The organism is Amycolatopsis sp. NPDC051061, from assembly GCF_040682935.1.
Classification (GTDB): domain Bacteria; phylum Actinomycetota; class Actinomycetes; order Mycobacteriales; family Pseudonocardiaceae; genus Amycolatopsis.
Genome location: NZ_JBFBBZ010000034.1, coordinates 54,887 through 108,657 on the forward strand (window position 1 = coordinate 54,887; position 53,771 = coordinate 108,657).

Consider the following 53,771-nt stretch of genomic DNA (forward strand, 5'->3'; position numbering starts at 1 on the left):
CCGCCGCCGCACCCGGCGACGACCTCGTGCCGCACCCCGACGTCGTCATGGACCGCGGTTTCACCCTCGCCGCGCCGCCCGATCAGGTGTGGCCGTGGTTCGCCCAGCTCGGCAAGAACCGCGCCGGCTGGTACCTGCCCACCTGGCTCGAAGCACTGCTCCCCCGGCGCCGCCGCGCCCTGCGCCGCATCGACCCCGCGCTGCAGCACCTGCGCCCCGGCGACGTCATCGACGACTGGGGCGGCCGCGACGCGACGTTCGAGATCGTCACCCACGACCCGCCGCACACCCTCGTCCACCGCTCGACCCGCGGGCGGCTCGAGCTCAGCTGGACCATCCACCTGACCCCCGACGGCGACGGCACCCGCGTCCACCTGCGCCTCCGCCTGGCCGGAGTGCACCGCCGCCGCCTGGCCGAGTACGGCGGCGGGCTCCTGGACCTGCTGACCGTCGCGGGTCTCGCGGCCGGGCTCCGCGAGCGGGTCGGCCCGGCCGGATCAGACTGAGGTGACGGACGCCAGGAAGGCGCTCCACCCGGCCCGCTCGACCGAAAGCTGCCCGGCGGACGGCGCCTTCGAGTCGCGCACGCCGACCTCGTCGGCGAGGCGGACCTCGACGCAGTCCTGGGTTTCGGTGCTCCAGCTCGACTTGAACCAGCCGGTCGAGTTCGTCATTTCTTCGCTCCCAGCAGCTCGCTCTTGACCTTCGCGATGAGGTCGAGACTTTCCTTCTCCCCCATCGCCTTGCTCCGCGCCGCCTCGGCCTTCTGCCGGTGCACCGCGACGTCTTCGTCCGCGTAAAGCATCAAGCCACCGCGATGCAGCTCGAGGCTGATGATCGACGGCGCCTGATCGGAGTCGAACAGGATGAACGGCCCGGCCAGCGCCGGCGTCCAGCCGGCCCCGAACGGAATGATCCGCACCTCGACGTTGGGCAGCTCGACCATTTCCGCGAGATAGGTCAGCTGCTCCGCCCAGACGTCGCGACCGCCGATCACCTGCCGGATCGCCGCCTCGCCCAGCAGCACGTCGAGCTTCGCCGGCGACCTGCGGGTGATGAGGTCGCGGCGCCCGATCCGGATCGCCACGCGCTCGTCGATCTCGTCGACCGGCACCTCGCCCTCCAGCATCATGGCGCGGATGACCGCGCTGGTCTGCAGAACGCCGGGGATCAGCAGCGGGGCCAAGTGCGTCACGGTCGTCGCCGTCCGCTCCGCGGCCAGCAGCGCGTTCATCTGCTGGCGCCGCTCGGCGATCGTCACGGCGTGCCAGCGTCCGCTCTGCCCGGCGTTGGTGGCCAGCGCCATGAGCTCGGCGGCCGCGTCGTCCCCGAGACCGAGCGCCTCGATCACCGAAGCGACGTCATCCGGCTTCGGGGTGCGCTCGCCGGTCTCCCACCGGGAAATCAACCCGGAGTCCGACTCCTTGCGGCCGATGAGCACCGCCAGCTTGCGCAGGGAGATGCCGCGCGACTCGCGCGCCTCCTTCAGCGCGTCACCGAAGGTCATCGTCGCTCACGGGTGCTACCAGCCATGCAGCACATGCTAGTGCAGGTGGAGGCCGACGCAGATATCACCTGATCAGGTCATTGCGCGACACCGCTGCCAGCGCTGACACTTGCTACCAACATTCGGTAGCACTGTCAGCGTGCAGCTCACGCCCCTGACAGCGTAGCGGGGAGGGCGAGCATGCGAGGACACCGTTGGCGGGGCGCGCTGCTGATCGTCCCCGCGCGCACTCCGGCCGGCGCGGCGACCCAGGTGACCTTGGGCCTGATCGACACGACCGACGGGCTCGTGCGCGCCATCCGGCTGGGCGCCGACGGCACGCCGGCGATCCTGCCCCGGCAAGCGATGGCCGAACTGGTGAGCCACGCCCAGTCGCTGCTGGCGCGCGATCTCCCCGGAGATCTGAGATGACCGGCGGCTTCCTCCTCCCGGCGGCGTAGAAGCCGCCCCATGATCAGCCCGGCCGGTGCGCCTGCCCCCGACCCGGCGCACCGGCCGGGCGCCCACTTTTCCCTTCGAAGCACACCCCAGGGTGGTGAAGCACGGTGCCGTCGACCGAAATCGCCTGGCCGTCCGAGATCGATCTGCGGGTCGCCGAGCACCCGTACTACGTCCACCTCTGCCGGGTCCTCGCCGGCTTGCGCCGAGTATCCACTTCGGACAGTCACCCGATCGTTCCCGGAGCCGCCATGACCCGCGACACGCAGAAGCTCGTCGACGTTCTCGAAACCGTGCGGTGGCGCACGGGCGTGCTGGCCGTCCAGCTCCGTGACGGCACCGCGACGACGGACCACCAGCGCGAAGTAGCCGACGAGGTCGAGGAACTGCTCGACCTGCTCCGGTCCCACGCGGCCGACGTCGATGCCGGGTTCTTCCCGGCGCCCCGCATCGAGGTGCCGCCGAAAGCACGTTCTTGCATGCATTGATACGAAACTTTCTGAAATCAGTCCGACTATTGCCACTTCTTGCCCACACGCCTACAGTCCCTTCACCGGCAGACGTACTCGAGCAGCGTGGCGAGAGGGAACGGGCATGGCGATCTCGCGCAGGACTTTCCTCGGTTCGGCCGCGGCCGCTTCGGCCTGGGGAGCGCTTTCCCTCGCCGGCGCGCCCGGCGCCTCCGCCGCCAGTCCGCCGGGAGACGTCGTCGGCAAGATCACCGTCGGGTACCAGGGGTGGTTCGCCTGCGCCGGTGACGGCGCGCCGATCAACGGATGGTGGCACTGGAGCCAGAACTGGGGGCAGCCGCCGTCTCAGGGCAACAACGTCATCAAGGCCTGGCCGGACATGCGCGAGTACACCCGCACCTACCCGACCGCCTACGGCAACCTCGGAAACGGCTCGCCCGCGACGCTCTTCTCGTCCTACGACCAGCAGACCGTGGACACGCATTTCTTGTGGATGCAGCAGAACGGCTGCGACACCGCCGCGTTGCAGCGCTTCAATCCCAACAGCAGCGAAGGCCCGACGCGCGACGCGATGGCCGCCAAGGTCCGAAACGCCGCCGAGGCGCGCGGCCGGAAGTTCTACATCATGTACGACGCCACCGGCTGGGCGAACATGCAATCGGAGATGAAAGCCGACTGGACAGCGAAGATGTCCGCGCACACCGCGTCGCCCGCCTACGCGCGCCAGAACGGCAAACCGGTCGTCTGCGTCTGGGGTTTCGGCTACAACGACGGCAACCACCCGTGGGACGCGAGCACCTGCCTCGACGTCGTGAACTGGTTCAAGGGCCAAGGTTGTTACGTCATCGGCGGCGTCCCGCGGGAGTGGCGGACGAGCGACGGCGGCTCACGGCCGGGCTTCGGCGCCGTCTACCGCGCGTTCGACATGATTTCGCCGTGGATGGTCGGGGCCGTCGGCGACATCGCGGGCGCGGACTGGATGTACCAGAACCTCACCGTGCCCGACCGGGCCGACTGCACCGCCCACGGCATCGACTACCAGCCGTGCGTGCTGCCCGGCGACGTCTCCGGCCGGCAACGCGCCCACGGCGACTTCATGTGGCGCCAGTTCTACAACATGGTCCGCGCCGGCGCGCAGGGCCTCTACATCTCGATGTTCGACGAGTACGGCGAAGGCAACCAAATCGCGAAGACCGCGGAAAACGCGTCCATGTCCCCGGTCGGCGCCGGCCTGCTCGCCCTCGACGAGGACGGGACGGCGTGCTCGTCGGACTACTACCTGCGGCTGACCGCCGACGGCGGCCGCATGCTCAAGGGACAGCTGCCGCTCACCGCCGTCCGCCCGACCCCGCCGACGCTCACCACCGGCGGCTCGACCGATCTGGCCCGCGGCCGCGGCACCGGCGAAAGCAGCCACACCCAGAACTACGGCGCGGCCAACGCGGTCGACGGAAACGCCGACAGCTACTGGGAAAGCGCGAACAACGCGTTCCCCCAGTGGCTCCAGGCCGACCTCGGCGCGGCGGCCGCGGTCACGCGGATCGTGCTGGCGGTCCCGCCGTCGAACGCGTGGAGTACGCGCACCCAGACGCTGACCGTGTCCGGGTCCACCGACGGCACCACGTTCGACACGCTGGTCCCGGCGACGGGCTACGTGTTCGACCCGGCGCGCGGCAACAGCGTCACCATCACCGTTCCCGGCGGCAGCCGCCGGTTCCTCCGGGTGACCTGCACCGGCAACACCGGCTGGCCGGCCGCCCAGATCGCCCGCTTCGAGGCGTACAGCTGAACCCGGACACCTTGGCTCATCCCCCGCGCTCGGCGGGGATGGCGCTGTGGCCGAACAGCCCGAGCAGCCAGGTGTGGCGGCGCGTCTGCCGGGCGGGACGTCATGAAAGGGTCGTTCATGACGCTGGACGACAGGAAAGAGTCGTTCATGACGTCGCGACTCCGCGCACGGACGCGACTTTGCCGAACCGCCCGCACCCGACCCGCGGCGCCTACGACCTGACCGAAACCCCGGCGTCCGGCACCCCGGCGTAGTCGGGCAGCTCGACGCCGTTGATCGCTCGCTCGGCCAGCTCGGTGAGGGCCTCCATGTCGGGCTCGGCGTCCGGGGCGGCGCCGGAGCGCATGCTCGCGTGCAGCCGGCCGATCTCCTGGTTGGCCTCGACGAACGGGCGCATCCGCGTCTCGTAGGCGGCGAACCCGGCCTCCGGGTTCCACCCGGCGGTGGCCAGCTCCCCGGCCAGCAGGTACGCGCCGACCAGGGCCAGCCCGGTGCCCTGCCCGGACAGCGGCGACGAGCTGAACGCCGCGTCCCCGAGCAGCGCCACCCGCCCGCTCGACCAGCGGTCCAGCACCACCTGGGCGACCTGGTCGAGGTAGAAGTCCGGGGTGTCGTCCAGGTGCTCGAGGAGGCGCGGGGTCAGCCAGCCCAGGCCGGCAATCCGCTCGCGCAGCAAGCGCTTCTGGGCGTCGATGTCGCGGTAGTCGACGTCGAAGCCCGCCGCGGTGAAGGAGAACATGGCCATCGCCCGGGTGGCGTCCCCGATGGGCCGCAGCATGGCGGAGCGCCCGGCCTCCTGGTGCTCGAGCAGCCAGCGGTCCAGCCCGAACTCGTTGGGCACGCTGTAGAAGGCCAGCACGTGCCCGAGGTGGCGGACGCACTCCTCGTGCGGCCCGAAGACCATCGCCCGCAGCGCCGAGTGCAGGCCGTCCGCCCCGACCACCAGGTCGAAGCGCCGCCGGTCGCCGCCCGCGAAGACCACGTCGACGCCGTCCGCGTCCTGGGTGAGCTCGGCGATCCGGTCGCCGAAGACGTACTCGACCCCGTCGCGGGTGTCGTCGTACAGCACCTGCGACAGGTCCCCGCGCAGGATCTCGATCTCGGAGATGTACCCGTCGCCGCCGTCGTCTTCCGCGCGGAAGGTCTCGAGCACGGTCCCGTCCGCGTCCACGTTGTGCGCGCCGACGGTCTCGGTGCGGGCCGCGCGCACCGCCGCGTCCAGCCCCATCCGCCGGATGACCTCCCTGGTCACCCCGCGCGCGTCCACCGCCTGCCCGCCGGGACGCAGCCCGGGGGCCCGCTCCACCACGGTCACCTCGGCCCCACGCCGGCGCAGCCAGTGGGCCAACGCGGGCCCCGCGATGCTCGCGCCCGCCACCAACACCTTGCTACCGCTCACCGTGTCCCCCAGCTCGCCCGTCCGGATCCCGGCCCGGATCATACGGTGGTCCGGGCCCCGGCGGTGCCGGCTCGCCGCTCAAGCGGTCGCGGCGTCGAGGAACCTTTCGAGCTCGGCCCGGATGTCGGGCCCGCACGGCTGGAACACGATCTCGGTGACGCCCCGGGCGGCGACCTCGGCCAGCCGCTGCCGGATCTGTTCGCGCGTGCCGCTCATCGTCACCTCGCGCACCATCGTGTGACCGCCGGCCTTCCACGCCGCCTGGTCGGCCTCACCCAGTTCCACGCAGTGTCCGGAGTGGACCGCGAGGTGGCGCCGCTCGGGCGGCGTCCGCTCCACCACTTCCAGCCACTGCGCGCCGCCCGGGAGTTCGCGCACGGCAGCGGCGCCGCCGAATTCGTAGGCGCCGTGATAGGCCAGCGCCCACCCGGGCCCGGCGGCCTGGCGCGCGTGCTCGCTGTCGGCGCGCTCTTCCTCGTCGAACACCGTGCCCCACACCAGATACGGTACCCACGAGTACTCGGTCATGAACTCGGGCAGCTGCAGCGTGACGTAGAGCCCGTCGCCGAGCTCCTTGGCCACCTGGTGGCCCTTCGGCCCCAGCGCCCCGATCAGGACGGGGACGTCGACGGGCCGGGCGGGCGCGTGCCCGGCCGGGTGCAACATCTGCATCTGCGCCCCCTCCCACTCGACGACGTCGCCCCGCAGGAGACCGCGGAAGGCGCGGATGTAGGACTCCATGTAGGACCAGGTGATCGCGCGGTACCCCATGGCCCGCCGGCCGGTGAACCCGGTGCCGAAGGAGACCGCGACGCGGCCGGGCGCCAGCGCGGCGAGGGTGGCGGTCGCCGCGGCGTTGACCATCGGGTGCCGCAGGCTGGGCACCAGCACGCCGGGGGCGAGGCCGATCCGCTCGGTCCGCTCGGCGGCCAGCGCCAGGGTCATCCACACATCGGGGCTCTGCTGAGGGGTGTCGTAGACCCACGCCCGCCGGTAGCCCAGCTCTTCGGCCACGGCGATGTGCTCCGGGGAATCGAGTGCGGTCGGAAAAGCGCAGGAGACGTCCATGACGGCCCTCCCTCTCGGCGGTCGGTTCAGGGCAGCCCGGCGTGCGGCACCTCGACGTCGACCGCGAGCAGCCGGGCCTCCCGGACCGGACGGCGTTCGTGCTCGGGGAAGGACGGGGCCGCGCAGAGGAACAGCGTCCGGCCGTCGTCGCCGCCGAGCATGCAGGCGAAGACCCCCGTGCCGGCGGCGATCTCGTCGAGGATCCGGCCGCCCTCCTGGACCCGCAGGACGCGGTTGTGGACGGCGTCGGCCACCCAGATCGCGCCCTCGGCGTCGGCGCAGATGCCGTCGGGGGCCACCTCGAGGCGCTGCACCGCTTCGCCGACGTCCTCGGTCCGCGGCGTCTCCCCGAACTGCGCCCACACGCGCCGCCCGCTCAGCTCGCCGTCTTCGCCGATGTCGAAGGCGGTCAACCGCCCGGCAAACGTCTCGGCGACCACCAGCACGCCGCCGGGCAGGATCACCATGCCGTTGGGGAACCCGAGGTCCTCGGCGGCGACGGCGACGCTCCCGTCCGCGTCGACGCGGGTGAGCGTGGTGTAGCGCAAGGAACCGCCGCCCATGAGGTCGAAGCCGAAGTTGCCCACCCAAGCACGGCCGCGGTCGTCGACGACCATGTCGTTGAGCACCCCGGACACCACACCGGAGAGGTCGGCGTGCTCTTCCAGCCGGCCCGACGCGTCGCGCACGAGGAGGCGGTGGTCCCGCATGGACACGATGAGCAGGCGCCCGTCGGGCAGGAACCCGAGGCCCGATGGCTGCTGGGGCACCTCGGCGACGACTTCGGTGCCGCCGCCGCTGTCGATCGCCACGACTTTCTCGGTGTAGAAGTCCGACACCCACAGCCGGCCGTCGTGCCACCGCGGGCACTCGAGGTAGGAGAAGCCTTCGGCTACCACCCTCGGCTGCCTGGTCGCGGGCTGTCCCATCGCGACCCTCCTCACGTCCTCGTCGACGTCTGGTTTCAACTGACTGAGCGCACAGTTACCATGACCGCGAGGCCGGGACGTGTCAAGTCCCGCACCCGAAGAGGGGAGAGCGGCGATGCCGGCGAAAGAGCGCCGTCGCGGCGGCGGACGACACCCGGCGGCGATGGAGCTCACGACCACCCTCGGCCCCGAGACGGTCCCCGGCGAGTTCTGGGGTGCGGACACCTCCCCGGTGGCTCGCGCCCTGCTGTCCTCGGCCGTGCAATGCTTCGCCCGCAAGGGTTTTCACGCCACCACCACCCGCGACATCACCGCCGTCGTCGGCCTCAGTCCCGGCTCGCTGTACGTGCACTTCGCCTCGAAGGAAGCCGTGCTGTTCCACATCGCCCGGACCGGCCACGAGCGCGCCCTCGCGGCATTGACGGTCCAGCCCGACGACGGCGACCCCGGGCGCCACGTCCGCCGGCTGGTGGCCGGGCACGTGTCGTGGCACGCGCGTCACCACACCGTGGCGAGGGTCTGCCAGTACGAACTGGCGGCGCTGGAGCCGGCGCACTTCGACGAGGTTCTCGGCCTGCGCCAGCAGTTTTCCGCGGTGGTGCAGACCGCCGTGGAACGCGGAGTCCGGGAAGGCGTCTTCGACGTACCCGACATCGACCGGACGGTGCGCGCGATCCTGTCCCTCGGCATCGACCTGGTGCGCTGGTACCGCCTCGACGGCGCGGACTCCCCCGAAGCCCTCGGCGAGTCCTACGCCGAACTCGCCGCCCGGATGCTGGGCTCCCCGTCCTCACCGGTTTCTCCTGACCCAGCCGGGCTTTCACCCACGCGCGACCAGGTCTGAGCTTCGCGGTGTGACCGCGGCTATCGCGCGGCCGTCATGCCGCCGTCGATGGTCACGATGGTTCCGCTGATGTAGCCGGCGCGCTCGGAGGCCAGGAACGCCACCAGGTCCGCGATCTCGTGGGTCTCGGCGATCCGGCCCGAGGGCAGCGAGGCGAAACCGGCGTCGACGTCGGCGTTCGCGGCACGCATCGTCGTGATCCGCTCGGTGGCCACCGGACCGGGGTTCACGCCGACCACGCGCACGCCGTGGCGCGGGCCTTCGCCGCCGAGCGCCTTGGTGAAGGCCATCAGCGCCGCGTTGCCCGCGCCACCGGCGATGTACCCGGCCGTCGGCCGCTCGCCGCCGGTGCCGATGACGTTGACGATCACCCCGCGACCTCGGTCGCGAAGCCGCGGGTACACGAGCCGGACGAGGTCGATGTAGCCGAAGACCTTCAGGTCCCAGGCGTGCCGCCACACTTCCGGCCCGACGTCGTCGAGCGTGCCGGCGGGGATGTCGCCGGCGTTGTTGACCAGGATGTCGAGGTCACCGGCCGTCTCGGCCAGCCGTTCGATGTCGGTGGAGACCCGCAGGTCGACGGCGTGCGTGGTCACCTCGACGCCGTGCTCCGCGCGCAGCGTCCGGGCGCGATCCGCCAGCGCGTCTCCGTTGCGCGCGGCCAGGTGCAGGGCGCAGCCTTCGCCGGCCAACGTCTCGGCGATCGCCGCGCCGATGCCCTTCGACGCGCCCGTGATCAACGCGCGCTTGCCCGTGAGGTGGAGATCCATCCGTCCAGTCCTATCGCTTGATGTCGATCTTGGCCAGTACGCCGGCGAAACCTGCCGCTACTCGCCGTTCGCGCTTCGGCGGCGCGACCAGGCGCCGGCGTCCGCGGCGTAGCGGACGAGGAGCCGCGCGAACTGGGTGCGCTCATCCGGCGACCAGGCGGCCGTGATGTCTTCGAACGCCGCACGCTGGTCGGTGGTGAACCGGGTTCGCTCGGCCTCGCCGCGTTCGGTGAGCTCGAGCACCGTCCGGCGCCCGTCGGCCTGGGAGGCCGCCCGCCGCAGCAGGCCGTCGGCGATGCAGGCCGCGACCGTCCGGCTGGCCACCGGCTGCGCGACGCCCATTTCCGCGGCGAGTCCCCCGACGGTCATCTCGCCCGGGGCGTCGGCGACCACGTTCAGCACCAGGTTGCGGGACACGTCACGGCTCGAGGCCGGAATGCGCCGGCGCAGCCGCGACAGGGCCGGGCCGATCTGGTCCAGCAGGGGATCTTCGGCGGAACCGCTCACCTCGGTGATCGTAGTACCTCGGGCATTTGCATACCAGTCGTAAACTGCATAGCATTAGGTATGTAACTGCGAGCGAGAAAGCGAGGCCGCCATGGCCACCACCGCCATCACCGGAGCCCGGGTCTTCGACGGGGAGAAGACGCTGGGGGTGCAGACGGTCGTCCTCGACGGCCGGAAGATCCGCCGGGTCGGCGGCGAGGTGCCCGACGGCGCCGAGGTCGTCGACGGCCGGGGCGCGACCCTGCTGCCCGGGCTGATCGACGCGCACGTCCACTCCGGCTCCGGCTCCCAGGCACTGGCCCTGCGGTTCGGCGTCACCACCGAACTGGAGATGCAGGGCCTGAACACCCGAGAGAACCGGGCGCACATCACCGAGGACGACACGGTGGCCGACATCCGGTCAGCCGGCTTCGCCATCACGCCACCCGGCGGTCACCCCAGCGAGCTGATGCCGGAAGGGTTCCGGCCGGGCGGCGACCTGCCACCGGTCCTGCCGCTGATGCCGTTCTCCACCACCCCGGAAGAGGCCGCCGCGTTCGTCCCACGACTCCTGGCGCGCGGCTCCGACTACCTCAAGTTCATGATCGACGACGGCAGCGTCGAGGGGCACCCCGGGCTGCCGATGCTCGATCAGGCCACCCTGAACGCGGGAGTCGCCGAGGCCAAGAAGTACGGCGCCCTCACGGTGGCGCACACCCTGACCCTCGACGCCACCCGGATGGCCGCCGAGGCCGGCATCGACGGTGTCGTCCACGTGTTCATGGACCGGCCGCACACCGCGGAGATCGTGGACCTGATCGCCGAGGCCGGAATGTTCGTCGTGCCGTGCGTCTGCCTCGACGCGTCGATGATGGGCATCACCGGCAGCGACCTCGCCGACGACCCCCGGGTCGCCCGCCGCCTCGACGACAAGTGGGAGAAAACCCTGCGGTCCAGCTACCACCGTTACCCACAAGGCAAGCTCGACGACGTCTTGGCGACCGTGCGGGCACTGGCCGCCGCGGGCGTGGACCTCTTGGCGGGCACCGACGCTTCCATGGCCGAGACCTTCTTCGGCGGCCTGGCCCACGGAGCCAGCCTGCACCACGAACTGCAGTACCTCGTGGCCGCCGGCCTCACCCCCGCGCAGGCGCTGCGCGCCGCGACGGCGACCACGGCACGCCGCTTCGGCCTCGGCGACCGCGGCCGCATCGCCGAAGGGCTCCGCGCCGACCTCCTGCTCGTCGACGGCGACCCGACGACGAACATCGGCGACACGCTCGACACGCGCGCGATCTGGCGACGGGGCTCCCGGCTCGAAGACTCGTGACGCCCACCCGACCTCGCAGATTTTGACGCGCGCGCCAGAGGAACGCGCCGACGTGAAAGTGGGCCGATTCGCCTCTCCGGTCGATCGCGATCCCCGTCCTCGCGCTGATCGCCGGCGAGAGCGTGATCCACGACGGCGCGAAGGCGGGAGATCGCGCCCGGGCGTTGCTGCCGGACGCGCGGGTGGAGGTCTGGCCCGGGGCGACCCACGCCATCGCGGGGGAATCCGCCGCCGAGGTCAACGAGCGGGTGCTGGCTTTCCTCGACGACGTGGATCGTGAGACACGGTCATGAAGTTCCTCCTCAGGGCCCGTTTGCCGGGCGGGACGTCATGAAAGGGTCGTTCATGACGCTGGACGACAGGAAAGAGTCGTTCATGACGTCGCCAACCCGCGCCCAACGTCGCGAATGACTCATTCGGGACCTCCGGCGCCCCCAATGACTCATTCGCGACACCCGCAACCGAGAGCGCGCCGAAAGGGTGCGCACTAGGTGCCCGGTGTCACGCGGACAGGCAACGATTCCCAGGCGCGGAGGGTGTTGTTGTGGTGACGTACCGGTGTGCCGTCCGGCTCGATCGCCCGCACCCGGCGAGCGAAGGCGGTGAGCAGCGCTTCGGCTTCGAGGCGGGCCACGTGCTGGCCGACGCACTGGTGCAGCCCCATGCCGAAACCGACGTGGCCGGACGGATCGCGGGAAAGATCGAATACGTCGGGATCCGCCCACCGGCGAGGGTCGCGGTTGGCCGCGGCGAGGAACATCAGGACCTTCCGCCCCTCGGGGATGCGGACGTCGCCGATGCGCACCTCGGTGGTCGTCGTGCGGAAGAACGTCTGCACCGGCGATTCCCAGCGCACGGCCTCGTCGAACGCCACCCGGGCCAGGCCGGGGCTCTCGCGCAGCCGCCTCCACTGGTCCGGGTGCGTGGCGAAAGCGTGCAGCACCGCGGAAAGCGCGTGCACGGTCGTGTCGACGCCGGCCGTGAGCAAGGATCGCACGATCAGCGGAGCCTGCTCGGGCGTGATGTCACCGCGGTCGCTCGCGGCCCAGATCTCGGCGCCGAAGCCTTGTGGTGCAAGGACTTCGCGACGGCACTGGTCGCTCACCCAGCCCGACAGCTCCGGCACCCGGGGCGTGCCCTTGGCCACGAGGTCGTTGTCCGGGCCGAAGGCGTTGAAGGCGTGGTCGCCGTAGGGCAGCAGGTTCTCCCGCCCGCCGGCCGGGATGCCCACCGCGTCGGGGAACACCCGCAGCGGGAACGCGTGGGACAACGCGGTGGCGGCGTCGAACCGCGGCCCCTCGGCGAGAACCTGGTCGACGAGCTGCGTCGCGTCGGCCATCCACCTCTCGCGCAGGTGCCGCAGCGCGCGAGGGCCGAGGACCTTGCTCAGAACCCGGCGCGGTGCGTCGTGGCGGGGCGGGTCGGCCTCCAGGAGGAGACTCGGCGGCCGCCACGGCTTTTCCGTGCGGAAGTTCGTCAGGCCCACCCCGGCCGCGGACTGGAACCGCTGCCAGTCGGTGAGGGCGGCGTGCACCTGCTCGTAGCGGGCGACCGCGTAGACGTCGTACCTCGGCAGGTACACGACCGGCCCGGCGTCACGGAGTTCGGCGTGCAGCGGGAGCGGGTTTTCCAGCACGGCGGGGCCGAAGGGGTCGCCGTCGCTGACCGGGCAAGGAGCTTCGAGCGTCGTCATGCGAGACCTCCGGGGTCACAGGTCGAGGACGAGGCGGTCGGACAGCGAGCGCGACACGCAGACGAACATGCAGTCGGCCGCGGCGCGTTCGTGGTCCTCGAGGATCGCGTCGCGGTGTTCGGGACGGCCCGCGAGCACCGTGGTCTCGCACGTGCCGCACGTGCCCTGACGGCAGGAAGACAAGACCTCGACGCCCGCGCCGCCCACCGCGTCGAGCACGCTCGTCCCGATCGGCACCGTGACGCTCACCCCGCTGCGGGCGAGTTCGACCTCGAACGGGGTGGCGCGGGCGGGAGCGGCGGAGTCGTCGCCGGCGAACCGTTCGGTGCGCAAAGCGTGGGGTGGCCACGCCGCGCAGACCCGCTCGATCGCGTCCAGCAGCGGCGCCGGACCGCAGGCGTAGATCTTCACCCCCGGCCGGGGATCGCCGAGGAACCCGGCCAGCTCGAGCAGGCCGTGCTCGTCCTGGGGCCGGACCAGGACGTGGTCGCCGTAGGCGGCGAGCTCGTCGAGGAACCCCATCGCCGCGCGGTGCCGGCCGCCGTAGAGCAGCCGCCACCGCGCGCCGAGCAGCTCGGCCTGGTGCACCATCGGCAGCAGCGGGGTGATCCCGATGCCGCCGGCGACGAACAGGTACTCCGGCGACGGCACGAGCGGAAAGTTGTTCCGCGGCCCGCCCACGCCGACCTCGGCGCCGACGTCCAGCTCGTCGTGCACGTACGCCGAACCGCCGCGACCGCCCGGTTCCCGCAGGATCCCGAGCCGGTAGTGCCGCGGATCCCAGCGATCGCCGCACAGGGAGTACTGCCGCGTCCGCCCGCCGGGCAGGACGAGGTCGATGTGCGAGCCGGGAGTCCAGTCCTTCAGCCGGCCACCGCCGGCGGCAGCCAGCTCGAGGGTCACCACGCCGTCGGCGGCCAGGCTCTTGCGGTGGACGCGCAGGGTGGTGGCCACGTCCCGGGTACTCGTCGGGGTCATCGTCGATCCTCCTCGGGCGACCATCCCCGACCTCGGGGCCGACCGTGAAACGAACTCTCAATGGACGAGAGAACCGGCGGCGGCGATACTCACGACCATGGCACGGGCACCCACCGGCGAGTCGTCCATCGCCCGGGCGGCGCGGATCATCGCCGCCTTCACCGCCGACGAGACGTCGCTGACCGTCACCGAGATCGCGCGGCGCACCGGCCTGCACATCGCCACCGCGTCGCGGCTGATCGCCGAGCTGACCACGCACGGGCTGCTGGCCCGCGGACCCGGCCGCGAGGTCCGGGTCGGGGTCCGGCTGTGGGAGCTCGCGGCCCGGGCCTCCCCCACGACCTCGCTGCGCGACGCCGCGATGCCCTACCTGGAGGACCTGCACGCGGTCGTCGGCCACCACGCCCAGCTGGGCGTGCTCGACGGCGACGACGTGCTGTTCGTCGAGCGCCTGTCCGCGCGCGACGCGGTGATCAACTACTCGCAGATCGCCGGGCGGCTGCCGGTGCACATCTCCTCGAGCGGGCACGTCCTGCTGGCCTACGCCCCGGCCGAGGTCCGCCGCCGGGTGCTGCGGCGCCCGCTGCCCGCCTACACGGCGGCGACGATCACGACCCCGGACCGCCTGGACCGGGCGTGGGCGGCCGTGCGCAAGCAGGGCTACGCCTTCCTCGCCGGACACGTCCACGAGGACGCGACGGGCATCGCGGTCCCGGTCCGCGACGCGCTCAACGACGTCGTCGCCGCACTCTCGATCATCGTCCCCAACGACGAGCACGCCCACGCCGGCATCCCCGTCCTGCTGGCCGCGGCGCGTGGCGTGACCCGGACCCTGTCCGGCCGCTGACGTCGGCTGTCCACGGCCTGCTCGTAGGAGCGGCGCCCGTTCGAGGTGAGCCCGTTGCTCGAAGCGATGCCAGATCTCCGCCGCGACGACGTTCGGCGCCTGACCGGGCTCGCCGCGGTCGACCAGGATCAGCACGTGCTTCAGTACTCGACCGTGCCGTGGAGGACGAGCGGGACCTTTCGCGGCCCCGGCAACGCCACGAACGGGCAGCCGCCGGGACCTTCCCGGAGGGTCGCCGACTCGTCGCCGGGGGCGATCCACGACAACGCGCCGGTGCGCAACCACTTCGTCAGCGCGAAGTCGTAGTCGGACCTGCTCGGGCTGTCGGCGTCCCAGCCGCCTCGGACGCCGTCCCGGAAGACCGGGTAGGCGGCCTTGCCCCAGGTGTTGACGAGCCGCACGGGTGGCTTCGGGCCGAAGTAGCTGATCGCCCAGCCGGTGTGGGCACCGACCGGCACCTCGGCGATCACCGCCCGGATGCCCGGGCGCTCGAGGATCCTGGGCACCACGAACGGCACTCCCGGCCCCGGGTTGACGACGTAGGGCGTGTGCTCCACGGGCACGGCCAGCCGCATCGCGCCGGTCATCGCCAGCCAGGCACGAGGCAGGCGTTCCGGAAGCCGGCGGATGGCCGTGTCGTACTCCCAGAACCAGCCGTCCAGCCCGAACGTGTCGATGCGCCAACGCACCGGTTCGCCGCTGTACGGACACCGGGCGACGGTCACCTCCGGCAACAACTCCTCGTACCGGCGAAAGATCTCCTCGACCCGCCGCCACGACGGATGCGCCTCGGACCGCAGGCGATTCCCCTCCGCCATCAGCCGCACCCGCTCGACGGCCGCGGCACTTCCGGTCATAGCCGAACGTCGGGTTTGACGATCAGCGCCCGTTTCCCGCCGGGTACGAACCGGACCACGCCCTCCATCCGCGCCTGTTCGATCATGTCGTCCCTGGCTTTCAGCTCGACCGGATCGTGCGTGTCCCATTCCACGACCGTCCCGTGCATCACGCCGGCCCGCCGCCGCTCCAGGTCCCTGACGAGCTCGTCGACCTCGTGCTGTTCCAACTCGGGGCCCTCCGGCCGGTACAGGCTGAACAGATCGTGATCGCCCGCGAGCGGCCGCCTGCGCTTCTTCTCGTCGTAGCCGTAGACGACGCGTTCCTGCACCTCGTACCGGCCGGGGCCGCGCGGCTTCCTCGCCAAGGCCCGCATTTTCGTGCCGTGGTCCGCGGTTTCCTTCTCCCGCTGCTTGCGCCGGGCGTCCGCCTTGCCTTGATCGGCCTCACCGAGCCCCGCCTTGATCGTCGGCTTGGTGTGGAAGAAACCGACCAGACCCTTATACGCCTCCTTCACCTTCAGCAACACGTCGGCGGCGTTGATCGTCTTCGGCTTGATCGCCTGCGGTTTGTAGAGGGCCCGTGCCTTTCCCTTGAGCAGCAGGTGCCGCACGGAATCCGGGTTGGTCGGCCGGACGTCGACCACGACGTTCTTTTCGTCGGCGAAGGCCTGGAACTTCACCTGGTTCCGGATGAGGATGCCGTACTGTTCCTGGACCTTCTTCTGACCGAGCGGCGTCGACGCCGTCACGCTGCGGGCCGTCGGGTTGATCGTCGCCTCGAAGTGCACGAGGCTCCGGGTGCCCTGCACGCGTTCGACGACGACGTCCAGTTTCCGGAGTTCGTGCCGGGCGCGGATCGCGGGCAGGCGGGACTTGATCTTCTCGACGGGCAGGCGTGCTCGCGTGAGCGCGCCGGCGTCACGCAAGGCGGCGGCGAGAATCCGGTCGAGGTTCTTGTCCGGCTGCTTCTTCTGCGAACCCTTCGGCTTCTTGGGTTTCTTCTTCGGCTTGAGCTTGGCCCAGAGCTTTTTGATCAGGTCGGCCATCTTCTTGATGACCGCGTCGATGGCGCGGTTGACCGGCCGGGCCAGCTTCTGGACGATCTGGCGGACCTTCCCCGCGATGCCGCCGATGCCCAGCAGTGCGGCCAGCGCGCCGATCAGGACCGGGATCGCGCGGGCCAGTGCGCGTTCCACGAGGGCAGGCACGCCACCGGTGCCACCTCGGGCGATGGCCAGCACCGCGTCCAGGACGGCGTTGACGAAGTCGATGATCCGGCGCGCGTTGGTCACGATGAAGCGGATGATGTCGATGATCATCTTGCAGGCGCGGATGAACGCCGACGCGGGGTTGAACAGCGACACGATCCAGGTGACGCCGGCGATGACGATGGTGGGCAGCAGGTAGGAGAGCAGGTCGTCGATCAGGGTCTTCTTGAGGTCGCCGACCCGGGTCTTCAGGTCGTCCCACAGGCCGGCCACGCCTCGGCTTTTGACCTGGGCGACGAGGGGCACGGCGGTTTCCGCGGCGACGAGGGCCTGGTTCGGGACCCGGCGGGCCAGGCGGGTCCGGATGTTCGCCCACGACAGGCCCAGCAGGGCGGCGATCATCATCAGGATGCCGACGACGTCGAAGGTGGTGGGCAGGTGCAGGCCCGCGGTGGCGGCGGTGCCGAGCAGCCAGGCCAGTACGCCCGCCTCCAGGTGGCGGGCGGCGTTGCGCAGGAACAGCTTCAGGCCGCCGCCGACCCCGGTGACCAGGTTGCCCAGGAAGCCGATCGGGTCCTGCAGGATCGCCCCGATCGCGGAGGCTGCCTTGCGGAGGACGCCCATCAGCATGCGACCCAGGTCGATGATGGCCTTGACGGCCCCGCCGATCGCGTCGGCGGCTTTCGCGATCAGGCCCCGGTTCTTCTCCTTCTCGGCGGCTATCTCGTCGTCCACCGACTTGACCGCTTCGGTGTACTTGGTGGCCAGGGTGTCGACGAGTTCCGTGCCCTTGTCGTTGACCGTGTCCTTCAGTTCGTCGAACTTGCCCTCGAAGTCCGACGCCGCTTCGCGGCCCAGTGCCTTCAAATCCGCCGGGAGCTTGTCGACCGCCGCCTTGAGGTTCTTTCGGCCGTCGGCGATGCGGTCCTTCGCGCGTTTCAGGTCGGCCTCGACCGTGTCGGCGATTTCGGTGATGATCCGGTCCATCGCCGCCAGGTAGTTGTCCCGCGCGCGTTCGTAGATGCGGTTGGCCTCGTCCGGAAGGGGCAGGAAGAGGTCCTTGGCCCACAGGAACGGTCCGTCCCAACCGCCGTAGCGTTCCGCCTTGTAGCGGCGCATGCCCCCCTCGTGCTCGGCGGTGAAGCGGTCCCGGGCGCTTTTTTCCTTGGTGGTGAACTGGTCGTCGACCTTCTTGTCGAGGTCGGTCAGGATCTTCTCGACGTCTTCCTTGGTCTCGTCGAAGACCTGCTGCAGGAGGCCGGTGACCTGTTTGCGTTTGTCCTCGTCGGTCTTCTTCGTGCCCTGTTTGCCGGTGCCCACCTGGTTGCCGGTGCTCACGCGGGTGGCGTGGATGCCCGCCATCGCGGCGGTGCCCCGGGCGGCGGCGGTGTTCTTGACGTGGTTGAGCTCGCGAGACTCGCCGGCGCGGAGTTTCTTCGGGGCGGCCTCGGAGTGGGCTTCGAGGGACTTCTTGTCTTTGACCGCCTTGTCGAACTGCGGTTCGCGGGAGTGCTCGAACGTCAGCTGCTGTTCGGTGACGTTCGCGTCGGCCAGTTGCCGATCGACGCGGTCCGGGCCGGCCGACAGGTCCGTCGCTTCGGGCGGGAGGGTGTCCGGGGCCGCTTGGGCGGGGTTCGGGGTGCCCGGCCGGCCCGGCACCTTGTCCGCGGCCATGGGCACGACCCGCTTGGCGTCCGGCGCCGGTTCGGGCGGTGCCGCGGTCGTCTCGGCGATCTCCTTCGCCGAGGCGTCCTTGCCCTCGCCGACCTTGCCCTGGACCTCGGTCTTCACCTCGTCGGCCCGGCCGGACTCACCGAACGAGTCCGCCTCGTCCAGGTTCTTCGGCGCCCGGTCGGCGACCGCCTTCTTGACCGCCTGGACGAACTCCTGCTTGGCGAACTCCTTGGGCTGGGCGGCGTCCATGTCGTCGGCGTGGGCCGCCTTGCCCCGGGCTTCCCGGTCGTCGGCCGGGGCTTCGGCGGCGTCCTGGGCCGCGCCCGCCTCCGCGGCCGCCGGCGGATGGCTCGAACCGACCGCCTTCTTCTTGGTGTTGACGTCCTTCTTCAGGGCTTGGAACTTCGGGTCCGCACCCGGCGAGCGCGGGCCGGGTGTCTTTTCCTTCTCGGCTCCCTTGTCCGGACGCTGCGCGGTCGGCCCGTCCGTCCCGGCCAGGTCCTTCTTGTCCGGGCCGGAAGCGGCCGGCGCCCGGGTTTTCGGGCCGACCGGCTTCTTCGGCGCGGGAGCAGGCGTCGCCGGCGCGAGGCCGGTCGCGGTGGCCGCGGGAGGTGCCGTGGCCCGGCTCGCGACGGCCTGGTTGCCCACCAGATCGTGGCCCGCGAGCAGCATCCGCGCCTGCCAGCCGGCAGGTCCGGGCACGGCACCGCGCGGCAGGCCGGTCATCGCCGCGGTCACGGCCGCGTTGCCGACCAGCGTCCGCGCCCGGACCACATCCGCGGGGCCGGGATCCAGGGCACCGCGAGTTTCCGGCGGCCGCGGCACGACCGCCGGCGACGCGAGCGGTCGAGGACTACGGGCCTTGACAGGTGGTGGCATCCGGCGCCTTCGTTGGACAGCTGCGAAAGCAGGATGCCACTCCCCCTGTCGCGGCGCTGTGATCCGGACGTTGCCGGTGCGTCACCACGAATCGGAAAGCGCGCGAAAGTGGTCTCGAATGCCTACTTCGGCGCTTGGAAGCCGCCGATCTTCTGCTCGAGCAGTTCGGCCAGCCGCAACGGGGTGCGGTCCTCGAACATCGGGCCGATGAGCTGCACTCCCACCGGCAGGCCCTCGGGCGACCGGCCCGCGGGAATCGCGGTGGCGGGCAGGCCGGGCATGGTGGCCAGGCCGGCCCAGACGAGCTGGTCGAAATACGGGTACTCGGCGCCGTCGATGTCGATGCGCCGTGCCATCGGATTGGGGTCGTGGTCGTGCGGGAACGCGGGCGTCGGCGTGATCGGGCACACCACGGCGTCGAACTCGGCGAACAGTTGCCGCCAGCCGTGGCGGTGGACCTCGCGGCGGTTGTTCGCCTCCAGCCAATCGCCGTGGCTGAACAGCATGGCGCGCAGCCGCACGGCGTCAAGACTCTCGTCGTCCGCGCTCAGTCCGGCGACGCGGATCCGCAGCTGCTCGTACGATTCCATCGGAAACCGTGCGACGGAGCCGGAAATCAGCAACTGCATGTAGAGCGTCGCGGCTTCGGCCGGATCGGGCAGCAGCGGACTGTGCCGTCCGACGCGGGCGCCGCCGTCGACGAGCGCGGCGGCCACCCGGTTCACGCCCGCCCGCACGGCGGCCCCGGTCGGGATGAGCGGATGCTCGTCGAGGACCAGGACCCGGAAATCGCCGAGCCGCTCGTGGCGCGCGGGCGGCAGCGTCAAGTCGTGCGCCCTGCCGAGCGTCAGCGGGTCCGGTCCGGCCATGACGTCGAGCAGGAGCGTGAGGTCGCGGGCGGTGCGCGCCATCGGACCGACGACGGCGAGGTCGAAGTCGACCGGCCAGGCCGGCTCGGACGGCGGGACCATGCCGCGGCCGGCCGCCAGTCCGAGCGTCGGCTTGTGGGCGTAGACGCCGCAGAAGTGCGCGGGGGTGCGCAGCGAGCCGGCGAGGTCGGAGCCGATGGACAGCGCGCCGAACCCGGACGCCAGGGCCGCCGCCGACCCGCCGGAGGACCCGCCCGGCGTGCGACCGGGATCCCACGGGTTGGTGGTGGTGCCGTAGATCTCGTTGAAGCTCTGGATGTCCTGTAGCCCCAAGGGAACGTTGGTCTTGCCGAGCACCACCGCCCCCGCGGCCTCGAGCCGCGACACCTGTACCGCGTCCTCGGCCGGCAGGTAGTCCCGGTGCGGCGGCATGCCCCAGGTCGTGGGCAGCCCGGCGATGTTGTAGGACTCCTTGACCGTCACCGGAACGCCGAGCAGCGGCCGGTCTGCACCACGCGCGCGTGCCTGGTCGGCCCGGCGTGCGGCGGCCCGCGCACGGTCGAAGTCCCGCACGCAGATCGCGTTGATCACCTCGTCGTCGCGCTCGATACGGGTGATCGCCTCATCGGTCAGTTCCACCGATGTCACCGCACCGGCGCTCAGCGCGGCAACGAGTTCTTCGGCCGTCTGGTAGCTCCATTCCATGAATCCGAAGCTATCGGCCGACCACAGAGGACACGAAATTCCGGTCGCGCAACGGGAAAGCCGAGCGGGCCGGCTGCACCGGCGAAGTCGCGCATTCATTCTGCCGCCGAAGGCAGATCACCCCAGGTCACAGCGCCTACAGTGGGCCAACGCCATCCGCGCGGGCCATGAAATGCCGCGTCGCGCAACAGGATGGACGTCTCAATTCCTGCCTGCCGCTAGGCGGTCTGTGGGTCTTCGCGGAGTATCCGCCAGCACAGATAGAGACACGCGCCCGCCGAGGGCGCACCTCCCAGCAGCGTGGCGGCGATGCCGAGTGCGGTGGTCTGCCCGGACAGGTACAGCGGCATCTGCACCGCCGTCGCGATGGCGCACTTCACCACGAACACCGCCGTGCACAGCTGGTAGCGCCGCCGGGCGGCCGGATCTCGGCGCCAGGCGAACCGTTCGCGGCGCACCATTCCCAGCACCACCCCGACCACCGGCCACCGCACCAGCACGGACAGCAGGAACACCGCCCCCTGGGCGGCCTGGATGACCACGGCCGGAAGGTAGAAGTTGATCGCCTGCCCGGTGGTCCCGGCCAGCAAAGCCGATCCCCCGACGATGGCCAGCCCGATCGCCGCCGACCAGTAGCGCCGGTCGGTCCACACCCGCACGACCGCGAGCACCGCCACCCCGCCGACGGCGATCAGCGCGGAGGTCCACACCCGGCCGGTCACCAGGTAGGCGACCAGGAACACCACCCGGGACGCGACGCCCTCGGCGACCGTGCGCCACCCGCCCACCGCGTCGAACAACGACAGGGACTTCCGAGTCAGCACGTCGAGGCTCATGCGGTCGCCTTCGCCGCGACGGGCGTGAAACCGGTGCTGCGCATCGTGTCCTCGTAGGCGCCGATCGCGCCGAGCAGGTCGAGCCGGCCACCATCCGCCTCGGCCAGTGCCTCGCCGAGGCGCTGCGCGTCCCGCATCGCCAGGTTGCCACCGAACCCCGGGGCCAAGTGGATGGCGTCGCCGATGACCGTCACCGGGCTGGCGGGCCAGGCGGGCATCGGCGGGATCGTCCCGATCCGGAGCGCGGCCGTGACCTCCGGCCACGCCTCGGCGACGATCAGCCGCAACGTCGGGTGCAGGTCCGCGACCAGATCCTGGGCCCGCTGCCACACCGTGACCGGTGAGCCGAGCCGCTCTCGCGTGCCGGGCAAGGCCCACATCACGTAGTCCTCGGCGTCGGCGACCGCGCGGGAGCTCAAGGCGGGCAGCAACTCCTCCCGCGCGGCCACCGGCCGCCGGGTGAACCGCAGCACGCCCAGCGCCATCATCGTGCCGCGCACCCGGACGGCGGCCGGGCTGTCGCCGATCAGCCCCGGCAACCCGGTGCCGGCCACGGCTCGCAGCGGAGTCGCGCCCATGATCATGCGTCGTCCCGTGTCGGCCACGCGCACGTCCGGCAAGTACTGGCGGCGAACCGCCGAACCGATCCCGTCCGCGCCGACCAGTACGTCCCCGGTGTCCGCGGCGCCGTCGGCGAAGAACGCCCGGACCGTGCCGTCGGCGCGCTGCTCGAACCGCGTGAACTCCGCCCCGAACCGGACGACGTCGGCCAGCCCCGTCAGCAACACCGCCCGGAGCAACGGCCGGTGGACCTGCCGGCCGGGCCGGGCCCGGCCCGCCACGCCGTCGGACGGCCGAGTGTCCACTACGGACAGCTGTCCCTCCACATCGGACAGCGTCAAGGTCTGCTCGCGCCGCCCTCCGGCAGTGGCCTCCACCATCGCGGCGTGCGCCGGGGGCAGGCACGCCCGCAGCGCCGCCGCGCCCCGGCCGTCGACGTGCAGGCTCACGCCCTGCGGCCGTCCCAGCGCGCCATCCCGCTCGTACACCGCGACGTCGATCCCCGTCCGCCGGAGCCCGTGGGCCAGCGTCAGCCCGCCAAGCCCGGCGCCGATCACGATCACTCTCATGCCATCACCCTTTCTTCACCACCTGATGAAGAACACGCTACGGCGAGTTCGGGCAAAACTCCACCAACTGATGAAGAAAGGGTGCTAGGCTTCGGTGGTCATGACGGAAGACGGCACCCACGGCCGCCCCGGACGCTGGCGGTCCGGCGCGGAGAGCAAGCAGCGGATCCTCCGGACCGCGCGCGAACTTTTCGGCGAGCACGGTTACCGCGCCACGTCGGTGCGCGCGATCGCCACCGCGGCGGGCGTCGACCCGGCGATGGTGTTCTACTTCTTCGGCACCAAGCAGGGCCTGTTCGGCGCCGCCGTCGACATGTCCGGCGACGTCCCGCCCGCCATCGAGTCGATCTTCGCCGGCGGCCTGGGCACCATCGGCGAGCGCATCGTCCGGACGCTGGTGGAAAACCTCGACAAGTCCGGCCGCACCCCGCTCGTGATGCTGACCAGATCGGCGCCGACCGACGCCCGGTCCGAAGCACTGCTGCGCGAGTTCATCGACCGCGAGATCACCGACCGGCTGGCGGCGATGCTCGGTACGCCGGACGCGGCCCGGCGGGCAGCCATGGTCAACGTCCAGATCCTCGGGCTCACGGTGGCGCGGTACATCATGCGGATCGAACCGATCGCGTCCGCATCCGTCGACGAACTGGTCGACATGTTCGCTCCCCTCGTGCAGCACTGCCTGACCGGACCCCCGCCTCGCACTACGCGGGGAGGTACCGGACGGAGTGCGGCAGAGTGAGCAGGCGCGCGGTGCATCCCGGCCGGCCCTCCACCGGAACCGGAACCGGAATCCGCGACCTCACCCGCCCCTCGTGCGGCGGCGGGGCGCGGCCGAGCGCGGGGGCGTCGAGCGCATGTGGTCACGCACCGGCGCCAGCAGGGCGGCCAGGGTTGCGACGTCGTCGCGGGAGAGCGGCTCGAAGAGCAAGCCGCCGACTACCTCGATGTGCCCGGGCAGGACCTCCGCGAGCCGCTCGCGGCCGGCGTCGGTGATCGTGACCGTGGTGCTCCGCTCGTCGTCCGGAGAAGGGGCTCGCTCCACCAAGCCCGCCTTCTCGAGCAGGCCCGCCTGGTAGGTCAGGCCACTGCGGCTGTAGACGACGCCGTCGGCCAGGTCGGTCATGCGGTGGCTGCCCGTCGGCGCGTCCCCGAGCCGGGCCAGCAGCTGGAACTGCACGTAGCTGAGGTCGCCCGCCTCGCGCAGCTGCTGCTCGACCGCGTGCCGGAGCAGGCTGGTCACCTCGATGAGGTCGAAGTAGGCGCTGAGCTGCACGGGGTCGAGCGACGGGGGTGCGTCAGACATGACCGGAGCCTACTGCTTTGAATTCGAAGGGGTCCCACGAAAGCGGGCACCCCGCTGCTGCACACTGGCGCCATGTCCTTGTCCGAGCTGGGGACCGCGGTCCGCTGGTTGCGCGAACACACCGACCCCGCCGCCGCCGGACTGCGAACCAGCGGGCCGCGGACCGGCGGGCGACGCGTCCCCGGACTGCGCCGGGAGGAGCTCGCCGAGCTGGCCGGAGTGTCCGCGGACTACATCCGGCGGCTGGAGCAAGGACGCCGGCACCCCTCGGCCGGCGTGGTGACCGCCATCGCCCGCGCGTTGCGGGTCGGCCGGGCGGACTACGAGCGGCTCTGCGCCCTCGCCGGGTACGCCGCGGTCGACGGGCAGGTGCCGCGCGAGGCCGGGGCGGCCGCGATGCGCCTCCTGGAGCGGTTCCCCGACACCCCCGCGTTCCTGACCGACGCGGCGTGGAACGTCATCGCCGTCAACGGTGCGTGGCTGGCGCTGGGAGGCGGGACGGCGATCGGGCCGGCCCGGGATGGGAACGTCGCGTGGCGCACGTTCTGCAACGCACGCGGGGAGATCGATCGCACCGAGGAGCACCAGGCCGGTTTCCAGGCCGTGCTCGCCGCCCGGCTGCGTGACACGCACCTGCGCTACCCGGCTGACGCGTCGCTCGCCGAACTCGTCGACGAGCTGCGGAGCGCCAGCCGTCCGTTCGACTCCCTCTGGCGCGCCCCGAAAACGGTCTCCGCCTACGAGAACCGCGCCGTGTTCCGCCATCCGGACAGTGGCGACATCACGCTCGACGGCGCCCTGCTCGAGGTCCCCGGCGACGACCTGATGGCGGTCGTCCTCACCGCGGCGCCGAACTCGGCCGACGCGGCCCGGCTCGGCGAGGTCGTCCGCGCCGCCGTCGGCCCGGCGGTCGTCAAGGTGGGCCAAACCGGCCCAGGCTGATCGCCTCCGCGACCACGATCCTGAGGTCCAGGTGGATCAAGGGAGCCGTCGTGACCGACCTCACTTGCTTCAAATTCGAAGCAGCAGTAGCGTAGCTTCCAGTTGCTTCGAACTCGAAGCAAAATGGTCTCGGCAGAGATGAGAACTCCGATGAAGGCAGTGCGTTTCCACGACTACGGCACCCCCGACGTCCTGCGCTACGAGGACGTCGAGCAGCCGGTTCCCGGAGCCGGGCAGGTCCGGATCCGCGTCGCCGCGACGTCGTTCAACTCCGTCGACGGCAACATCCGCGGCGGCTCCATGCGCGGCCCCATCCCGGTGGAGCTACCGCACACGCCCGGCATCGACGTCGCCGGCACGGTCGACGCGCTGGGTGACGGTGTCGACGGCTTCCAGGTCGGCGACGCGGTCATCGGCTTCCTGCCGATGGACGGCGACGGCGCCGCGGCGGAGTACGTCCTCGCGCCGGCCGAGGTCCTCACGCCCGCACCCGGGCACGTCCCGCTGGCCGACGCGGCCGCACTGCCGGTGGTGGGGCTGACCGCGTGGCAGGCGCTGTTCGACCACGGCGAGCTGCGGTCCGGGCAGCGCGTGCTGATCAACGGCGCCGGTGGCGCGGTCGGCGGTTACGCCGTGCAGCTGGCCAAGGGGGCCGGGGCGCACGTCATCGCCACGGCGAGCCCGCGCAGCGGCGACGCGGTCAAGTCGGCCGGTGCCGACGAAGTCGTCGACCACACCACCACCGGGGTGACCGCGGCGGTGACCGAGCCGGTCGACCTGGTGCTCAACCTGGCGCCGGTCGACCCGGCGGAGCTGGCCGCGCTGGTCACGCTGGTCCGGCCGGGCGGTGTCGTGGTGAACACGACGGTGTGGATGCCCGCTCCCGCCGACGAGGAACGCGGCGTGCGCGGCATCGACCTGTTCGTCCGCAGTGACGCCGGACAGCTGGCGAAGCTGGTGGCGCTGGTCGACCGCGGCGAACTGCGCGTCGAGGTCGCCGAACGGGTGCCGCTGCCCGAGCTGCCGGCGCTGCACGCACGGGCCGCCGAGGGCGCGGTGCACGGCAAGGTCGTCGTCGTTCCGGCCACGGCCTGACGCACTCCCGATCCGGGCCGGCCGGCGGCACCGCTCAGAACAGGGTCGCGGGCTCGACCGGCTCCGGCTCGGGCAGCGCGTCGAGGCCGGGCACCAGCGCTCGCACGTCGTCGTGGAAGCGGCGGGCGAGCGCCGGCGCGTCGGCGTTGTCGGGGGTGTGCACGAAAACCGTCGGCGACCGGCCCTCGCGCAGCCAGCCCGCGACCACCGCGGTCCACGGCTGCCAGCCCTGGACCGTCTCCTCGACCGAGTCCCGGCCCAGGTAGCGGACGATCGGCTGGTCGGTCAGCGCGCGCGTGCGCCGCGGCAGCCGCGGTTTCTTGGCCCAGGCATCCTGCTCGGCCTCGCTGACCGGCGGGCTCCCGAAGAAAACCGTGGTGTCGAACGGGACCCACTCGGCGTCCGCGCCGGCGAGCGTCCCCTCCAGCAGCGACGCCGAGCCGGCGTCGGTGAAGAACCCGGGGTGCCGCACCTCCACGGCGCGCTGCCGGCCGGCGGGGAGCCGGCGCAGGAAGCGGCCGAGGGCATCGACGTCCGACGGGCCGAACGAGCCGGGCAACTGGGTCCACAGGACCGCTCGTTCCCCGAGGGGTTCGATCGCGTCCAGGAACGCCCGCATCTCGGCGTCGACCCCGGCGAACCGGCGCTCGTGCGTGACGAGCTTGGGCAGCTTGACCACGAACCGGAAGCCGGGGCCGGTCTGCCGCGCCCACGTCGCGACGGTGTCCCGGGCGGGAGTCGCGTAGAAGGTGGTGTTGCCTTCGACCGCGGTGCACCAGCCCGCGTAGGCCCGCAGGCGTTCCTTCGCCGGCAGCGACGGCGGCAGGAACCGCCCGGGCCACGCCTTGTGGGTCCACATCGCGCAGCCGACATGAAGACGTGCCACGGCGTCAGCTCCCCCGATCGTCGGTGCGGACAGTTCGGTGCCGAGACCATCATGCGGTGTCCGCTTCGGCGAGTTCGGTCAGGTCGTCGATGGTGAGGCGAAGTCCCGCCGCGGCGACGTTGTCGGTCAGGTGGTCGAGCGAGCTGGTTCCGGGGATGGCCAGGGTCACCGGTGACATCGCGAGGAGCCACGCGAGGGCGATCTGTGCGGGCGTGGCCTGGTGGCGCGCGGCGATGCGCGTGAGGCAGGCCGTGTCGAGCCGGGCTCTGCCGCCACCGAGGGGAAAGTACGGCACGTAGGCGATGCCGTCCTGTTCGCACCGCGCCGGCATCTCGGCGTCGCCCCGGTCGTGAAGGTGGAACCGGTTCTGCACCGCGGCGACCGGAGCGATCGACCGTGCCTCGGCGAGCTGGGTCGCATCGACGTGGCTGACGCCGAGGTGCCGGATCAGCCCCTCACGTCGCAGGTCCGCGAGGACCGTGAAGGCTTCGCCCAGTGGTTCGCCTCCGGCTTCGCCCAGGCCGCCCACCCGCAGGTAGGCGAGGTCGAGGTGGTCCCGGCCGAGGCGGCGCAGATCCTGCTCGACCAGCTCGCGCAGCCGGGCGGCGGCCGCTTCGCCCGGGGCGCTGACCTTGGTGGCGATCACCAGGTCGTCCGGGTACGGCGACAACGCCCGCCGGATCAGCTCGTGCGACCAGAGGTCGCCGAACCCGTAGGTGCCGGCGGTGTCGATGTGGTTCACGCCGAGCTCCACGGCCCGGCGGAGCACGGCGACGGCCACCTCGGGATCGCGAACGGAGCCGCCGAGAGCGAGCCTCATCGCCCCGAAGCCGAGCCGGTCGACTCGCAGGTCGCCGCCCAGCAGGAAACCATCGGCCATGGTCACCTTCCTCGTGTCGGACCGGCCCGGTCAGGCGCGGTAGCAGTCGGCAACGACGGCGAAAGCGGCCTTGGGTTCCCACCGCATGTCGGGGTACGTGTCACCGTCGCGCTCTTCGAGAACCTTGACGATGCCGAGGCTGGCCAGGTCGAGATCGTGGCGGGGATCGGCGGGGCGGTGCGGGAAGTTCTCGAGCGCGAAGAGATAGACGAAGGCGCTGTCGACACCCTCCGCGTCAAAGATCTCCAGCAATTCCCGCAGGTAGGTGGCCTGGCCGGCCTCGTCGCGGACGTAGTCGCCGGTCAATCCGAGCGGGCGACCGGTCTCGTCATACTCGACGATCTCCATACTGCGCGGTGCGACGTCGCCGGCCCCCTGCCAGGTAGCCGTGCCGAAACCGGTGATCGCGACCGGTTTTCCCTGCGCGACCAGGGTGCGCACGCCTTCCTGGAACCGGTCGGCCACCTCGGCGGACCGGATGAGTTCGACCGACATGATGTCGAAGACGGTCCAGTCGACGCACTCGAACTGGATGCAGGCATAGCTGACCTTGCCCCGGAAACGCTCTCGGACCGCCGCGACGGCCTCGCCGAGGAAGGCGTTGAGGCGGGCGCTCGCCTCGGCGATTCGCTCGCCCCGGCCATCGGGCCGGCCCAGCAGCAGACCGAGCCGCTCTCCGATGCTGTCACCGGGCAGGAATCCCCGGTTCATGATGCTCAGTTCGACACCGGTGACGAAAACGACTTCGGCTCCCTCCTGCCGGATCCGCTCCGCCCGCTGTGCGCAATCCTCGAACAGCGACCGGATTTCCGCGGTCGTCAGGTCGAGTGGGTAGGGCGAGAACCAGATCTCCAGCCCCAGTTCGGCGGCACAGCGGGCCGCCAGTTCGAGCCGTTCCGGATCGCCACCGACCAGGTGCACGGCGTTGCAGTGCAGGTCATCACGGATGATGGCCAGCTCCCGTCGGACGACGTCGAGATCGAAGTTCTCGCGAGACGTGCCGCCGTGGTGGACGAAGCCGGTGTCGTACGCAATGCCCTTGCCGCGCATGGGTTCAGTCCTTCCTGATGGGCTCTGACGACCGACCCTAGGGATAAAAGTGCGTGCACGCAAGTTTGCGTGCACGCACGACGACGGGGATACTGGGAGCGTGACGACACGATGCACCGGGTTGCGCGAGCAGAAGAAGCAGGCGACCAGAGAGGCGTTGCGCGAGGCGGCCTTGCGGCTGGCCCTGGCCCGCGGACCGGAGGACGTGCGCGTCGACGACATCGCCGAGGCGGCCGGAGTCTCGCCGAGGACCTACAACAACTACTTCTCCAGCCGCGAGCAGGCGATCGTCGCCGCGGTGACCGCCGACAGGGAAGCACGGGTCGCGGCGGCGGTGGCCGCCCGGCCCGCCGGCGTCGGCCTCGCCGAGGCCGTGGTCGAGGCGATCGTGGCGGAGTACACCGACCCCGGCGAACCCGCCCGCGCCGCGCTCCTGCTCGTCACCACCCATCCCACGCTGCGCGAAGCGTTCGTCGACACCGCCACCGAACTCGAAAATCCCCTGGCCGACGCGATCACCCCACGCCTCGCCGACACCGACGAGCACACCGCCCGCGTGCTCGCCGCGAGCGTGGCAGCCGCGGTACGCGTCGCCCTTCGACGATGGCTGCGGCCGGCGGCCCCTTCCCCCAGCGGGCTCGTCGTGCCGTCCGGCTCACTGCCCGACTTGCTCCGCGCCGCCCTCGCACCGCTTGAACCCGCTCTCGACGCCGCGGCAGCACGACCACATCGGTGATCCCGCGAGCCGGAAGCTTTCTCCGGGCCTCCCCTGAGCGTGGATTTGCGTATGTCCGCTGTGCGTCACCTCGGCGCGGGGGCGACCGCACGTTCGACGTGCAGGGCCAGGAACGCGTACACCCGCCGGACCAGCTCGGGTTCGCCGTCCAGGAGGTCGTAGCCGTGGTCCACGCCGCGGATGTCGTAGTGCTCCACCAAAGCACCGGCCTCGGCGAGCTTGCCCGCGTACGTGACCGCCTCGGGGCGCAACCGGTCGTGCTCGCAGGTGATCACCAGTGCCGGGGCGATGCCGGCGAGGTCGTCGGCGTTGGTTCCCCACGCCGGGGACGCCAGCGGGTCCGCACGGCGGGCGATGTCGGGGATGTAGGCGGTGTTGAAGACCTCGCCCATCCACGGCCGGATCACCACCCGGTTGTCGCGCGCGGGTTTGTCCGCGGCCGGGGTGACCAGGTCCAGTGGCGGGTAGTGCAGCACCTGCAACGCGATCTCCGGACCCCCGTCGCGCAGCGCGAGCCGGGACGCCGCCGCGGCGAGTGAGCCGCCCGCGCTCTGGCCGCCGACGCACAGCCGCGCGCCCGCCCACTCGCGATCGGGCGAGGCCGCCCACGTCAGCGCGTCGTAAACCTGTTCGCACGGCGCCGGGAACCGCCGATGCGGAGCGAGCACGTAGTCGACGTTGACCACGAACACCCCGGCGTGCTCGGCGAGGTAGCGGCACAGCGGGTCGTCGGCGATCGCACCGCCCACCACGAAACCGCCGCCGTGGGCGTTGACGTAGACGCCCTTCGCCTCGCCCGGCGGGCGGTAGAGCGTCGCGGGCATCGGGCCGTGTCGCGTCGGGACGGTGAACTCGCCGGTGCGGCCCGGGATCTCGGGGAACAGCGGACGTGCCTTCTGTACCCGGGCGGCGCCCGCCGCCATCAGGCGGGCCACGCCGTCGGCGACGAACGGCTTCGACAGGATCGACACAGGCGACCTCACTTCGTGCGGATCCGGTGGAACGGCGAGGAAACTCCCCGCGCACCGCCGGCGGGGGCGGGATGGGTCATCGCCGGGCCGCCATGGCCGGGTGGATCCGCAGCAGCCGGTCGGTGAACTCCTCGGGGTCGAGCGGGTCGGGCCCCTCCACCACCCAGGTGTTGACCAGCGCGGCGGCGCCACCGGTCATGAACGCGGCCAGGTCGTCCACCGCTTGCTCGTCGGTGAGCAGCAGGCTCGCGTACCGCCGGTTGAGCGGGACGAACAGCCCGGTCAGCGCCTTGGTCAGCGCGAACGCCGACGAACTGGTCAGCATCGCTCGGTAGAACCGGCGATGGGCGGCGAAATGCGTCGCCAAGGCCAATGTCGACGCCCGGCCGCCGTCGGGAAGACGCGTCAGGGGCTCGAGGAGCTCACGCCGGACCAGGTCGAGGGCGGCCTCCAGCAGCAGCGTGTCGCGGTCGCCGAACTGCAGGTACAGCACCTGCCGGCTGACGTCCGCCGCCGACGCGAGGTCGGAAACCGGGATGTTCGCCGACTCCCGGGCGTCGACCAGGTCGATCGCCGCCCGCATCAACGCCGCCCGGGACCGGCGCACCCGGCGGTCCTTGGCCGGCGCGGCGGTGGTCCACTCGGCGGTCATCCGCCCATGATGGACAGGTGTCAATAAAATGGCAAGTGTCATTCGAGGCGGTAAGCACCCGGGGTCTGCCCCATCGTCCGGGTGAAGACGTCGACGAAGGCGCTGGGAGTGGCCCAGCCGCAGCGGTGTGCCGTCTGCGTGACGGTGGCTCCGGCCGTCAGTTCGACCATGGCGTGGAAGACGCGGATCGTGGTGCGCCACTGCGGGTAGGTCGTGCCGAACTCGGCGCGGAACAAGCGAGCCAAGGTGCGTTCGCCCGCGCCGGCTCGGCGGGCGAGCCAGGCCATGGTGCGCGGGCGGCTCAGGTCGTCGGTGACCAGCCGGCAGGCGTGTGCCAGCCGCGGATCGCGGGCCCGGGGCAGGTTCAGCGGCGTGACGTGCGCCCGGCGCAACCGGTCGTGGACGACGGCACGCAGCCGGCGTAGTTCGCTCGCGGGCAGACCGGGTTCGGTGGCGGCGGTGACCAGCTCGCGCAGCAGACCGGTCGCGGCGATGACCGTCGGAGAGCCCGCCGGCAGCGGCGCCTCCTCCGTCGGGAAGTGGAGGGTGTGCACCTCGGCGTGCCCGTAGACGCGGTGCTCGTGCCACGTCGCCGCCGGGATCCAGATCGCCCGGCCCGCGCCCGCGACCCAGGCGCCGTGGTCGGTGTGGACGGCGAGGACACCGCCCCCGACGTGGATGAGCTGGTGATCGTCGTGCCGGTGCCGGGCGATGACCTCGCCGGGATGATGTCGATGGCGGTTTTCCGACACAAGTTGTCACTTTAACGGAACTCCGCACCTGCCGCGCCCGGCACTGTGGGAGCCATGAACGACGCCTCCCCCGGCCTCCGGACCCGGCTGCGCCGCGTGGTCGCCGACACCCGGCCGCTGGCGATCCCCGCCTTCCGGCGCACCTTCCTCGGCCAGAGCACCGCCGTCATCGGCATGACGGTCACCGCCGTCGCGGTCCCGGTGCAGCTCTACGCGCTGACGCGGTCCTCGCTGATCGTCGGGCTCGCCGGCCTGGTCGGGCTGGTCCCGATCATCGTGTTCGGCCTCTACGGCGGCGCGGTCGCCGACGCGGTCGACCGGCGGAAGCTGTCCCTGCTCTCGTCCGCGCTCACCTGGGCGGTGACCCTCGTCCTGGTCGCCCAGAGCGTCCTGGACGTGCGGTCCCCGGAGCTGATCCTCGTGCTCGTCGCCGTGCAGTCCGGCGGGTTCGCCGTGTCGGCGTCGGTGCGCGGCGCGATCGTCCCGCTGCTGGTCCCGGTCGAGCACGTCCCCGCCGCCAACGCCTTGACCTACACGGCTTCCACGCTCGGTCAGGTGCTGGGACCGCTCGTCGCCGGCGCACTGGTCGGGCTCCCGGGCGGGTTCGGCTACGCCTACACCGCGGACGCCGTGCTCTTCACCGCGGCGCTCTACGCGGCCTTCCGGCTGCCGCCACTCCCCTCCGCCGCTCCGGCGGGGCGCCCCGGGCTGCGTTCGGTGGTCGAAGGGCTGCGGTTCCTCGGCGGGAACCCCGTCCTGCTGATGTCGTTCGCGGTCGACATCGCGGCCATGGTGCTGGCGATGCCGGAGGCGTTGTTCCCCCAAGCCGCGGCGACCCGGTTCGACGGCGGCGTGGGCCTGCTGTACTCGGCGATCGCGATCGGATCGATCCTGGCGGGGTTGTGCAGTGGCTGGATCGGCCGGGTGCGGCGCCAGGGCGTCGCGCTGACTTGCGCGGTGCTCGGGTGGGCCGCGGCGATCGCGCTCGCGGGCCTGGTCGAGAGCCTCTGGGCGGCGGTGCTGTTGCTGGTCGTCGCCGGAGCGGCCGACCTGATCAGCGCGGTCTACCGCCAGACGATCCTGCAGACCTATGTACCCGACCGGCTGCGCGGACGTCTCCAGGGCGTCTACACGGTGGTCGTCTCCGGCGGTCCCCGGCTCGGCGACCTGCGAGCGGGCGCGATGGCCGCCGCGACGACGTTGACGATCGCGTGGTCGGGCCCGGCTATCGGGTGCGTCGTCCTGGTGATCGTCGCGGCGGTGAGCGTCCGGCCGTTTTGGCGCTACGACAGCCGCGCCACCACGGGAGGGTGAGTGGAGGCGCGTCAGCCGGCCGGCCGCTTCCCGACGACGTCCGCGAGAGCCGACGCGACGAGGGCGACCGCCCGATCGGCGTCCCCGGCCAGGTGCCGCAGGGGTCCGTGGGCGATCGTCCCCGGCAGCTCGGCGAGCGCCTGGGCCACCCGGATCCGCACCGCGGAGTCCGCGGCGAGCTCGGCGACCAGCGCGCCCACGATCCGGTCCGCGCATCCCGGTTCCAGCGACAGCGTGCCCAAGACCTCGGCCGCCTCGACGTCGCTCACGCCGTCGACCACCATGGCGACGAGCGTCGGCACGGCCGCGTCCGCGCCCCGCGCGCCCAAGGCCAGTGCGGCGTGCCTGCGCACTGCCGGGTCCGCGTCCCCCAGCGCCTCCGCGAGCACCGCGTCCGCCTCGTCACCGGGCATTTCGGCGACCGCCCGGACCGCGCGCCGCCGGACTTCGACGTCCTCCGAACGCACGCCGGGCGCCACGCTCGCCACACCGTCACCACCGGCCCGCGCGAGCGCCCACCGCAGCGCACCGGCGACGTTCGGATCGGCTTCCGCGAGCACCGCGCCGGCCAGCAGCTCGGCGGGCACCGGCATCTCCTCGGGCGCGGCCAGGACGGCCTGCTGCCGGCGCGCCGGGCTGGGCGAATCGAGCCCGTGCAGCAGCTCGACGATCCGCAGCACGCTCTCCCAGCCCGACGGCGCCGAGGCATCGACCCGGCGAAGCCGCTCGAGCAGTTCCTGCTCCCGCTTCAGCCGCTCCTCGGTCCGCCGGATGAGGTCACCGACCAGCGCGGACGGCGCGAAGCCGGGATCCTCCAGCGCACGGCCGATCTGCCGCAGCGACAACCCCAGGGACCGCAGGCTCTCCACGTGGAAGATCCGGCGGATGTCCTCGGCGGAGTACTCGCGGTAGCCGCCCACCGTGCGGCCGGTCGGCCGCACCAGCCCGAGGGCGTCGTAGTGCCGCAGCATCCGGGTGCTCACCCCCGAGCGGCGGGCCACCTCCCCGATCAGCACCCCGCGCCCCCGGCTCGTTCCGGGCCGAGCGCGACGATCCGCTTCGCCTCGTCGACCGCCAGGTCGAAGCCCGCGTCCGGGTCGCGCAGGAGCCGTTCCGTGGCGCGGGCATGCGCCCGCACCCCCGGGTCGGCACTCGCCGACGCCGCCCGCAGGGCCGGCCCGGCCGGCTCCCCGAGCGCGACGAGCGCCCGGCTGAGACTCAGCTGCACGCTCCGGTCCCCGCGACCGAGCTGGGTGGCCAGGTCCGCGGCCAAGCCGTGGTGCTCCGCGGCGGGCGCGAGGACCACGGCGGCCCGCCACGCACTGCGCGCGACCTCGTCGTCGGGGTCGTGCAGCAGGGACCGCGTGAGGGCGGGCCACACATCCCGGTCTCCGATCTTGGACAGCGTGTGCAACGCCTGGCTGCGGGCCTGGGGACGCCCGGACCGGAGTTCCGCCAGCAGCCGGGGCACCGTGATCTCGGCCGGGTGGCGGGTCAACGCCCAGGTGAGCATGTCCCGCACGAAGAAGTCCGGTTCGCTCGCGCACCGCGCCACGAGCGCGTCGACGAGGCCGGGATCGGGGTTCGTGCCGATCGCCAGGGCCGCCTGCAGCCGCGTGGACGAGTTCGCGGCGCCCAACGCGTCGAGCAAGCGCGTGTCCTGCGCATTCAAGTCGATCACCTCCTGCGCCCAGTGAAGACCTTGACACGCTGTCAAGGTCAAGCGCGATTCGGCAACCGGCCCGCGTCTCGCGGTCCCACGCTCGGCAGTTGACGGGGCTGGCCGCCGCCGAGCCGGTTCGCTGCCGTCGTAGCGCCGGCCGAGGAGCTTGCACAGCACGGGCCGCACCGGAAGCGGTCCGGTCCTGACCGGCTAGCCGTCTACAGTGGATTCGACCGCCTGGCGCGGAACCCGGGAACCGGTACAGGTCACTACCCAGCGGCGCGGAAGACGTAGTCGCCGGAGCCGACCTGGAAAGCGGCATAACCGTTCTGCATGCCGTCGAACCGGGCGCCCGGCGGAGCCTGGACGGCACGGCGGTCACGTGCCGGCACGAAGATTTCGGCCGTCGCCCCGGCGGGCACGCCGGCGCGCAGGGTGAACCGGCCGTGGTCGCGGGTCCACGCCGAGCTGACCTGGCCGAGCGGGGACTCGACGTGGGCGGACGCGTTCGTGAGGTCGCCGACCGGGTGGGGCTGGATCTTCACCGCCGCATAACCGGGCGCGGCCGGCTGGATCCCCGCGACGCGCTGGTAGAGCCAGTCGTCGACCGTGCCGAGGAAGGCGTGGTCGTGGGAGCGTGACGTGGCGGGCCACTCCTCCCACATCGTCGTGGCGCCGAGCCCCTCGAACCAGTAGCCCCAGCCGGGGTACGTCGGGTTCGTGGCCACCTGGTAGGCGAGGTCACCGTACCCGGCGTCGGTGAGCGCCGGGAGGATGAGCTTCGTACCCAGCGCACCGGTGTTCAGGTGGACGCCACGCGCCTTGATGTCGCCGACGAGGTTGTCGACCACGGCCGGACGGTTCGCCGCGGGGACGATGTCGAGGCTCAGCGGCAGCAGGTTCGACGTCTGGCGGTATCCCGCGGCACGGTCGTCGTAATAGGCCCCGGCAGCCTTGTCCAAGAACGTCGCGTTGAGCGCGTTCGCGACCGTGCCCGCGAAGGCGTCGAAGTGCCGGGCGTCGGCGTCGTGGCCGAGGGCGCGCGCGATCCGGGCCATGGTCGTCGCGGTCTTGTGGATGTAGGCGGTGCCGGCGAGCCGGGTGCCCTCGGGCGGGTTCGCGGCGCCGGGTGCGAGCCAGTCGCCGTAGCTGAAGCCCGTGTAGATGTCCCCGGTCTTCGCGATGTCCTGCTCGTAGTAGCCGAGCCAGGCTTTCATCGCGTCGTAGTTCTCGGCGAGCGCCCGGGTGTCGCCGTAGTACCAGTAGAGGTCCCAGGTGATCAGGACGAAGCTCGCCGACCAGACCGGGTCCGTGACCTTCTTGCCGCCGACCGTGGCGGGCACGGTCTGGCCGATCGTCCCGTCCGGGTTCCGGTCGTCCCGGTGCTCGCGCATCCAGTTCTCGTAGAAGTCCCGCATGTCGAAGTGGGCGATCGCGGAGTCCGCGGACAGGTGCGCGTCGGCCGTGTAGGGCCGCTTCTCGTACATCGGGGTGTCGGTCGGGACGGAGTGCAGGTTGTTCAGGATCGTGTTCGCTTCGGCGTCATCGTAGCGGTTGAGCAGCTGACTGGAACTGCTGAAGTCGCCGGTGGTGGCGACCGCTGTGTGGACGCGCTCCGCCTCCGCCGAGTCGACGGTGACGCCCGCGGGCGCGGAGACCTGGAAATAGCGGAAGCCCGCGTAGCTGTAGCTGGGCTGGTAACTCTCCGGACCGTCGCCGGCGAGGATGTACGTGGAGGACTGCAGCTGCATGCCGAACCCGCCGATGTTGTCCACGGTGCCGTCCGGACGCAGCTTCTCGCCGTAGGTGATCGTCACCTCGGCGCCGGCGGGCCCGCGCAGGCCGACCCGGGCCCAGCCCGCAGTGGGGCCGCCGACGTCGTAGACGCGCACGCCGTCGCGGGGCGTGGTGACGCCGGTGATCGGGAGCTTCTCGGTCGCCTTGATGGGCGGGAACGCCTCGGCGCGCAGTGTCCCGGCGGGTGCGGGTACCGCCACGGCGGGCCGCCAGCCGGCGTCGTCGAACCCGGTACGGTTCCAGCCGGGCCGGGCCAGCCGGGCGTCGTAGGTTTCCCCGAACCAGAGCGACTCCGTGCGGGTGGGGCCGTCGGCGAGCTTCCAGCTGTGGTCGCTGGTGACCTGCTGGGTGCTGCCGTCCCGGTAGGTGATGTCGAGCTCGAGCTTCAGCTTGGGCTCGCTGTGCCACGGGGAAGCCACCCACTCGTCGGGGTTCGTCATCGCGTAGTACCCGCGCCCCAGGCTCACCCCCACCGCGTTGCCGCCCTTCCGCAGAGCGTCGGTGACGTCGTAGGTCGCGTACAGGGCGGTCTTGTCGTAGACGGTGAACCCCGGGTCGAGTTCGCGGTCGCCGATCCGGCCGCCGTTGAGGTAGAGCTTGTAGTAACCGAGACCGGCGATGTAGGCGCGTGCGGACTTGATCGGCTTGTCGAGCGTGAACTCGGTGCGCAGCAACGGTTCCGGCGGGGGCGGCGTCGTGACCGAGCTGCCCCACGGACCGGCTCCATAGGCGGCCCCCACCCGCGCCTGCGGCCAGGCCGAGTCGTCGAAACCGGGCTGCTGCCAGCCGGTCGCGGCCGTGTCGGCGGATTTCCAGGCGCCGTCCGTGACGAGGTCGACCGAGGTACTTTCGACCCGGAGCCTGGCGAGGAACCCGGCCGGGCCCGGCAGGGCGTTGGTGGCCTCGGCGGCGATCACGTTGTGGCCGGGCCGCAGTGCCGTCGAGATGTCGACAACGGTGGCCGTTCGCCACGAATCGGCCACCCGCGGCGAGGCGGCGACCTGCTGTCCGTTGACGTACACGGTGAAGCTGTCGTCGGCGGTGAGCTCGAACTCGGCCGCGGTGATCGGGCTGCCGGCGGGCAGGTCGAACGCACGCCGGAAGTACCGCGTCCCGGCCGGCGCCGAGTCGGCCGGAGCGCCCTCGGGGTACCAGATCCAGCTCGCACCGTCGAACGACGGCGGGGTCGAGGACGCTTGCGCGCCGATCCAGTCACCCCGGAACTGGCCGGGGGCGAGGAACGCCGTCTCGAACCACGCGGGCTCGCTCCACCGCGAAGCGTGGCGAGCAGCGTCCCAAACCTGGACCCGCCAGAAGTAGCGGGTGCGCGGACGCAGGGCGTCCCCGGCGTAGCCGACGTCGAACGATTGCGAGGACCGCACTTCGCCGCTGTCCCAGACGTCCGCCGGCCCGTCCGGCTTGGTCGACACCGCGATCCGGTACGCCGACTGGCGTCCGTTGTCCTTCGCCGTCAGAACCCAGCCGAACCGCGGCCGCGCCACGTCCACCCCGAGCGGATCGACCTGGTGCTCGACCTGCAGACCACCGGCCTGGACGCCGCCGGCCGGGGGCACGGGATAGGCCCCCGCGGGCGTCACTCCCAGGACGAGCAAGGTCAGCAGGGCCGCCGAAGCCGTCATCAGGCGCGGAATCATCGCGGTCCTCTCTGCGGTGACCGGTCGTCAGGCCGGAAAATGAATCGTTTCAATTCCTGTGACGGAGGTAATAGTAGACAGAGGGTCTTCCCGGTGACAAGGAGAAGACGGCTACCGCGCGGCCAGTCCGGCTCAGCGAACGCGAACTCCCGCTTTCTTCCGCATCGATCGTTGCGGAAGAGATAGACTGCGTCCGTGGAGACCGAGAAGCGCCGCCCGGCCGGCCGCCCGCGGGGATTCGACGCCGACGAAGCACTCGAGCGCGCCCTGCTGGTGTTCTGGGAACACGGCTACGAAGGGGCCAGCCTGGCGACCTTGACCGAGGCGATGGGCATCTCCACGACCAGCATGTACGCCACTTTCGGCAACAAGGAAGAGCTGTTCCGCAAGGCCCTGGATCGCTACACCGAAGGCCCGAGCGCGTACGTCACGCGCGCCCTGGAAAAGCCCACCGCGTTCGACGTCGCCACCGCGCTCATCGCGGGCACGATCCAGACGACCACCCGGCCGGCCGGCCCCCACGGGTGCCTGGGCGTCCAGGGCGCCCTGGCCACCGGCGACGCCGGCCGTGGGGCCCGCGACCTGCTGATCGGCTGGCGCGACGACGGCTACACCACCCTCCGAGACCGGTTCGAGCGAGCCGTCGACGACGGTGACCTGCCCCCGACGGCCGACCCGGCGCTGCTCGCCCGCTACGTCACCACCCTGGGATACGGCATCGCCGTGCAGGCCGCGAGCGGGATCGCCCGCGACGAGCTCCAGGAGATGGCCGACGCCGCCCTGCGCGGCTGGCCGCTCCTCTGACGTCGACCCGACTTCCGCATTGATCGATGCGGAATCTGCTACGGTTGAGTTCTGCATCGATCGATGCGGAAGTCGACGAAGTCGGCCTGGCCGCGCCGATGACCAAGTCCACAACGGACGGTTCGTCCACCTGAAAGGACGCCCATGACTGTCACCTTGATCACCGGAGCCAACAAGGGCATCGGTTTCGAGACAGCGAAACAACTCCTGACACAGGGCCACACCGTCTACCTCGGAGCTCGTGACGTCGAGCGCGGCGAGAAAGCGGCCGCGGACCTCGGTGCGCGGTTCGTGCAACTCGACGTGACCGACGACGCCTCGGTGACCAGCGCACTGGCCACGATCGGCTCCGCCGAGGGCCGGCTCGACGTCCTGGTGCACAACGCGGGCGTCCTCGGCAGCGAAGCCCTCGACGGCCCCACCGCCCTGCGAGTCTTCGACACCAACGCGGTGGGGATCGTGCGCGTCACCGAGGCGGCACTCCCGTTGTTGCGCAAGTCGCCGAACCCCACCGTGGTCACGGTTTCGAGCAGCGCCGGCTCGTTCTGGGCGGTGAACAACCCCGACCGGCCGGAGTTCCGGCTGCCGCTCGCGCTCTACTCCGCGTCCAAGGCCGCGGCGACCATGCTGACCGTCCAGTACGCGAAGTCCCAGCCGGGCATCAAGTTCAACGCCGTCGAGCCCGGCACCACGGCCACCGACCTGACCGCGGCCTTCGGGATCGGCCGGTCCCCGGAGGAGAGCGCGAAAACGGTCGTGCGCCTGGCCACCCTCGACGTGGACGGCCCGACCGGCACGTTCAGCGACGAAACCGGGGAGCTGCCCTGGTAGCCGGATCCGCCACGAGGCCGACGAGGCGCCTGATCCGGTCGAGGTCGACATCCGACGCCAGGCGGGTCTCCTCCGGCATCTCCTCCGAGAGTGGTTCGACTCCGAACAGCAGGCGGGGAAGCGTCGGATGGACGACGAGGCCGATCAGCTCGTTCGCCGCCACCTCGGCCTCCTCGGCCGAGAACTCCGACGTCATCACCAGATGTGCCGCGAGATCGCCGGCCGTGACCCCGAAGAGGACGTCGTAGAGTCCCGCCGCCAGGTCCGGCAGCCGATCCGCCTCGGCGATGCCGAGCCGGAGCATCCTGGCCACCGACGACCACCGCAACAGCTGGACGAAGCGTCCGCAGTACCGCACGACCGCTTCCGACGGTTGCGCCGAGTACTCGGCGGGAGTGCGCATCCGGGCACCGAACAGGGCGCGGATGCGCTCGACGACCGCGAGGAAGAGCGTGTCCTTCGTAGGGAAGTGCGCGTAGAGAGAACGCTTCGACGTCTCCGCGCGCGCCGCGATCGCGTCCATGGAGGTCCGCTCGAAGCCGTCCTCCAGGAACGCGAGCTTCGCCGCGTCGAGGATGTGCTCGCGCAGCGCTTCGCCGCGTCGGGCCATGGCATCCACCTTAAAGTATACGGTACAGTCGAGTTTACTTCCGCTTCCGCTGATCGGAGACATCATCCATGATCGTGATCACCGCCCCCACCGGGCAGATCGGCCGCAAGCTCGTCGCCGCGCTGCTCCAGGGGGCCGAACCGGTCCGCCTGATCGTCCGGGACCCCGGCAAGCTGCCGGCCGAGGTACGGGAGCGAGCCGAGATCATCGTCGGATCGCATCGCGATCGCGAGGTCCTGGATCGCGCCCTCGACGGCGCCGACGCGCTGTTCTGGCTCATGCCGGCGGCCGCGACCGCGAGCAGCCCGTACGAGGCGTACGTGACCGCTTCGATCCCGGGCGCCGACGCCGTCGTACGCCACGCGGTCCCCCGCGTCGTGATCATCTCCTCGCTCGGGCGCGGATCGCAGATCTACGCAGGCCACGTCTCCGCGTCGCACGCGATGGAAGACCTCTTCCGCAGCACCGGCGCGCACGTGCGCGCACTGGCCCTGCCGACCTTCATGGACAACGTCCTCAGGCAGGTGGACACGATCAGGAACGGGGCCGTCTCGGGCACCCTTCCCGCGGATTTCACGATGCCGTGGATCGCGACGAAGGACATCGCGGCGCTCGCCGCCGAGTACCTCCTCGACCACACCTGGACCGGGCCGGACTCGGTCGAGGTCCTCGGTGGCGAGGACCTCTCGTACCACGACGTCGCCGAAACCCTCACCAACGTTCTCGGCACGCCCATCCGGTACCAGCTCGGAGACCGCGCGGCCGTCAAACAGTTCCTCGTCGGCCGTGGCGTCTCCGAGGCGATCGCCCAGTCCATGATGGACATGGACCTCGCCGGCGAACGCGGCATCACCAACGCCACGCCGCGCACCACGGGGAACACCACGCCCACCACGTTCCGCGAGTTCGCCGAAGACACCGTCAAACCGGCCGTGGCCGGGTAAGCCTCAGAGCTCGAGGTCGAAGCCCTGGACGTACCAGGCTCCTTCGTGCTTCTCCATCTTGAAGGTGAGGCTGAACGAGCCCGTGTCCCCGGTCGCGCCGATCAGTTCGAGGCTGTGCAACGTACGGCCGTCGAGCTTGACGGCCGTGTCCGGGACGGTCACCTCGTTCCCCTGCGCGGTCACCCCGGCGACCTCGACCTTTCCCTCCGGGGGCAGCTTGACGCCCGGCTTGGCCCAGGCCTCGCGCAGCGACTTGGCGCTCGCGAGCGCCGCGGGTTTCCTGCAGAGCGTTTCGGCGTCTTGGCCGGCGGGCAGCAGGGGAGCGCCGGAAAGGCACGCCTCCGTGTACTGCTCCTGCAAGATCTGGGTCACCCAGCGCTCGAGGGCGCCCTGGAGGGTCTCGGCACCGGATGCGGGCTGCGCCTGGGACGTCTCGGGGGAAGCGCTCGCTGGCGAAGCGGACGGGCTCGTCACCGCCACCGCCGACCCGCTCACGCCGACCGAGCCACACGCGGCCAAGCCCACGGCCACCGCCGGCACCAGGGGCGCGAGCCACCTCGTCTTCGGTCGCCGAGCGGGTACCGTCACGGGGATTCCTCCTGACTCAGCCGGTGTTCCGGCTGCGGGCCGGTATCGGCCGGAGCTTGGTGCGCGCCGGCCGGGACGTCAACCACCGCACGTGAAACCTGCCCTTTCGGACATCGACGGCCGAACGTCCGTCTCGGAGCCGATCCGGGCGTCTCGGCTCGCGCACCCGGGCCGGCCGACGGCGGGATACATCCGGTTGAACCGCGGGGGTGTGTAGGGCAGGTAGCGTCCTGGCCCGCCGTCCGCGGCGGCCGCCAGCCCGTTCATCGTCCGGGGTGCGGTGTCGGGCCAGCGCCCGGTGCGCAGCCGGGTCAGCATCCGGTCGATCGCCGCTTGCTGTTCGCCGGTGGTGTAGGTGCAGTGCCCGGCCGTCCGGACGTAGGTCTGCCGGAGCAAGGACGCGTTGCCCGCCCGGCGGACCAGGGCGTCGTAGGAGTGCTGCTGGGCGACGGTCGAGATCTGGTCGCCGGTGCCGTTGACCGTGAGCACCGGGATCCGCAGGTCACCGGTGAACACGATGCCCCGCTCGAGGTAGCGGACCGCCGCGGGATCGGCGGACACGCGCGGTGCGGCGGCGAGCCGGCCGAGGTCGGCGCGCAGGTCGAGCCCGGCGCGTTCGTACAGCCGCCGCACGGCGTTCTGCTGACTCGGCTCGGCCGTCGTGAGCTGGCGCGCGTAGTCGACTCCGGTGTTCCACGACGGGTTCCCGCCCGCGAGCTGCTCGATGCTCCGCCGGCTGCTGACCGCCTGCCCGAGGTAGGGTAGCGGCCCGCCCGCGAGGGCCAGGAACATCCCCTGCTCGACACCGTCGGCGGTGTCCGGCACCGCGGTCGTCGAACCGTCGGCGGCCAGGCCCCAGCCCGGCAGCTGGCCGATCGCCGCCGCGAGCGCGATGCGCGCCTGGCCCGCCGCGGTCGCTTGGGCCGCGGTCACCGCCGAAATCCACTGCTGCTGGGTTCCGGGGACGTCGGCGGGGATGCCGGTCACCGGGAGGGCGGTACCGCGGAACAACAGGGTCTTGAGCGTGAAGACGGTGTCGAGCTTCTGGTTCCACTGCCCCACCGCCCCGCCGAGACCGCCGCACATCGGCACGGCCGCGTCGAACCGGCCGGGGTACACCTGCGCGACCCCGGCGGCGACCATCCCGCCCATCGAGCGGCCTTCGGCGATCGCGTACCGGGCGCGGCCGAAGGCGGTTTCGAAGCGGCCGAGCGCCGCCGCCTGGTTGTCGACGGCCCGCGCGATGTTCCAGCCGGTGATCGTGCGCGTGGTGCCGCCGACCGCGTAACCGCGCCGCAAGAGGCTCGCGGTGAGTGCGCTCGACAGCCCGCCCGCGGCGAAGTCGAGGTCGACCAGCACGGCGCCGTTCCACCGGGTGGGTTTGGCGAAGGTGTAGGGCGTGCCGTCGGCCAGCTGCCCGTCGACGCACGTCGCCGAGCCCGGGCAGGGCGTTCCGGAGTCCGCCGCGTGTGCGGTGGCGGGGAGGGCGGCAGCGAGGATCACGGCCGTGGCCAGCAAGGTCAGTCTGGTACCCATGAACGCTCCTGTTCTTTCCGGACGGTCAGCTCAGTTCGTCGAGCCACGCGGTCATCCGCGCGGTCAGGTCGTCGCCCGTGCGGGCGTCGACGTTGTCCGCGTGCAGCTCCAGCACCGGGATGCCCGCCGCACGCAGGGCACGGGTCGTGAAGTAGCTGCCGCGCGCGTCGTCGGACACCAGGTGCACCACGCCGTCGACGCCGTGGTGGCGGGCTTCCTTGACGTACCACTCCGCCGACCACGGCGGCGTGTACAGCTGGTCGCTGAAGGCAGCGAAGCGAGCGGCCAACGCGCGCAGCGAGTCGTCGCCGTAGCGCAGGTAGCCGTCCGCGGCGATGGCCAGGTACATCGACCACACGAAGACCGCGCCGTGCGACTCCTGGAACCGCCGGTAGAACTCGAGGTCGAACCACAGCCCGCGGCCGACCCACATCAGCCGGAGCCGCTCGTCCTGGCCCACCGCGACGCCGGCGTCGATCCGGTCGCGTACCTCGTCGTGGAACGCGCGCGCGGCGTCGCGCGCCCATTCGGTGCCGCGGTGCCACTGCGGGACCATGACGCTCGGGATGCCGTCGGTGACGGCGATCGGGCACGGCCGGGCGGCCGCGATGAGGTCGCGCGTGCGGCGGTTCCACTCCTGCTGCTCGTTGACCAGGTCCAGGACCTCGCGGAACCGCGTCTCGGAGAACACCCGGCCGGTGGTCTGCTCCAGAAAGCGGATCAGCCCCGTCAGCTCGCCGGTCAGCAGGTCGAGCCGGTCGGTGCCGATCGCCTCCTCCCAGCGGTGCGGCATCAGCTCCCACCACCGCTCCGGGACCTCGTTCTCCGCCGCGCTCTCCAGGGCGTAGTAGGTGACGCCGGGCTGCGCGTCCCAGACGTCGAAGATCTTGCGGGACGCGTCCCCGGTCGTCTCGCCGAGCACGATCGACGGCTTCGGCAGGCCGCCCCACGGCGCCTGGCCGGGATCGGTCTCGAACGCCGACGCCAGCGAGGTGGCGCTGTACTGCTCGATGTAGTCGGGGTAGCCGCGGTCGCGCAGCAGGCCGAGGTAGCGCTGCGTCTGGCGCTTCGCCGCGACGATCGACGCCCACCACTGGTTGACCACGTACGGGATGCCCATCGCGCGGAAGATCTCCTGCGGCGCGTCCGCGTTGACCAATGCCAGGGGGCCACCGGCGTCGCGCACCCGGGCGAACCACTCGCGCTGGTAGGCGATCGCCGTGGTCGCGGACGCCAGCCGGGCGCTCATCCCGCCGCCCCCAACGCGGCCAGGGCTTCGGCGGTCAGCTCGCCGTAGGGCTGCCGCTCGGCCAGGACCGCGCGCAGTCCCGTCGCGGCCCGCTGCTCCGGGAAGTCCCACGGCGGTGCGTCGTCGTGGACGCGGGCGTAGGAGAACAGGACCTCCGCGCCGCAAGCGTGCGCGGCCGCGGCGGTGTGCGCGGCGCGCTGCCGGATGGACGCGCGCGGGGCGGCGGGGCCGTTGTGCTGGTACCGCTCGGCCAGCGCGAGTTCCGTCGGTGCCGCGCAGGTTCGGGCGAAGAGCAGTTCGCCCCAGTCGTGGTCCTCCCCCGCGACGAGGAAACCGTTGCGCTCCAAGGCTTCGTAAACCGCCGGGTCGTCGTGGGAGCTGCCGGTGAGGAACAGCCGGACCCCCTCGACCTCGGGCGAGCCGGCGGCGAGCACCCGCTCGACGAGCGCGGTGGCCGCCGTGACCGGCAACGCGGTGGTGGCGGCGACGACCTCGAGGAACCGGGTCCCGTTCAGCCGGTTCGCCCGGCGCAGGGCGGCGACCCGGCCGAGTGACCGGCGCAGGGTGTCGTGCGCGGTGATGGCCGCGGCGAGCTCGTCGTCGCCGATCGGCCGCCAGCGTCCCAGCCATTCGCGCAGCTGCGCGATCTTCGCTTGGACGTACCGGGTCGTCGTGTGGTGCGGCAGGTGCAGCACGTCCACCAGGCGCACCGGCGGCAGCCGCCGCTCCGGCTCGACCCGGTGCAGCTCCCGCAAGGCGTAGAACAGCCGCAACGAGGCTTCGCAGTCGCGGGAGACGACGATGGCTTCGAGCGGCCCGTAGCCGCCGGTGAGGATCCGCGTCAGGATCGACCGGGCGACCGGGTCCACGCCGCGGCCGAGGTAGCGGTCGCCCGGTGTGCTGTCCTCGCCCGGCTTCCCGGCGAGCCGCAGCGGCAGCAGCCCCGCCGCGGTGATCAGCTCGACCGGGACGTCGGCCCCGACGTACCCCACGGCCGGGGCGCTCAAATCACGGCCTCCGCAGCCAGTTCCGCCACCTGCTGCTCGGTGTAGCCGAGCAGTTCGCGGTAGACGTGCTCGTTGTGCTCCCCCAGGCCCGGCGCCGGCCGGTCGAGGGAAACGCGGGCGGCGGAGAACCGGATCGGCACGCCGGTCCCGGCCAGATCGGCGACGTCCCCGTGGCGTGGGTGCCGCAGCGGCACGACTTCTTCACGCGCCAGGACCAACGGGTCGCGGACGGCGTCGCGCGGTTCGCGGACCTCGGCGGCCGGCACGCCCTCGGCGGTGAACGCGGCGAGGATTTCGGCCAGCGGCCGCACCCGGCACCACTCCCGGATGAGCCCGTGCAGCTCGTCCGCGGACCGAACCCGCTGGTCGCGGGTGCGGTAGCGGTCGTCTTCGGCCAGGTCCGGCCGGCCGATCGCCCGGAGCACGCCGTGGGCGAAGGTGTCGGTCGGCGCGCAAAGGGCGAGGTAGCCGTCAAGAGCGGGCAGGATGCCGAACGGCGCGAGCCGCGGCACCATCGACCCGGTGCGCTGGGGCAGGCCGACCGCGTCGAAGGCGTCGAACGGCTCGCACGCGACCAGCGAGGTCAGCGCGCCGAGCATCGACACGTCCACGTGCTGGCCCTCGCCGGTGTGCTCGGCCTGCAGCAGCGCGGACACCGTGCCGACGACGGCGAACAGCGGCGCCAGCAGGTCGCCGATCGGCAGCCCGAACCGGACCGGACCTTCGTCGGGCTCGCCCGCGGTCATCATCACGCCGCTCAGCGCCTGGATGATCGAGTCCATCGCCTTGCCCGAACCCGGGCCGCCCTGGGCGCCGAACCCGCTGATCGAGGTGTAGACGAGCCGGGGGTTGATCTCGCGGACGTGGTCGTAGGAGATGCCGAGGCGGTCGGTGACCCCGGGGCTGTAGTTCTCGACGAGGATGTCGGCGTCGCGGACGAGGTCGGTGAACACGGCTCGCGATCGCGGGTTCTTCAGGTCGAGGGTGACGCTGAGCTTGTTGCGGCCGCGCAGGAGCATCGACACGGACAGGTCGTCGTCGTGCCGGCGGGCGAGGTTCAGGCCGTCACGGCCGACGTAAGGCGCGTTGTTGCGGGAGGAGTCCCCGCCGGTGGCCGGGTTCTCGACCTTGATCACGGTGGCCCCGAGCCCGGCGAGCAGCAGCGTCGCGTACGGCCCGGCGAGCGCGGTGGTCAGGTCGATGACGGTGCGGCCGGCCAGTGGCTGGTCGGTCATGCGGTGGCTCCCTCGGAAAGGTCGATGAGCACTTCGGTGCCGCGGGTGGTGAACCGGCCGTTGAGGTTCGCGCCGCGGGTGATGTCCTCGACGTACTTCGTCACGGCCTCGCCCTCGGACGTCCCACCGACCGGCACCGGACGACCCTGGTCGTCGACCCAGCAGGGCACGAAACCGGCTTCGCGCAGCCCGGTCTCGTCGAAGCGGCAGAAGGCGATGGCGGTGTTGCGGCTTTCGGGGTGGAACGGGAAGAACGGCATGTCCGGGTCGGGCGCGAAGCCGTAGAGCTTCGTCCGGCGTTCGGCCCACGCGCGCAGCTCGTCCGCGCCGACACCTGCTCCCGGCGTCAGGGCGTGGGTGACGGTGACGAAGTTCCCCAGCCCGTGGAAGATCGGCCGTCCTCTGTGGACTTCGATGCCGCGCATGATGTGCGGGTGGTGGGAGAACACGGCGTCCGCACCGGCGTCGATCGCCGCGCGGGCGACCGGGCTCTCGTACATCGCGACCACCATCGGCGTGTGCCCGACGCCCTTGTGCAGCGACACGAGCACGACGTCGGCCTCGGCGCGCAGGCGGCGCACGTCCTCGGCCATCGCCTCCAGGCTGTCCGGGTCGGCGAAGGTGTAGATCTTCGGCGGCCCGCCCGGGCTGGCGTGGTCGAGTTCGTAGTGGGTGAGGACGTGGACGTACGCGCAGCCGGGCTTGCGGGAAGTGGCCCAGGAGTCGCGCGGGCCGACGCAGTTGTAGGACAGCACGCCGATGCGCAGGCCACCGCGCTCGACGATCGCCGGGCGCCGGGCCCGCGCGAGGTCCGGCCCGGCCCCGGCCGTCACCATCCCCGCCGCGCGGGAGTAGGCGATGGTGTCGGCCAGTCCCCCGTCCCCCGCGTCGCAGACGTGGTTGCCCGCCAGGGTGACCACCGCGAACCCCGCGTCGGCCACCGCTTTCAGCGCCTCGGGGTCCGCCGGGGGCGCCGGGACGTCGGTGCTGCGCTGGACCGCCGTGGTCGAATGCGGCACCTCGACGTGTCCGATGGCCAGGTCCATCCCGCGCAGCACCGACGCGGCCGGGGCGAGGAAGGACTCGGGGTCCGGCTCGTCCAGGATGAGGTCGCCGACGGCGCCGACAGTGATCACGAAGCACTCTCCTTTTCGGACCGGTGGCGGGACAGGAAGGCGCGCAGCCGGTCGGTCCGGGGCCGCGCGAACAGCTCGCCCGGCGGGCCCTCCTCGACGATCCGGCCCGCTTCCATGAACACGCACCGGTCGGCCACTTCGCGAGCGAAGGCCATCTCGTGGGTGACCACGACCATCGTCGTACCCGCCGCGGCGAGGTCCCGCAGCACGGCCAGGACTTCGTCGACCAGCTCCGGGTCGAGCGCGCTGGTGGGCTCGTCGAACAGCATGATCCGCGGCCGGACCAGGACGGCCCGGGCGATGGCGACCCGCTGCTGCTGTCCGCCGGAGAGCTGCCGCGGGTAGTGGTCCTCGCGCCCGGCCAGGCCGATGCGCTCCAGGAGCTCCCGGGCCTCTTGCTCCACTATGGACCGATCACGCCCGTGGACGCGGATCGCCGCGTCGGTCACGTTGCGCAGCACGGTGAACTGCGGGAACAGGTTGAACTGCTGGAAGACCATGCTCATCCGGCGCCGCTGGGCGGCGATCCGCCGCTCGGTCAAGGGACGCAGGCCACCCGGCGAGCGCCGGTGGCCCAGCAGCTCGCCGTCGAGGTACATCGCCCCGCCGTCGACGGGCTCCAGCTGGTGCGCGCAGCGGACGAGCGTCGACTTGCCCGAGCCCGACGGCCCGATCACGACGACCACCTCCCCCTCGTGCACGTCGAGGCTGACCCCCGCGAGCGCGGTCACAGTTCCGAACTCCTTGCGGACGTCGTTGATCCGCAGCACGGGCGCGGTCATCGGATGCTCCGGTGGCCGCGGGAGAACCGGCGTTCCAGCCGGCGCTGCCCGGCCGTCAGGACGGTGACCACGACCAGGTACCAGAAGCAGGCGACCAGCAGCATCGGCACGATCTCGTAGGTGCGGTTGTAGATCACCTGCACCGAGTGCAGCAGGTCCGACATCGCGATGACCGACACGAGCGCGGTGCCCTTGAGCACGTTGATGAACTGGCTGCCCGCGGGCGGGATGATCACGCGCATCGCCTGCGGCAGCACGATCCGCAGCAGCGTCTGGCCCGGCGGGTAGCCCATCGCGCGGGCCGCGTCGCGCTGGCCGGGGTCGACCGACGACACCCCGGCGCGGAAGATCTCCGCCAGGTAGGCCGACTCCACGAGCGACAGGCCGATCACCGCGGCCGTCAGCGGCGTGATGACGCTGTTGGCGTCCCACGTCCCGAACACCGGGCCGAACGGGATGCCGATCGAGAGCTTGGGCAACAGGTAGGCGAGGTTGAACCAGAAGATCAGCTGCACCAGTGGCGGGATGCCGCGGAAGAGCCCCACCCACAGCGTCGCCACCCACCGGGCGGGCCCGAACCCGCTCAGCTGCATCGCCGCGACCAGCCCGCCGGCGAGCGAGCCGAGGACCATCGCCGCGACCGCGAGCAGCACCGTGGTGCCCAAGCCGGCCATGACGCTCTTCTCGAAGAGGTACTTCGCCACGACGTCCCACTGGAACCGTGAGTTGCCGGCCAGGAAGACGACCAGCTGCGCGGCCAGCACCACCAGCGCGAGCACGAACAGCCAGCGCAGCGGGCGGAACCGGCCGCGGGCTTCGCCGACGTCGTCGCGCGCCGTCGACGTCTCCTCCACAGTGGACATCGCGGTCATTTCGCCGACGCCACGTCGAACAGCGGCTGCGGGACCGTCACGTCCTCGAGACCCCAATGCTGCATGATCCGCGTGTAGGTGCCGTTGCGGAACAGCTCCTCGAACGCCTTCTGCAGGACCGGGCCGAGCTTGCCGGACTTCGGGGTGTACAGCGCGAGGTTGTCCTTTGTGGCGCCCTGCTCTTCGGTCTGCGTCACGTACTCGTACTGCCCCTTCTGCTGGGTGGTCACGTCGATCGCGGCCGCCTGGGTCATCCCGGCGGCCTCGGCGCGGCCGGACTTCGCGGCCAGCAGGGTGGCGTTCGTGTCGTCGAGCCCGACCACCTGCACGGCCGGGCGCTGCTGCTTCTCGCAGAACGCCGACAGCTTGGCGAGCTGGTCCTCCACGACGCTGGCGGTGACCACCGCGACGCGCTTGCCGCACAGGTCCGCGGCCTGCTTGATCCCGGCAGCGGAGCCGGTCGGGACCACGTAGGAGGTCCGGGTGGTCATCCACGTGACGGTGTCGAACTGCTTCTCGCGTTCGGCGGTGGCCTTGACGGGCCCGTTGAAGGCCTCGTACCGGCCGCTGAGCATGCCCTGCAGCGCGGCCGGGAGCCCGCTGACGATGGTCGTTTCCGTGCGCACGCCCAAGAGCTGGCCGAGCGCCTGCTGGAAGTCGTTGTCGATGCCGGTGACGGTCTTCCCGTCCGGGCCGACCGTGCGGTAGGGCGGGTGGGAGTCCCCGGCGAACCGGAGGACACCCGAGTCCTTGACCGCCTGCGGCAGCTGGTCGTGCAACGCCGCGTCGGCGGTCAGGGCGGCGGCCGTGGGCGCCGGGGCCGCGCCGTCGTCGACCGTGCACCCGGCCAGGACGAGCCCCGCGGCGACCGCGGCGAGCGAGCTTCGACGCCATTGACGAAGAGAGGAACCCATGTCGTTTTCTTCCTGAGGAAGGCCGTCCCAGAAGGGCGGCGCGGGAACCCGGGGGATCGATTGGTTGCTATCTGGTCGCCGATCGTCGCATGATGTGTCGCGTGATTCAACCCCTCGGTGCGGCCGCCCGGCCGGCACTGCCACCATGGACACCCGCGGCGGGCACCCCCGTCCGGCCGCCGACCCGAACCCGGAAGAGGCAGGCGCGCGATGACAGCGACGCCCTCGGGGCCGCTGCCCCGCTCCCAGCAGGGAGCCGAGCCCCAGCTGCTCCTGACGTCCCTGCTCGGCGACTTCTGGTACTGGCGCGACGAGCACATCCCCTCGGCCGCCCTGGTGCAGCTGCTCGGCGAGTTCGACATCAGCCCGGCGAGCGCGCGGGCGGCGATCCGCCGGCTCGCCGCCCGGGGGCTGCTCACCGTGTCGCGCAGCGGACGGACGACGGCCTACGGCATCCCGGCGCGCACGTCCGAGGTGATCATCGAGCGCACGCACCGGATGCTGACCTTCGGCACGAGCGCCCCCGCTTGGGACGGGCTCTGGACCGTGGTCACGTTCTCGGTGCCGGAACAGGAGCGGGGGCTGCGCACGGCGTTGCGTTCGCGGCTGCGGGTCCTGCGGTTCGCCGCCCTCTACGACGGCGTGTGGGTCAGCCCGCACGACCTGACCGAACCGGCGCTCACCGCGCTGCGCGAACTCGATCTCCGCAGCGCGACGGTGTTCCGCGCCACCGAGGTCCCCGGTTCGGGCGCGGCGGTCGCGGCGTTCGACCTCGAGCCCCTCGCCCGGGACTACGACGGGTTCGTCGAGGGCTACGAGCAGGTGCTCACCGGCTTGGACGCCGGCCTGATCAGCCCGGCGCAGGCACTGCGCACCCGCACCGAGCTGCGCGTGGACTGGCGCCGGTTCCCGGAGACCGACCCCGACCTGCCCGCCGAACTGCTGCCCGCCGACTGGGCGCGTGACCGGGCCCAGAAGGTGTTCCTCCAGATCTACGACCGCCTCGGCCCGCTGGCCGAGCTGCGGTTCCGGCAGGTGCTCGCCGCCACCGACCCCGAGCTGGCCGAGCTGGCCACCCACCACGACTCGGTGAAGGTGGCCGCGTTGTTCGCCGACCTGGGCGACCGTCACCCGGCCGGCGACACCCCGTTCGAGCAGGCCGCCGAGGCTCGCCGGCTGGACGACGCGCGTCGCCGGTAAGGACGGCACTTTCCGAGCCGGACGTGTGGGCATCCGACCGAGCCCTTGCGGCGAAACTCGATCGAAACTCTTTGCGAGGTGGCGAGCCACCGTGTTCTTCTGCTTGCGGTAAGTGACTTCATCGACTCGTCCAGGTCACCGATGACCCTGCGGTGGGTATCTCCTGGGCGCACGCCTTCTGAGGAGACCACGCATGGCAAGAAGTTCGTCGGGCCCGCGCAGCGGATGGTGGCGATCGCCCGCCACCCGGGCATTGGCCGGAGTGGCCACCGTCGCCGCGACGGCCGCCGTCCTGGTGACAGCGCCGGGCGCCGATGCCGCGGCCAGTACGCTCGGCGCCGCGGCCGCCCAATCCGGCCGGTACTTCGGCACGGCGATCGCCGCCGGCAAGCTCAGCAACTCGGCCTACACCACGATCGCGGCACGCGAATTCACTATGGTCACGCCCGAGAACGAGATGAAGCCGGACGCGACCGAGCCGAACCAAAACCAGTTCAACTTCTCCTCCGGCGACCAGGTCTACAACTGGGCGGTCAGCCACGGTTCGAAGGTCCGCGGCCACACCCTGGCCTGGCACTCGCAGCAGCCGGGGTGGATGCAGAGCATGAGCGGCAGCACGCTCCGCAACGCGATGATCAACCACATCCAGAAAGTCATGGCCCACTACCAGGGCAAACTCGCATATTGGGACGTCGTCAACGAGGCCTTCAACGAAGACGGCAGCCGCCGTTCGTCGAACCTGCAGAGCACCGGCAACGACTGGATCGAGGTCGCGTTCAAGACCGCGCGTGCGGCCGACTCCTCGACCAAGCTCTGCTACAACGACTACAACATCGACAACTGGAACTACGGCAAGACCCAGGGTGTGTACAACATGGTGCGGGACTTCAAGTCCCGCGGCGTGCCGATCGACTGCGTGGGCCTGCAGGCGCACTTCACCGGCGGCAGCTCGGTCCCGAGCAGTCTCCAGACCACGATCTCCAGCTTCGCGGCGCTCGGCGTCGACGTGGCGCTCACCGAGGTCGACGTCACGAACGCGTCGACTTCGCAGTACTCGGCGCTGACCCAGGCGTGCATGAACGTCGCGCGCTGCGTCGGCATCACCGTGTGGGGCGTGCGCGACAGCGACTCTTGGCGATCCAGTGAGAGCCCGCTCCTGTTCGACGGCAACGGGAACAAGAAGTCCGCCTACAACTCGGTGCTGAACGTCCTCAACTCCGGCGGCGGCACGACCACCACACCGACGACAACCCCGACGGGCACCACCACACCGACCACCCCGACCACGACACCGGGCGGCGGCAGCTGCACCGCGTCGCTGTCGGCCGGGCAGTCGTGGAGCGACCGGTACAACCTCAACGTCTCGGTCAGCGGCGCCAGTTCGTGGACGGTCACCATGACCGTGCCGAGTCCCGCGCGGATCAGCGCCACCTGGAACATCAACGGTACGTGGCCCAGCAGTCAGGTCCTCGTCGCGACACCCAACGGAAACGGCAACAACTGGGGCGTCACCATCCAGCACAACGGGAACCAGAACTGGCCCAGCGTCAGCTGCAGCGCCTCCTGAGGGGCGCACCGAGTCGTCGGGGGGGGGGCGCGGCGCGGGGGGGGCCGGGCGGCCCAAAGTGGGTGTTGGTGGGCGGGGGCGGGGGGGGGGTGGGGGCGTGGGCGTCTCT

At 71.5% G+C, this 53,771-nt stretch carries 52 protein-coding genes (1 of these 52 cut by a window edge); 18 read left to right on the plus strand and 34 right to left on the minus strand.

The annotated features are described in order from the left end of the window. Positions 1-506: the 3' portion of an SRPBCC family protein gene (locus tag AB0N03_RS36060; protein ID WP_364381527.1), read on the plus strand. It extends 40 nt beyond the left edge of the window; the window shows 506 of its 546 coding nt (coding positions 41-546); the start codon falls outside the window, past its left edge; the stop codon is at positions 504-506. On the opposite strand, the gene AB0N03_RS36065 is transcribed toward AB0N03_RS36060, so the two are convergent. Both AB0N03_RS36065 and AB0N03_RS36070 read right to left on the minus strand, forming a co-directional pair. Continuing rightward, the gene (locus AB0N03_RS36065; protein ID WP_364381529.1) at positions 498-674 is read right to left on the minus strand and encodes a DUF397 domain-containing protein; all 177 of its coding nucleotides are present in this window, start codon (positions 672-674) and stop codon (positions 498-500) included. The two genes, AB0N03_RS36060 and AB0N03_RS36065, sit on opposite strands and share 9 nt — an antisense overlap. After that, positions 671-1,507 carry a helix-turn-helix transcriptional regulator gene (locus tag AB0N03_RS36070; protein ID WP_364381532.1) on the minus strand — a complete coding sequence of 279 codons (837 nt, stop codon included), beginning with the start codon at positions 1,505-1,507 and terminating at the stop codon, positions 671-673. Before AB0N03_RS36070 ends, AB0N03_RS36065 begins: the two co-directional genes overlap by 4 nt. A 180-nt stretch (positions 1,508-1,687) precedes the next feature. On the opposite strand from AB0N03_RS36070, the gene AB0N03_RS36075 reads away from it, so the two are divergent. From AB0N03_RS36075 to AB0N03_RS36085, 3 genes are all read left to right on the plus strand, one after another. Next, on the plus strand, positions 1,688-1,918 hold the full coding sequence (locus tag AB0N03_RS36075; protein ID WP_364381535.1) for a hypothetical protein: 231 nt from the start codon (positions 1,688-1,690) through the stop codon (positions 1,916-1,918). A 134-nt stretch (positions 1,919-2,052) separates the two neighbouring features. Beyond that, positions 2,053-2,433, plus strand: a complete 381-nt coding sequence (locus tag AB0N03_RS36080; RefSeq protein ID WP_364381538.1) for a hypothetical protein — start codon at positions 2,053-2,055, stop codon at positions 2,431-2,433. A 106-nt stretch (positions 2,434-2,539) separates the two neighbouring features. Beyond that, positions 2,540-4,204: a discoidin domain-containing protein gene (locus AB0N03_RS36085; RefSeq protein ID WP_364381541.1), complete on the plus strand. Its 1,665-nt coding sequence runs from the start codon at positions 2,540-2,542 to the stop codon at positions 4,202-4,204. A gap of 211 nt (positions 4,205-4,415) precedes the next feature. Here the strand turns inward: AB0N03_RS36085 and AB0N03_RS36090 are convergent, their stop codons facing one another. From AB0N03_RS36090 to AB0N03_RS36100, 3 genes are read right to left on the minus strand one after another with little or no spacing between them, the layout of a single operon-like run. Further along, positions 4,416-5,645: an FAD-dependent monooxygenase gene (locus AB0N03_RS36090; RefSeq protein ID WP_364381544.1), complete on the minus strand. Its 1,230-nt coding sequence runs from the start codon at positions 5,643-5,645 to the stop codon at positions 4,416-4,418. 36 nt (positions 5,646-5,681) lie between these two features. Then, entirely contained in the window at positions 5,682-6,671 is a 990-nt protein-coding gene (locus AB0N03_RS36095) for an LLM class flavin-dependent oxidoreductase (protein WP_364381547.1), read from the minus strand. Positions 6,672-6,697: 26 nt separating this feature from the next. Then, positions 6,698-7,600, minus strand: a complete 903-nt coding sequence (locus AB0N03_RS36100) for an SMP-30/gluconolactonase/LRE family protein (protein ID WP_364381550.1) — start codon at positions 7,598-7,600, stop codon at positions 6,698-6,700. A gap of 115 nt (positions 7,601-7,715) precedes the next feature. Here AB0N03_RS36100 and AB0N03_RS36105 point away from each other — a divergent pair, with 115 nt between their 5' ends. After that, a complete protein-coding gene (locus AB0N03_RS36105) occupies positions 7,716-8,444 on the plus strand; it encodes a TetR/AcrR family transcriptional regulator (protein WP_364381553.1) in 729 nt (242 codons plus the stop codon). A 20-nt stretch (positions 8,445-8,464) separates the two neighbouring features. Here AB0N03_RS36105 and AB0N03_RS36110 read toward each other — a convergent pair whose 3' ends face one another. After that, positions 8,465-9,214, minus strand: coding sequence for a short-chain dehydrogenase/reductase (locus tag AB0N03_RS36110; RefSeq protein ID WP_364381556.1), 750 nt, complete (start codon positions 9,212-9,214; stop codon positions 8,465-8,467). A gap of 57 nt (positions 9,215-9,271) precedes the next feature. Then, a complete protein-coding gene (locus AB0N03_RS36115) occupies positions 9,272-9,721 on the minus strand; it encodes a MarR family winged helix-turn-helix transcriptional regulator (protein ID WP_364381559.1) in 450 nt (149 codons plus the stop codon). Between the two features lie 91 nt (positions 9,722-9,812). Here AB0N03_RS36115 and AB0N03_RS36120 point away from each other — a divergent pair, with 91 nt between their 5' ends. Next, the gene (locus tag AB0N03_RS36120; protein WP_364381562.1) at positions 9,813-11,030 is read left to right on the plus strand and encodes an amidohydrolase family protein; all 1,218 of its coding nucleotides are present in this window, start codon (positions 9,813-9,815) and stop codon (positions 11,028-11,030) included. A 122-nt stretch (positions 11,031-11,152) separates the two neighbouring features. After that, positions 11,153-11,323: a hypothetical protein gene (locus tag AB0N03_RS36125; protein WP_364381565.1), complete on the plus strand. Its 171-nt coding sequence runs from the start codon at positions 11,153-11,155 to the stop codon at positions 11,321-11,323. Between the two features lie 194 nt (positions 11,324-11,517). Here AB0N03_RS36125 and AB0N03_RS36130 read toward each other — a convergent pair whose 3' ends face one another. Together AB0N03_RS36130 and AB0N03_RS36135 are read right to left on the minus strand one after the other, a co-directional pair. After that, entirely contained in the window at positions 11,518-12,723 is a 1,206-nt protein-coding gene (locus AB0N03_RS36130; protein ID WP_364381567.1) for a cytochrome P450, read from the minus strand. A gap of 15 nt (positions 12,724-12,738) precedes the next feature. Further along, positions 12,739-13,701: a PDR/VanB family oxidoreductase gene (locus AB0N03_RS36135; protein ID WP_364381570.1), complete on the minus strand. Its 963-nt coding sequence runs from the start codon at positions 13,699-13,701 to the stop codon at positions 12,739-12,741. A gap of 97 nt (positions 13,702-13,798) precedes the next feature. Between AB0N03_RS36135 and AB0N03_RS36140 the strand changes: the two genes are divergently transcribed. After that, positions 13,799-14,548, plus strand: a complete 750-nt coding sequence (locus AB0N03_RS36140) for an IclR family transcriptional regulator (protein ID WP_364381573.1) — start codon at positions 13,799-13,801, stop codon at positions 14,546-14,548. Between the two features lie 140 nt (positions 14,549-14,688). On the opposite strand, the gene AB0N03_RS36145 is transcribed toward AB0N03_RS36140, so the two are convergent. The 5 genes from AB0N03_RS36145 to AB0N03_RS36165 form a co-directional block, all read right to left on the minus strand. Then, on the minus strand, positions 14,689-15,405 hold the full coding sequence (locus tag AB0N03_RS36145) for a hypothetical protein (protein ID WP_364381576.1): 717 nt from the start codon (positions 15,403-15,405) through the stop codon (positions 14,689-14,691). Further along, positions 15,402-19,148 (minus strand): hypothetical protein, encoded by a 3,747-nt coding sequence (locus AB0N03_RS36150; RefSeq protein WP_364381579.1) that lies wholly within the window; start codon positions 19,146-19,148, stop codon positions 15,402-15,404. Before AB0N03_RS36150 ends, AB0N03_RS36145 begins: the two co-directional genes overlap by 4 nt. Positions 19,149-19,270: 122 nt before the next feature. Then, on the minus strand, positions 19,271-20,722 hold the full coding sequence (locus AB0N03_RS36155) for an amidase (protein WP_364381582.1): 1,452 nt from the start codon (positions 20,720-20,722) through the stop codon (positions 19,271-19,273). A gap of 218 nt (positions 20,723-20,940) precedes the next feature. After that, a complete protein-coding gene (locus tag AB0N03_RS36160) occupies positions 20,941-21,558 on the minus strand; it encodes a DUF3159 domain-containing protein (protein ID WP_364381585.1) in 618 nt (205 codons plus the stop codon). Continuing rightward, positions 21,555-22,688, minus strand: a complete 1,134-nt coding sequence (locus tag AB0N03_RS36165; protein ID WP_364381587.1) for an FAD-dependent monooxygenase — start codon at positions 22,686-22,688, stop codon at positions 21,555-21,557. Before AB0N03_RS36165 ends, AB0N03_RS36160 begins: the two co-directional genes overlap by 4 nt. 100 nt (positions 22,689-22,788) lie before the next feature. Here AB0N03_RS36165 and AB0N03_RS36170 point away from each other — a divergent pair, with 100 nt between their 5' ends. Next, entirely contained in the window at positions 22,789-23,430 is a 642-nt protein-coding gene (locus tag AB0N03_RS36170; protein ID WP_364381590.1) for a TetR family transcriptional regulator, read from the plus strand. Between the two features lie 60 nt (positions 23,431-23,490). On the opposite strand, the gene AB0N03_RS36175 is transcribed toward AB0N03_RS36170, so the two are convergent. Continuing rightward, complete coding sequence (locus AB0N03_RS36175) at positions 23,491-23,994, minus strand: MarR family transcriptional regulator (RefSeq protein WP_364381593.1); 504 nt, start codon at positions 23,992-23,994, stop codon at positions 23,491-23,493. A gap of 72 nt (positions 23,995-24,066) precedes the next feature. Here AB0N03_RS36175 and AB0N03_RS36180 point away from each other — a divergent pair, with 72 nt between their 5' ends. Together AB0N03_RS36180 and AB0N03_RS36185 are read left to right on the plus strand one after the other, a co-directional pair. Beyond that, complete coding sequence (locus AB0N03_RS36180) at positions 24,067-24,936, plus strand: helix-turn-helix transcriptional regulator (protein WP_364381596.1); 870 nt, start codon at positions 24,067-24,069, stop codon at positions 24,934-24,936. Between the two features lie 150 nt (positions 24,937-25,086). Then, positions 25,087-26,031: an NADP-dependent oxidoreductase gene (locus AB0N03_RS36185; RefSeq protein WP_364381599.1), complete on the plus strand. Its 945-nt coding sequence runs from the start codon at positions 25,087-25,089 to the stop codon at positions 26,029-26,031. Positions 26,032-26,065: 34 nt separating this feature from the next. On the opposite strand, the gene AB0N03_RS36190 is transcribed toward AB0N03_RS36185, so the two are convergent. From AB0N03_RS36190 to AB0N03_RS36200, 3 genes are all read right to left on the minus strand, one after another. Further along, complete coding sequence (locus tag AB0N03_RS36190; protein WP_364381687.1) at positions 26,066-26,890, minus strand: DUF72 domain-containing protein; 825 nt, start codon at positions 26,888-26,890, stop codon at positions 26,066-26,068. Positions 26,891-26,966: 76 nt separating this feature from the next. Beyond that, positions 26,967-27,797: an aldo/keto reductase gene (locus tag AB0N03_RS36195; protein ID WP_364381602.1), complete on the minus strand. Its 831-nt coding sequence runs from the start codon at positions 27,795-27,797 to the stop codon at positions 26,967-26,969. 30 nt (positions 27,798-27,827) lie between these two features. Beyond that, positions 27,828-28,847 (minus strand): hypothetical protein, encoded by a 1,020-nt coding sequence (locus AB0N03_RS36200; RefSeq protein WP_364381605.1) that lies wholly within the window; start codon positions 28,845-28,847, stop codon positions 27,828-27,830. Between the two features lie 100 nt (positions 28,848-28,947). On the opposite strand from AB0N03_RS36200, the gene AB0N03_RS36205 reads away from it, so the two are divergent. After that, entirely contained in the window at positions 28,948-29,583 is a 636-nt protein-coding gene (locus AB0N03_RS36205; RefSeq protein ID WP_364381608.1) for a TetR/AcrR family transcriptional regulator, read from the plus strand. A gap of 65 nt (positions 29,584-29,648) precedes the next feature. Here AB0N03_RS36205 and AB0N03_RS36210 read toward each other — a convergent pair whose 3' ends face one another. The 3 genes from AB0N03_RS36210 to AB0N03_RS36220 all read right to left on the minus strand — a co-directional run bounded on the left by AB0N03_RS36210 (position 29,649) and on the right by AB0N03_RS36220 (position 31,958). After that, entirely contained in the window at positions 29,649-30,554 is a 906-nt protein-coding gene (locus AB0N03_RS36210; RefSeq protein WP_364381610.1) for an alpha/beta hydrolase fold domain-containing protein, read from the minus strand. A gap of 76 nt (positions 30,555-30,630) precedes the next feature. Beyond that, positions 30,631-31,206: a TetR/AcrR family transcriptional regulator gene (locus tag AB0N03_RS36215; RefSeq protein ID WP_364381613.1), complete on the minus strand. Its 576-nt coding sequence runs from the start codon at positions 31,204-31,206 to the stop codon at positions 30,631-30,633. A gap of 38 nt (positions 31,207-31,244) precedes the next feature. Further along, entirely contained in the window at positions 31,245-31,958 is a 714-nt protein-coding gene (locus AB0N03_RS36220) for a helix-turn-helix transcriptional regulator (protein WP_364381616.1), read from the minus strand. Between the two features lie 54 nt (positions 31,959-32,012). On the opposite strand from AB0N03_RS36220, the gene AB0N03_RS36225 reads away from it, so the two are divergent. Beyond that, positions 32,013-33,272 carry an MFS transporter gene (locus AB0N03_RS36225; protein ID WP_364381619.1) on the plus strand — a complete coding sequence of 420 codons (1,260 nt, stop codon included), beginning with the start codon at positions 32,013-32,015 and terminating at the stop codon, positions 33,270-33,272. An 11-nt stretch (positions 33,273-33,283) separates the two neighbouring features. Here AB0N03_RS36225 and AB0N03_RS36230 read toward each other — a convergent pair whose 3' ends face one another. From AB0N03_RS36230 to AB0N03_RS36240, 3 genes are all read right to left on the minus strand, one after another. Continuing rightward, entirely contained in the window at positions 33,284-34,288 is a 1,005-nt protein-coding gene (locus AB0N03_RS36230; RefSeq protein WP_364381622.1) for a MerR family transcriptional regulator, read from the minus strand. Further along, positions 34,282-34,953, minus strand: a complete 672-nt coding sequence (locus AB0N03_RS36235; protein WP_364381625.1) for a HEAT repeat domain-containing protein — start codon at positions 34,951-34,953, stop codon at positions 34,282-34,284. The genes AB0N03_RS36230 and AB0N03_RS36235 overlap by 7 nt, the downstream gene beginning before the upstream one ends. A gap of 251 nt (positions 34,954-35,204) precedes the next feature. Then, positions 35,205-38,387: a family 78 glycoside hydrolase catalytic domain gene (locus tag AB0N03_RS36240; RefSeq protein WP_364381628.1), complete on the minus strand. Its 3,183-nt coding sequence runs from the start codon at positions 38,385-38,387 to the stop codon at positions 35,205-35,207. A gap of 195 nt (positions 38,388-38,582) precedes the next feature. Here AB0N03_RS36240 and AB0N03_RS36245 point away from each other — a divergent pair, with 195 nt between their 5' ends. Beyond that, positions 38,583-39,191: a TetR/AcrR family transcriptional regulator gene (locus tag AB0N03_RS36245; protein ID WP_364381631.1), complete on the plus strand. Its 609-nt coding sequence runs from the start codon at positions 38,583-38,585 to the stop codon at positions 39,189-39,191. 144 nt (positions 39,192-39,335) lie between these two features. Continuing rightward, positions 39,336-40,022 (plus strand): SDR family NAD(P)-dependent oxidoreductase, encoded by a 687-nt coding sequence (locus AB0N03_RS36250; RefSeq protein ID WP_364381634.1) that lies wholly within the window; start codon positions 39,336-39,338, stop codon positions 40,020-40,022. Here AB0N03_RS36250 and AB0N03_RS36255 read toward each other — a convergent pair. After that, positions 39,991-40,632: a helix-turn-helix domain-containing protein gene (locus AB0N03_RS36255; protein ID WP_364381637.1), complete on the minus strand. Its 642-nt coding sequence runs from the start codon at positions 40,630-40,632 to the stop codon at positions 39,991-39,993. The genes AB0N03_RS36250 and AB0N03_RS36255 overlap by 32 nt on opposite strands. A 68-nt stretch (positions 40,633-40,700) precedes the next feature. On the opposite strand from AB0N03_RS36255, the gene AB0N03_RS36260 reads away from it, so the two are divergent. After that, on the plus strand, positions 40,701-41,576 hold the full coding sequence (locus AB0N03_RS36260) for an NAD(P)H-binding protein (protein WP_364381639.1): 876 nt from the start codon (positions 40,701-40,703) through the stop codon (positions 41,574-41,576). A 3-nt stretch (positions 41,577-41,579) separates the two neighbouring features. On the opposite strand, the gene AB0N03_RS36265 is transcribed toward AB0N03_RS36260, so the two are convergent. From AB0N03_RS36265 to AB0N03_RS36305, 9 genes are all read right to left on the minus strand, one after another. Then, positions 41,580-42,164, minus strand: a complete 585-nt coding sequence (locus AB0N03_RS36265; RefSeq protein WP_364381642.1) for a hypothetical protein — start codon at positions 42,162-42,164, stop codon at positions 41,580-41,582. A 78-nt stretch (positions 42,165-42,242) separates the two neighbouring features. Next, complete coding sequence (locus AB0N03_RS36270; RefSeq protein WP_364381645.1) at positions 42,243-43,700, minus strand: DUF6351 family protein; 1,458 nt, start codon at positions 43,698-43,700, stop codon at positions 42,243-42,245. A gap of 25 nt (positions 43,701-43,725) precedes the next feature. After that, on the minus strand, positions 43,726-44,949 hold the full coding sequence (locus AB0N03_RS36275; protein ID WP_364381648.1) for a 2-hydroxyacyl-CoA dehydratase family protein: 1,224 nt from the start codon (positions 44,947-44,949) through the stop codon (positions 43,726-43,728). Continuing rightward, on the minus strand, positions 44,946-45,956 hold the full coding sequence (locus tag AB0N03_RS36280) for a 2-hydroxyacyl-CoA dehydratase family protein (RefSeq protein WP_364381651.1): 1,011 nt from the start codon (positions 45,954-45,956) through the stop codon (positions 44,946-44,948). Before AB0N03_RS36280 ends, AB0N03_RS36275 begins: the two co-directional genes overlap by 4 nt. Next, positions 45,953-47,191, minus strand: a complete 1,239-nt coding sequence (locus AB0N03_RS36285) for a CoA transferase (protein ID WP_364381654.1) — start codon at positions 47,189-47,191, stop codon at positions 45,953-45,955. The genes AB0N03_RS36280 and AB0N03_RS36285 overlap by 4 nt, the downstream gene beginning before the upstream one ends. Beyond that, on the minus strand, positions 47,188-48,327 hold the full coding sequence (locus AB0N03_RS36290) for a CapA family protein (protein ID WP_364381657.1): 1,140 nt from the start codon (positions 48,325-48,327) through the stop codon (positions 47,188-47,190). The genes AB0N03_RS36285 and AB0N03_RS36290 overlap by 4 nt, the downstream gene beginning before the upstream one ends. Next, on the minus strand, positions 48,324-49,109 hold the full coding sequence (locus AB0N03_RS36295; RefSeq protein WP_364381660.1) for an amino acid ABC transporter ATP-binding protein: 786 nt from the start codon (positions 49,107-49,109) through the stop codon (positions 48,324-48,326). The genes AB0N03_RS36290 and AB0N03_RS36295 overlap by 4 nt, the downstream gene beginning before the upstream one ends. Further along, on the minus strand, positions 49,106-49,981 hold the full coding sequence (locus AB0N03_RS36300) for an amino acid ABC transporter permease (RefSeq protein WP_364381663.1): 876 nt from the start codon (positions 49,979-49,981) through the stop codon (positions 49,106-49,108). Before AB0N03_RS36300 ends, AB0N03_RS36295 begins: the two co-directional genes overlap by 4 nt. After that, positions 49,978-50,895 (minus strand): transporter substrate-binding domain-containing protein, encoded by a 918-nt coding sequence (locus AB0N03_RS36305; protein WP_364381665.1) that lies wholly within the window; start codon positions 50,893-50,895, stop codon positions 49,978-49,980. The genes AB0N03_RS36300 and AB0N03_RS36305 overlap by 4 nt, the downstream gene beginning before the upstream one ends. Positions 50,896-51,105: 210 nt before the next feature. Here AB0N03_RS36305 and AB0N03_RS36310 point away from each other — a divergent pair, with 210 nt between their 5' ends. After that, positions 51,106-52,095: a PaaX family transcriptional regulator C-terminal domain-containing protein gene (locus AB0N03_RS36310; protein ID WP_364381668.1), complete on the plus strand. Its 990-nt coding sequence runs from the start codon at positions 51,106-51,108 to the stop codon at positions 52,093-52,095. A 193-nt stretch (positions 52,096-52,288) separates the two neighbouring features. Continuing rightward, positions 52,289-53,662: an endo-1,4-beta-xylanase gene (locus AB0N03_RS36315; protein ID WP_364381671.1), complete on the plus strand. Its 1,374-nt coding sequence runs from the start codon at positions 52,289-52,291 to the stop codon at positions 53,660-53,662. The last annotated feature ends 109 nt before the right edge of the window (positions 53,663-53,771 follow it).

Excerpts from the sequence above, each read along its gene's own strand:
- AB0N03_RS36185 (WP_364381599.1), top strand. The coding sequence starts at position 25,087 with ATGAAGGCAGTGCGTTTCCACGACTACGGCACCCCCGACGTCCTGCGC.
- AB0N03_RS36110 (WP_364381556.1), bottom strand. The coding sequence starts at position 9,214 with ATGGATCTCCACCTCACGGGCAAGCGCGCGTTGATCACGGGCGCGTCG.
- AB0N03_RS36315 (WP_364381671.1), top strand. The coding sequence starts at position 52,289 with ATGGCAAGAAGTTCGTCGGGCCCGCGCAGCGGATGGTGGCGATCGCCC.
- AB0N03_RS36200 (WP_364381605.1), bottom strand. The coding sequence starts at position 28,847 with ATGCGCGGCAAGGGCATTGCGTACGACACCGGCTTCGTCCACCACGGC.
- AB0N03_RS36075 (WP_364381535.1), top strand. The coding sequence starts at position 1,688 with ATGCGAGGACACCGTTGGCGGGGCGCGCTGCTGATCGTCCCCGCGCGC.
- AB0N03_RS36255 (WP_364381637.1), bottom strand. The coding sequence starts at position 40,632 with ATGGCCCGACGCGGCGAAGCGCTGCGCGAGCACATCCTCGACGCGGCG.
- AB0N03_RS36295 (WP_364381660.1), bottom strand. The coding sequence starts at position 49,109 with ATGACCGCGCCCGTGCTGCGGATCAACGACGTCCGCAAGGAGTTCGGA.
- AB0N03_RS36095 (WP_364381547.1), bottom strand. The coding sequence starts at position 6,671 with ATGGACGTCTCCTGCGCTTTTCCGACCGCACTCGATTCCCCGGAGCAC.
- AB0N03_RS36155 (WP_364381582.1), bottom strand. The coding sequence starts at position 20,722 with ATGGAATGGAGCTACCAGACGGCCGAAGAACTCGTTGCCGCGCTGAGC.
- AB0N03_RS36270 (WP_364381645.1), bottom strand. The coding sequence starts at position 43,700 with ATGGGTACCAGACTGACCTTGCTGGCCACGGCCGTGATCCTCGCTGCC.
- AB0N03_RS36215 (WP_364381613.1), bottom strand. The coding sequence starts at position 31,206 with ATGACCGCCGAGTGGACCACCGCCGCGCCGGCCAAGGACCGCCGGGTG.
- AB0N03_RS36225 (WP_364381619.1), top strand. The coding sequence starts at position 32,013 with ATGAACGACGCCTCCCCCGGCCTCCGGACCCGGCTGCGCCGCGTGGTC.
- AB0N03_RS36260 (WP_364381639.1), top strand. The coding sequence starts at position 40,701 with ATGATCGTGATCACCGCCCCCACCGGGCAGATCGGCCGCAAGCTCGTC.
- AB0N03_RS36285 (WP_364381654.1), bottom strand. The coding sequence starts at position 47,191 with ATGACCGACCAGCCACTGGCCGGCCGCACCGTCATCGACCTGACCACC.
- AB0N03_RS36180 (WP_364381596.1), top strand. The coding sequence starts at position 24,067 with ATGTCCTTGTCCGAGCTGGGGACCGCGGTCCGCTGGTTGCGCGAACAC.
- AB0N03_RS36150 (WP_364381579.1), bottom strand. The coding sequence starts at position 19,148 with ATGCCACCACCTGTCAAGGCCCGTAGTCCTCGACCGCTCGCGTCGCCG.
- AB0N03_RS36085 (WP_364381541.1), top strand. The coding sequence starts at position 2,540 with ATGGCGATCTCGCGCAGGACTTTCCTCGGTTCGGCCGCGGCCGCTTCG.
- AB0N03_RS36070 (WP_364381532.1), bottom strand. The coding sequence starts at position 1,507 with ATGACCTTCGGTGACGCGCTGAAGGAGGCGCGCGAGTCGCGCGGCATC.
- AB0N03_RS36300 (WP_364381663.1), bottom strand. The coding sequence starts at position 49,981 with ATGACCGCGATGTCCACTGTGGAGGAGACGTCGACGGCGCGCGACGAC.
- AB0N03_RS36090 (WP_364381544.1), bottom strand. The coding sequence starts at position 5,645 with ATGATCCGGGCCGGGATCCGGACGGGCGAGCTGGGGGACACGGTGAGC.
- AB0N03_RS36305 (WP_364381665.1), bottom strand. The coding sequence starts at position 50,895 with ATGGGTTCCTCTCTTCGTCAATGGCGTCGAAGCTCGCTCGCCGCGGTC.
- AB0N03_RS36170 (WP_364381590.1), top strand. The coding sequence starts at position 22,789 with ATGACGGAAGACGGCACCCACGGCCGCCCCGGACGCTGGCGGTCCGGC.
- AB0N03_RS36145 (WP_364381576.1), bottom strand. The coding sequence starts at position 15,405 with ATGACCGGAAGTGCCGCGGCCGTCGAGCGGGTGCGGCTGATGGCGGAG.
- AB0N03_RS36130 (WP_364381567.1), bottom strand. The coding sequence starts at position 12,723 with ATGACGACGCTCGAAGCTCCTTGCCCGGTCAGCGACGGCGACCCCTTC.
- AB0N03_RS36165 (WP_364381587.1), bottom strand. The coding sequence starts at position 22,688 with ATGAGAGTGATCGTGATCGGCGCCGGGCTTGGCGGGCTGACGCTGGCC.
- AB0N03_RS36105 (WP_364381553.1), top strand. The coding sequence starts at position 7,716 with ATGCCGGCGAAAGAGCGCCGTCGCGGCGGCGGACGACACCCGGCGGCG.
- AB0N03_RS36100 (WP_364381550.1), bottom strand. The coding sequence starts at position 7,600 with ATGGGACAGCCCGCGACCAGGCAGCCGAGGGTGGTAGCCGAAGGCTTC.
- AB0N03_RS36175 (WP_364381593.1), bottom strand. The coding sequence starts at position 23,994 with ATGTCTGACGCACCCCCGTCGCTCGACCCCGTGCAGCTCAGCGCCTAC.
- AB0N03_RS36250 (WP_364381634.1), top strand. The coding sequence starts at position 39,336 with ATGACTGTCACCTTGATCACCGGAGCCAACAAGGGCATCGGTTTCGAG.
- AB0N03_RS36135 (WP_364381570.1), bottom strand. The coding sequence starts at position 13,701 with ATGACCCCGACGAGTACCCGGGACGTGGCCACCACCCTGCGCGTCCAC.
- AB0N03_RS36310 (WP_364381668.1), top strand. The coding sequence starts at position 51,106 with ATGACAGCGACGCCCTCGGGGCCGCTGCCCCGCTCCCAGCAGGGAGCC.
- AB0N03_RS36065 (WP_364381529.1), bottom strand. The coding sequence starts at position 674 with ATGACGAACTCGACCGGCTGGTTCAAGTCGAGCTGGAGCACCGAAACC.
- AB0N03_RS36160 (WP_364381585.1), bottom strand. The coding sequence starts at position 21,558 with ATGAGCCTCGACGTGCTGACTCGGAAGTCCCTGTCGTTGTTCGACGCG.
- AB0N03_RS36120 (WP_364381562.1), top strand. The coding sequence starts at position 9,813 with ATGGCCACCACCGCCATCACCGGAGCCCGGGTCTTCGACGGGGAGAAG.
- AB0N03_RS36140 (WP_364381573.1), top strand. The coding sequence starts at position 13,799 with ATGGCACGGGCACCCACCGGCGAGTCGTCCATCGCCCGGGCGGCGCGG.
- AB0N03_RS36190 (WP_364381687.1), bottom strand. The coding sequence starts at position 26,890 with ATGTGGACCCACAAGGCGTGGCCCGGGCGGTTCCTGCCGCCGTCGCTG.
- AB0N03_RS36195 (WP_364381602.1), bottom strand. The coding sequence starts at position 27,797 with ATGGCCGATGGTTTCCTGCTGGGCGGCGACCTGCGAGTCGACCGGCTC.
- AB0N03_RS36275 (WP_364381648.1), bottom strand. The coding sequence starts at position 44,949 with ATGAGCGCCCGGCTGGCGTCCGCGACCACGGCGATCGCCTACCAGCGC.
- AB0N03_RS36240 (WP_364381628.1), bottom strand. The coding sequence starts at position 38,387 with ATGATTCCGCGCCTGATGACGGCTTCGGCGGCCCTGCTGACCTTGCTC.